This is a genomic window from Methyloversatilis sp. (assembly GCF_030696805.1).
Classification (GTDB): domain Bacteria; phylum Pseudomonadota; class Gammaproteobacteria; order Burkholderiales; family Rhodocyclaceae; genus Methyloversatilis.
In genome coordinates this window covers 1-57,022 of the sequence record NZ_JAUYRO010000118.1, presented here as the reverse complement: position 1 = coordinate 57,022, position 57,022 = coordinate 1, and the positions used below count along the sequence as shown (strand labels likewise).

55 protein-coding genes (1 of these 55 cut by a window edge) are annotated in these 57,022 nt (G+C 64.4%); 40 read left to right on the top strand and 15 right to left on the bottom strand.

Going from position 1 to position 57,022, the window contains the following annotated elements:
- The 17 genes from leuD to ispF all read left to right on the top strand — a co-directional run.
- Positions 1–168, top strand: partial view of a 3-isopropylmalate dehydratase small subunit gene (gene leuD, locus Q8R75_RS19385; protein WP_305614164.1) — the 3' portion only. It extends 471 nt beyond the left edge of the window; 168 of the gene's 639 nt are visible here — the last part of the coding sequence; its start codon lies off the left edge, out of view; its stop codon occupies positions 166–168.
- A 15-nt stretch (positions 169–183) separates the two neighbouring features.
- On the top strand, positions 184–1,257 hold the full coding sequence (gene leuB / locus Q8R75_RS19380) for a 3-isopropylmalate dehydrogenase (RefSeq protein ID WP_305614163.1): 1,074 nt from the start codon (positions 184–186) through the stop codon (positions 1,255–1,257).
- A gap of 18 nt (positions 1,258–1,275) precedes the next feature.
- Positions 1,276–2,391, top strand: a complete 1,116-nt coding sequence (asd, locus tag Q8R75_RS19375) for an aspartate-semialdehyde dehydrogenase (RefSeq protein ID WP_305614162.1) — start codon at positions 1,276–1,278, stop codon at positions 2,389–2,391.
- A gap of 138 nt (positions 2,392–2,529) precedes the next feature.
- Complete coding sequence (locus Q8R75_RS19370; protein WP_305614161.1) at positions 2,530–5,391, top strand: FimV/HubP family polar landmark protein; 2,862 nt, start codon at positions 2,530–2,532, stop codon at positions 5,389–5,391.
- A 178-nt stretch (positions 5,392–5,569) separates the two neighbouring features.
- A complete protein-coding gene (locus tag Q8R75_RS19365; RefSeq protein ID WP_305614160.1) occupies positions 5,570–6,169 on the top strand; it encodes a hypothetical protein in 600 nt (199 codons plus the stop codon).
- Between the two features lies 1 nt (position 6,170).
- Positions 6,171–6,977: a tRNA pseudouridine(38-40) synthase TruA gene (gene truA, locus Q8R75_RS19360; RefSeq protein WP_305614159.1), complete on the top strand. Its 807-nt coding sequence runs from the start codon at positions 6,171–6,173 to the stop codon at positions 6,975–6,977.
- A 29-nt stretch (positions 6,978–7,006) separates the two neighbouring features.
- Positions 7,007–7,645 carry a phosphoribosylanthranilate isomerase gene (locus Q8R75_RS19355; RefSeq protein ID WP_305614158.1) on the top strand — a complete coding sequence of 213 codons (639 nt, stop codon included), beginning with the start codon at positions 7,007–7,009 and terminating at the stop codon, positions 7,643–7,645.
- The gene (gene trpB / locus Q8R75_RS19350; protein ID WP_305663827.1) at positions 7,620–8,852 is read left to right on the top strand and encodes a tryptophan synthase subunit beta; all 1,233 of its coding nucleotides are present in this window, start codon (positions 7,620–7,622) and stop codon (positions 8,850–8,852) included. The genes Q8R75_RS19355 and trpB overlap by 26 nt, the downstream gene beginning before the upstream one ends.
- Positions 8,853–8,916: 64 nt before the next feature.
- A complete protein-coding gene (trpA, locus tag Q8R75_RS19345) occupies positions 8,917–9,729 on the top strand; it encodes a tryptophan synthase subunit alpha (RefSeq protein WP_305614156.1) in 813 nt (270 codons plus the stop codon).
- Positions 9,726–10,595, top strand: a complete 870-nt coding sequence (gene accD, locus Q8R75_RS19340) for an acetyl-CoA carboxylase, carboxyltransferase subunit beta (protein WP_305617319.1) — start codon at positions 9,726–9,728, stop codon at positions 10,593–10,595. The genes trpA and accD overlap by 4 nt, the downstream gene beginning before the upstream one ends.
- Before the next feature lie 58 nt (positions 10,596–10,653).
- Positions 10,654–11,946 carry a bifunctional tetrahydrofolate synthase/dihydrofolate synthase gene (gene folC, locus Q8R75_RS19335; RefSeq protein ID WP_305613545.1) on the top strand — a complete coding sequence of 431 codons (1,293 nt, stop codon included), beginning with the start codon at positions 10,654–10,656 and terminating at the stop codon, positions 11,944–11,946.
- 24 nt (positions 11,947–11,970) lie between these two features.
- Positions 11,971–12,609 (top strand): SPOR domain-containing protein, encoded by a 639-nt coding sequence (locus Q8R75_RS19330; RefSeq protein ID WP_305613544.1) that lies wholly within the window; start codon positions 11,971–11,973, stop codon positions 12,607–12,609.
- Positions 12,606–13,100, top strand: coding sequence for a CvpA family protein (locus Q8R75_RS19325; RefSeq protein ID WP_305613543.1), 495 nt, complete (start codon positions 12,606–12,608; stop codon positions 13,098–13,100). The genes Q8R75_RS19330 and Q8R75_RS19325 overlap by 4 nt, the downstream gene beginning before the upstream one ends.
- Before the next feature lie 5 nt (positions 13,101–13,105).
- Positions 13,106–14,635: an amidophosphoribosyltransferase gene (gene purF / locus Q8R75_RS19320; protein WP_305613542.1), complete on the top strand. Its 1,530-nt coding sequence runs from the start codon at positions 13,106–13,108 to the stop codon at positions 14,633–14,635.
- A 285-nt stretch (positions 14,636–14,920) separates the two neighbouring features.
- Positions 14,921–16,135 carry an O-succinylhomoserine sulfhydrylase gene (locus Q8R75_RS19315; protein WP_305626084.1) on the top strand — a complete coding sequence of 405 codons (1,215 nt, stop codon included), beginning with the start codon at positions 14,921–14,923 and terminating at the stop codon, positions 16,133–16,135.
- Positions 16,136–16,144: 9 nt separating this feature from the next.
- The gene (ispD, locus tag Q8R75_RS19310) at positions 16,145–16,840 is read left to right on the top strand and encodes a 2-C-methyl-D-erythritol 4-phosphate cytidylyltransferase (RefSeq protein ID WP_305613540.1); all 696 of its coding nucleotides are present in this window, start codon (positions 16,145–16,147) and stop codon (positions 16,838–16,840) included.
- Positions 16,837–17,361 (top strand): 2-C-methyl-D-erythritol 2,4-cyclodiphosphate synthase, encoded by a 525-nt coding sequence (gene ispF, locus Q8R75_RS19305; protein WP_305613539.1) that lies wholly within the window; start codon positions 16,837–16,839, stop codon positions 17,359–17,361. Before ispD ends, ispF begins: the two co-directional genes overlap by 4 nt.
- Positions 17,362–17,593: 232 nt before the next feature.
- Here ispF and Q8R75_RS19300 read toward each other — a convergent pair whose 3' ends face one another.
- The 6 genes from Q8R75_RS19300 to Q8R75_RS19275 all read right to left on the bottom strand — a co-directional run bounded on the left by Q8R75_RS19300 (position 17,594) and on the right by Q8R75_RS19275 (position 23,301).
- Positions 17,594–17,794, bottom strand: coding sequence for a hypothetical protein (locus Q8R75_RS19300; protein WP_305626085.1), 201 nt, complete (start codon positions 17,792–17,794; stop codon positions 17,594–17,596).
- 542 nt (positions 17,795–18,336) lie between these two features.
- A complete protein-coding gene (locus Q8R75_RS19295; protein WP_305613537.1) occupies positions 18,337–19,083 on the bottom strand; it encodes an SDR family oxidoreductase in 747 nt (248 codons plus the stop codon).
- A gap of 125 nt (positions 19,084–19,208) precedes the next feature.
- Positions 19,209–20,039: a UDP-2,3-diacylglucosamine diphosphatase gene (locus Q8R75_RS19290; RefSeq protein WP_305613536.1), complete on the bottom strand. Its 831-nt coding sequence runs from the start codon at positions 20,037–20,039 to the stop codon at positions 19,209–19,211.
- Between the two features lie 90 nt (positions 20,040–20,129).
- Positions 20,130–21,263: a hypothetical protein gene (locus Q8R75_RS19285; RefSeq protein ID WP_305613535.1), complete on the bottom strand. Its 1,134-nt coding sequence runs from the start codon at positions 21,261–21,263 to the stop codon at positions 20,130–20,132.
- 237 nt (positions 21,264–21,500) lie between these two features.
- Positions 21,501–22,136 carry an ANTAR domain-containing protein gene (locus tag Q8R75_RS19280; protein ID WP_305613534.1) on the bottom strand — a complete coding sequence of 212 codons (636 nt, stop codon included), beginning with the start codon at positions 22,134–22,136 and terminating at the stop codon, positions 21,501–21,503.
- Positions 22,129–23,301, bottom strand: coding sequence for a transporter substrate-binding domain-containing protein (locus tag Q8R75_RS19275; RefSeq protein ID WP_305613533.1), 1,173 nt, complete (start codon positions 23,299–23,301; stop codon positions 22,129–22,131). Before Q8R75_RS19275 ends, Q8R75_RS19280 begins: the two co-directional genes overlap by 8 nt.
- A gap of 269 nt (positions 23,302–23,570) precedes the next feature.
- On the opposite strand from Q8R75_RS19275, the gene Q8R75_RS19270 reads away from it, so the two are divergent.
- The 12 genes from Q8R75_RS19270 (at position 23,571) to Q8R75_RS19215 (ending at position 35,440) form a co-directional block, all read left to right on the top strand.
- Positions 23,571–24,011: a N,N-dimethylformamidase, small subunit gene (locus Q8R75_RS19270; protein WP_305613532.1), complete on the top strand. Its 441-nt coding sequence runs from the start codon at positions 23,571–23,573 to the stop codon at positions 24,009–24,011.
- Positions 24,012–24,145: 134 nt separating this feature from the next.
- The gene (locus Q8R75_RS19265) at positions 24,146–26,542 is read left to right on the top strand and encodes a N,N-dimethylformamidase beta subunit family domain-containing protein (protein WP_305613531.1); all 2,397 of its coding nucleotides are present in this window, start codon (positions 24,146–24,148) and stop codon (positions 26,540–26,542) included.
- Positions 26,543–26,617: 75 nt separating this feature from the next.
- Positions 26,618–27,577 carry a hypothetical protein gene (locus tag Q8R75_RS19260; RefSeq protein ID WP_305613530.1) on the top strand — a complete coding sequence of 320 codons (960 nt, stop codon included), beginning with the start codon at positions 26,618–26,620 and terminating at the stop codon, positions 27,575–27,577.
- A 10-nt stretch (positions 27,578–27,587) separates the two neighbouring features.
- Positions 27,588–28,268, top strand: a complete 681-nt coding sequence (locus Q8R75_RS19255) for a tetratricopeptide repeat protein (protein WP_305613529.1) — start codon at positions 27,588–27,590, stop codon at positions 28,266–28,268.
- A 4-nt stretch (positions 28,269–28,272) separates the two neighbouring features.
- Positions 28,273–28,566 (top strand): hypothetical protein, encoded by a 294-nt coding sequence (locus Q8R75_RS19250; protein WP_305613528.1) that lies wholly within the window; start codon positions 28,273–28,275, stop codon positions 28,564–28,566.
- A gap of 346 nt (positions 28,567–28,912) precedes the next feature.
- Positions 28,913–30,091 (top strand): urea ABC transporter substrate-binding protein, encoded by a 1,179-nt coding sequence (urtA, locus tag Q8R75_RS19245; RefSeq protein ID WP_305613527.1) that lies wholly within the window; start codon positions 28,913–28,915, stop codon positions 30,089–30,091.
- A 161-nt stretch (positions 30,092–30,252) separates the two neighbouring features.
- Positions 30,253–30,780: an urease accessory protein UreE gene (gene ureE, locus Q8R75_RS19240; protein ID WP_305613526.1), complete on the top strand. Its 528-nt coding sequence runs from the start codon at positions 30,253–30,255 to the stop codon at positions 30,778–30,780.
- Positions 30,770–31,480: an urease accessory UreF family protein gene (locus tag Q8R75_RS19235; protein ID WP_305613525.1), complete on the top strand. Its 711-nt coding sequence runs from the start codon at positions 30,770–30,772 to the stop codon at positions 31,478–31,480. Before ureE ends, Q8R75_RS19235 begins: the two co-directional genes overlap by 11 nt.
- 59 nt (positions 31,481–31,539) lie before the next feature.
- Positions 31,540–32,250: an urease subunit beta gene (locus Q8R75_RS19230; protein ID WP_305613524.1), complete on the top strand. Its 711-nt coding sequence runs from the start codon at positions 31,540–31,542 to the stop codon at positions 32,248–32,250.
- Between the two features lie 42 nt (positions 32,251–32,292).
- Positions 32,293–34,005, top strand: a complete 1,713-nt coding sequence (gene ureC, locus Q8R75_RS19225) for an urease subunit alpha (RefSeq protein WP_305613523.1) — start codon at positions 32,293–32,295, stop codon at positions 34,003–34,005.
- An 18-nt stretch (positions 34,006–34,023) separates the two neighbouring features.
- Entirely contained in the window at positions 34,024–34,653 is a 630-nt protein-coding gene (gene ureG, locus Q8R75_RS19220) for an urease accessory protein UreG (protein ID WP_257081422.1), read from the top strand.
- A complete protein-coding gene (locus Q8R75_RS19215; protein ID WP_305613521.1) occupies positions 34,646–35,440 on the top strand; it encodes an urease accessory protein UreD in 795 nt (264 codons plus the stop codon). The genes ureG and Q8R75_RS19215 overlap by 8 nt, the downstream gene beginning before the upstream one ends.
- Positions 35,441–35,516: 76 nt before the next feature.
- Here the strand turns inward: Q8R75_RS19215 and Q8R75_RS19210 are convergent, their stop codons facing one another.
- From Q8R75_RS19210 to urtA (Q8R75_RS19175), 8 genes are all read right to left on the bottom strand, one after another.
- Positions 35,517–36,683 carry a hypothetical protein gene (locus Q8R75_RS19210; protein ID WP_305613520.1) on the bottom strand — a complete coding sequence of 389 codons (1,167 nt, stop codon included), beginning with the start codon at positions 36,681–36,683 and terminating at the stop codon, positions 35,517–35,519.
- Between the two features lie 68 nt (positions 36,684–36,751).
- Complete coding sequence (locus tag Q8R75_RS19205; RefSeq protein WP_069037911.1) at positions 36,752–37,081, bottom strand: zinc ribbon domain-containing protein; 330 nt, start codon at positions 37,079–37,081, stop codon at positions 36,752–36,754.
- A gap of 10 nt (positions 37,082–37,091) precedes the next feature.
- Positions 37,092–38,321 (bottom strand): formamidase, encoded by a 1,230-nt coding sequence (gene fmdA / locus Q8R75_RS19200; protein ID WP_305613519.1) that lies wholly within the window; start codon positions 38,319–38,321, stop codon positions 37,092–37,094.
- A 38-nt stretch (positions 38,322–38,359) separates the two neighbouring features.
- Positions 38,360–39,049: an urea ABC transporter ATP-binding subunit UrtE gene (gene urtE / locus Q8R75_RS19195; RefSeq protein ID WP_305613518.1), complete on the bottom strand. Its 690-nt coding sequence runs from the start codon at positions 39,047–39,049 to the stop codon at positions 38,360–38,362.
- Positions 39,050–39,256: 207 nt separating this feature from the next.
- Positions 39,257–40,000 carry an urea ABC transporter ATP-binding protein UrtD gene (gene urtD / locus Q8R75_RS19190; protein WP_305613517.1) on the bottom strand — a complete coding sequence of 248 codons (744 nt, stop codon included), beginning with the start codon at positions 39,998–40,000 and terminating at the stop codon, positions 39,257–39,259.
- 17 nt (positions 40,001–40,017) lie between these two features.
- A complete protein-coding gene (gene urtC, locus Q8R75_RS19185; protein ID WP_305613516.1) occupies positions 40,018–41,235 on the bottom strand; it encodes an urea ABC transporter permease subunit UrtC in 1,218 nt (405 codons plus the stop codon).
- 49 nt (positions 41,236–41,284) lie between these two features.
- Positions 41,285–42,199, bottom strand: coding sequence for an urea ABC transporter permease subunit UrtB (urtB, locus tag Q8R75_RS19180; protein ID WP_305613515.1), 915 nt, complete (start codon positions 42,197–42,199; stop codon positions 41,285–41,287).
- Between the two features lie 121 nt (positions 42,200–42,320).
- Positions 42,321–43,595 (bottom strand): urea ABC transporter substrate-binding protein, encoded by a 1,275-nt coding sequence (urtA, locus tag Q8R75_RS19175; protein WP_305613514.1) that lies wholly within the window; start codon positions 43,593–43,595, stop codon positions 42,321–42,323.
- A 366-nt stretch (positions 43,596–43,961) separates the two neighbouring features.
- Between urtA (Q8R75_RS19175) and Q8R75_RS19170 the strand changes: the two genes are divergently transcribed.
- From Q8R75_RS19170 to Q8R75_RS19155, 4 genes are read left to right on the top strand one after another with little or no spacing between them, the layout of a single operon-like run.
- A complete protein-coding gene (locus Q8R75_RS19170) occupies positions 43,962–47,411 on the top strand; it encodes an ATP-binding protein (RefSeq protein WP_305613513.1) in 3,450 nt (1,149 codons plus the stop codon).
- A complete protein-coding gene (locus tag Q8R75_RS19165; RefSeq protein ID WP_305613512.1) occupies positions 47,395–48,309 on the top strand; it encodes a DNA-binding response regulator in 915 nt (304 codons plus the stop codon). Before Q8R75_RS19170 ends, Q8R75_RS19165 begins: the two co-directional genes overlap by 17 nt.
- A 6-nt stretch (positions 48,310–48,315) precedes the next feature.
- Positions 48,316–48,882: a chlorite dismutase gene (locus Q8R75_RS19160; protein ID WP_305613511.1), complete on the top strand. Its 567-nt coding sequence runs from the start codon at positions 48,316–48,318 to the stop codon at positions 48,880–48,882.
- Between the two features lie 60 nt (positions 48,883–48,942).
- Complete coding sequence (locus tag Q8R75_RS19155; protein WP_305613510.1) at positions 48,943–50,130, top strand: AI-2E family transporter; 1,188 nt, start codon at positions 48,943–48,945, stop codon at positions 50,128–50,130.
- Positions 50,131–50,169: 39 nt separating this feature from the next.
- On the opposite strand, the gene Q8R75_RS19150 is transcribed toward Q8R75_RS19155, so the two are convergent.
- Positions 50,170–50,697 (bottom strand): hypothetical protein, encoded by a 528-nt coding sequence (locus tag Q8R75_RS19150; RefSeq protein WP_305613509.1) that lies wholly within the window; start codon positions 50,695–50,697, stop codon positions 50,170–50,172.
- A gap of 233 nt (positions 50,698–50,930) precedes the next feature.
- On the opposite strand from Q8R75_RS19150, the gene Q8R75_RS19145 reads away from it, so the two are divergent.
- From Q8R75_RS19145 to Q8R75_RS19115, 7 genes are read left to right on the top strand one after another with little or no spacing between them, the layout of a single operon-like run.
- Positions 50,931–51,968, top strand: a complete 1,038-nt coding sequence (locus Q8R75_RS19145; protein ID WP_305613508.1) for a hypothetical protein — start codon at positions 50,931–50,933, stop codon at positions 51,966–51,968.
- The gene (locus Q8R75_RS19140) at positions 51,965–53,188 is read left to right on the top strand and encodes an O-antigen ligase family protein (protein ID WP_305613507.1); all 1,224 of its coding nucleotides are present in this window, start codon (positions 51,965–51,967) and stop codon (positions 53,186–53,188) included. Before Q8R75_RS19145 ends, Q8R75_RS19140 begins: the two co-directional genes overlap by 4 nt.
- Positions 53,185–54,219: a glycosyltransferase family 9 protein gene (locus tag Q8R75_RS19135; RefSeq protein WP_305613506.1), complete on the top strand. Its 1,035-nt coding sequence runs from the start codon at positions 53,185–53,187 to the stop codon at positions 54,217–54,219. The genes Q8R75_RS19140 and Q8R75_RS19135 overlap by 4 nt, the downstream gene beginning before the upstream one ends.
- On the top strand, positions 54,216–55,301 hold the full coding sequence (locus Q8R75_RS19130; RefSeq protein ID WP_305613505.1) for a glycosyltransferase: 1,086 nt from the start codon (positions 54,216–54,218) through the stop codon (positions 55,299–55,301). Before Q8R75_RS19135 ends, Q8R75_RS19130 begins: the two co-directional genes overlap by 4 nt.
- Before the next feature lie 2 nt (positions 55,302–55,303).
- Entirely contained in the window at positions 55,304–55,948 is a 645-nt protein-coding gene (locus Q8R75_RS19125) for a hypothetical protein (protein ID WP_305626087.1), read from the top strand.
- A gap of 28 nt (positions 55,949–55,976) precedes the next feature.
- Entirely contained in the window at positions 55,977–56,204 is a 228-nt protein-coding gene (locus tag Q8R75_RS19120; RefSeq protein WP_305612902.1) for a hypothetical protein, read from the top strand.
- 18 nt (positions 56,205–56,222) lie between these two features.
- Entirely contained in the window at positions 56,223–56,696 is a 474-nt protein-coding gene (locus Q8R75_RS19115) for a hypothetical protein (RefSeq protein WP_305612904.1), read from the top strand.
- Positions 56,697–57,022 lie beyond the last annotated feature (326 nt).

Genomic DNA, 57,022 nt, shown 5'->3' with positions numbered 1-57,022 from the left:
ACGGTGATCCGGCCGGATGGCCACGTCATCCGCTTCGACGTCGAAGCTTTCCGCAAGTACTGCCTGCTGAACGGCTTCGACGACATCGGCCTGACCTTGCGTCAGGCCGACAAGATCCGTGAATTCGAAGCCCGTCGCCGCATCGAACAACCCTGGCTGTTTGCCTGAACTCTGGAGCGTCCATTGAAAGTCTGCGTTATTCCCGGTGACGGCATCGGCGTCGAAATCACGGCCGAGGCGCTGCGCGTGCTCGAAGCGCTGCGCGGCGATGGTCTGAAGATCGAATTTGAACATGCGTTGCTTGGCGGCTGCGCGGTGGACGCCACCGGCAAGCCTTATCCGGAGGCCACGTCGAAGCTGGCGCGCGAAGCCGATGCGATCCTGCTCGGTGCAGTCGGCGGTCCGAAATGGGACACGCTGCCGCGCGAACAGCGGCCCGAGCGCGGCTTGCTCGGTATCCGCGCCGATCTGGGTGTGTTCGCCAACCTGCGCCCGGCCATCCTTTATCCGGAACTGGCGAACGCGTCGTCGCTGAAACCCGAGGTGGTGTCCGGACTGGACATCCTGATCGTGCGCGAGCTGACCGGCGACATCTATTTCGGCCAGCCGCGCGGCATCGAGGAACGCGACACGCAATGGGGCCGTCAGCGTGTCGGCTGGAACACGATGATCTACGCTGAAGAGGAAATACGGCGCATCGGACGCGTCGCCTTTGAGGCAGCCGGCAAGCGCGGCGGAAAGCTCTGTTCGGTCGACAAGATGAACGTGCTCGAGTGCACCCAGCTGTGGCGCGAGGTCATCACGGCCATGGCGGCTGAATATCCGGACGTCGAGCTGTCGCACATGTTGGTCGACAACGCCGCCATGCAACTCGTGAAGGCGCCGAAGCAGTTCGACGTGATCGTTACCGGCAACATGTTCGGCGACATCCTGTCGGATGAGGCGTCGATGCTGACCGGCTCGATCGGCATGTTGCCGTCGGCCTCGCTGGACGCGAACAACAAGGGGCTGTACGAGCCCAGTCATGGCTCGGCGCCGGACATCGCCGGCAAGGGCGTGGCCAATCCGCTGGCAACCATCCTGTCGGCTGCGATGCTGCTGCGCTACAGCGGCGAGGACGAAGCGAACGCGGTGCGCATCGAAAACGCGGTGCGCAAGGTGCTGGCCCAGGGCTTGCGTACAGGCGACATCTACGAAGCGGGCACGCAGCGCGTGGGTACGAAGGAAATGGGCGACGCGGTCATCGCGGCGCTGTAACGCTCAGAGGGCAAGACAATGTTGAAGCTGGGGATGGTGGGTTGGCGCGGCATGGTGGGTTCGGTGCTCATGCAGCGCATGCGCGAAGAGAATGATTTTTCGCTGGTCGAACCGGTGTTCTTCACCACGTCCAGCGTCGGTGCGGCCGGTCCGGACGTGGGGCAGGGCAGCGCGCCGCTGCTCGACGCCGCCGACGTCGGCCAGCTGGCGAAGATGGACATCATCATCACCTGCCAGGGTGGTGATTACACGAACGAGGTGTTTCCGAAGCTGCGTGCCGCCGGCTGGAAGGGCTACTGGATCGACGCTGCGTCGGCCCTGCGCATGAAGGACGACGCCATCATCATTCTCGATCCGGTCAACATGGACGTGATCAAGGCCGGTCTGGTCGGCGGCGTGAAGAACTACATCGGTGGCAACTGCACCGTCAGCCTGATGCTGATGGGCGTCGGCGCGCTGTTCTCGGCCGGTCTGGTCGAGTGGATGAGCGCCATGACGTATCAGGCGGCATCGGGTGCGGGCGCGCAGAACATGCGCGAACTGCTGTCGCAGATGGGCACGCTGCACGGCGTTGCCGCACCGATGCTGAAGGACAGTTCGTCGGCCATCCTCGACATCGATCGCGCCGTCACCGACGGCCTGCGCAGCGCAGATTTCCCGAAGGCCAATTTCGGCGTTCCGCTGGCGGGCTCGTTGATCCCGTATATCGACAAGGAGCTCGACAGCGGCCAGAGCAAGGAAGAGTGGAAGGGGCAGGTCGAAACCAACAAGATCCTCGGCCGCACGGGATCTGCGATCACCCCGATCGATGGCATCTGCGTTCGCGTCGGCGCGATGCGGTGCCATTCGCAGGCGCTCACTATAAAGTTGCGCCGCGATGTGCCGTTGGACGAAATCGAAAGCATGATCCGCGAAGCGAATGCCTGGGTGAAGTTTGTCCCCAACCATCGCGAGGACAGCATGCGCGACCTGACGCCGGCCGCAGTCAGTGGTTCGCTGACCATTCCGGTCGGTCGCGTACGCAAACTCAATATGGGGCCGGACTATCTCGGTGCATTCACGTGCGGGGACCAGTTGCTGTGGGGCGCCGCCGAACCGCTCCGGCGCATGTTGCGCATCCTGATCGAAGCCTGACCACGCACCGACACATCGCGCTCAATGCGCGATGTGTCGTAACAGACAGTATCGCAACATAAAGCGACTGTTTAGCTTGCAGTGCTAAGACCATGATGTTATTTTGAGATTTGGGTTTTAGCGCGCGAGGAAAACGCGGTGCGTCATAGCGATAAAAAACATTCGATCCGCCTGTTGACCGCGTTGCTGTCAGCGCTTCCGCTGACAGCCGGTGCAGCCGGTCTGGGCAAACTCACCGTTCAGTCCGCTATCGGACAGACACTCCGTGCAGAAGTCGAGTTGTCCGCCAGCGCGGACGAACTGGCTTCGATGACCGCCAGGCTCGCGCCGCCAAGTGCCTTCAAGCAGGCCGGCGTCGAATACGCCACCAGTCTGAGCGGCGTCAAGGTCGCAGTTGAAAAACGCGGGTCGCGCCCGGTGCTGGTCGTGACCAGCGATCGGGTGGTGAACGAGCCTTATCTGGATGTCCTGATAGAGCTGAACTGGTCGTCCGGCAAGCTGGTCCGCGAATATACTTTCCTGCTCGACCCGGCCGACATGCCGCGACCGGCGCCGGTTGATCCGGTCGTAGTCAAGAGCGCAGAGCCGCGTGCAGTGACCAGAGCGCCTTCGGCGCCAGCGCCAGCGCGCGCGCGCGCCGACAACATCCATGAAGTGAAGCGCGGCGATACGCTGAGCCGTATCGCTGGCGAGTACATGCCAGCCGGCGTCAGCCTCGACCAGATGCTTGTGGCGCTGGTTCAGGCCAATCCGGAAGCCTTCGAAAACGGCAACATGAATCGCCTGCGCGCCGGGCGTATTCTCGCAATCCCCGATCAGTCGGCCGCGCAAGCCGTGTCGCCGCAGGAAGCGCGCAAAATAGTGATGGCCCAGACCAGTGACTTCGCGGCCTACCGCGCTCGCCTGGCAGGAGCCGTGGCCGATGCACCGTCGGCGGCAGATACCGGTAGTCGCGCTGCGTCCGGAAAGATCGAGGCGCGAGTCGACGATCGCGCACCCTCTGCCGCTGCAGCATCCGACCAGGTCAGGGTGTCGAAATCTGCGGCCGAAAGCGACCGCAAGATCAGTGCGCTCGAAGAGGAAGTGGTTGCGAAGGAACGCGCGCTCAAGGACGCCAACAGCCGTCTGGCCGATCTCGAACGCAATGTGCGTGAGTTGCAGAAGCTGGTTGAGCTGAAGAACACCCCGATGGCGCAGGCGCAGCAGCAGGCGGCAACGCCGCAGACACCGGCAACGACGCCCGCACCGGCGCCCGTTCCCGCTCCGGTGCCTGTCGTCCAACCGACCGAAAAGCCAGTGCCGGATCTCGCTGCCGATGCGGCGAAGCCCGAAGACAAGGAAGTGCCGGATCTGGTGGCGCTGGCCGATGAGGAGCCGGCTGAAAAGCCGGCCGAGCCTCCGGTGGCTATCGAGCCGCCCAAGTCGGAACCCGTGCCGCCGGTCGCCGCATCTGCTCCGGTGCCCGAACCCGCCCCCGAACCTGAACAGCCGGGGCTGTTCTCCGATCCCAAGACGTTGGGCGGATTGGGGGCCGTGTTGCTGCTCGTCCTGGGTTACCTCGGCTATCGCAAGTCAAAGGCCCGCCAGCCCCTGCCGGACGCAACGCCTTCGACCACAGCCGGTCTCGAGGCAATGCCTGCCGCATCGTCGGTGATCGGTGCAACGGGTGGTGGCCAGAGCGTCGATACCAGCGCCAGTTCGATCCAGACCGATTTCAGCCAGTCTTCGCTGTCGTCGATCGACGCTGACGAAGGGGTTGATCCGGTTGCGGAAGCCGATGTTTACATGGCTTACGGTCGCGATGCGCAGGCGGAAGAAATCCTGCTTGAAGCGCTGAAGACCGAGCCGAGCCGTCATGCAATCCATCTGAAGTTGCTCGAAATCTATGCTCAGCGGAAATCGATCAAGCCATTCGAAACGATGGCGACCGAGCTCTACGCGCAGACGGGCGGTCGTGGCGCGGACTGGGAAAAGGCGGCCTTGCTGGGCCGCTCGGTTGATCCGACCAATCCGCTGTACGGTGGCGGCGAGGCACCGGACGACGGTTTTGACGAACAGGCTTCGATGGCGGCTACCGTTGTCGTATCGGGCGCCGACAAGATGCGCGATACCTGGACGTTGCCGGGTGACATCGGCCAGCTCGCATCGGGCAGCGAACCGACGATTGCGCTGGATCGGAACAAGCTCGACCTCGGTGCCCCGGAAGTGCCGGCAGCGAAGGTGGATACGGACCTCGATTTCGATCTCGACATCCAGTCAGCGGCGCCACTGGCGGAAGCGCCAGTGGTCGGCGTCGCCACCACAATGACCAAGCCGGGTGAGGAGTCCGATGCGGATTCTTCGCTTGATTTCGATCTCGGTCTCGACTTCACGTCGGACGAGCCGAAGAAGGACGTCAGTACCGTCATCCTGGAAAAGAATGTCGCAGACACGGCGGAAGCCCTTGCCCAGTCCTCGCAGGGTTTCGATCTTGATTTGTCGTTGCCGGCGGCGGGCGACGATCCGGATGCCGCGGCCAGCGGTGCGGTGGTCGATCTGGAACGCACCGACGTAGGCAATCTGATCGACTTCAACTTCGACGCATCGGACGCGCCGGCTCAGGCGACAGCCGAACCGGTGATCGATCTGTCGGACATCAACCTCGATCTGGGCACTGATCCATCCACGCTTGAAACCGACATCGTCGGTGACCCCCTGCATGCGCTGGAAACAGATGTGGTCGGCGATGCGGTGCAGGCGTTCGAAGAACCAGCGCCGCAGGCACTGCCGGATCTGAGCGAGTCTTCGGTCTCCACCGTGATCAATCCGGAAGATATGCTCGCGAGCGAAGAGCCGCCGCAAACGGCAGCGGAAGAAGCGGAGACCAAGCTCGAGTTGGCGCGCGCCTATGAAGAAATGGGCGACAAGGAAGGTGCGCGCGAACTGCTGCAGGAAGTCGTGCGCGAAGGCACGATGGACCAGCAGTCGCAGGCGAGTGAAATGCTCGCCAAACTTGCCTGAACGGGACATTGCAGCAGATGGATCGGCCTTCGGGCCGATCCGCCCCGCACAGCGCACATACCCGCGTCCCGGCTGAAAATTCGCTCGCCTGTCCTGTTCGCCCGGGCCCCGCCTGGCGCTATGCTTGACGCAATGTTCCTGCGTCGTCCTCATGTACGCTACCGATACTGATCCTTCCGTGCCGCGCCTGCATGCGGCTACGCTGCTTGCGCTCTGGCTGTTCTGGCTGCTTGCCGGGCAGGTGGCGGGCTCGCCCTGGCATGAGCTGTGGTCGGGCATATCGATCACCTGCGCCCTCCTGTTCGCCCCGCGTCGTTTTCTTCGCCTGCTGCGCCGTCTGCGTTGGTTGCTGCTTGCCGTCCTGCTCACCTTTGCGTTCGCCACGCCCGGGCGTCTGCTGATACCCGATTTTGCGGCGGGCCCGAGTGTCGAAGGCCTGCTGGCTGCCCTGTCTGCCATGAGCAAGCTTATTGGCATGGCCGCTGCCGTCGCCGTCTTGCTGGAACGGCTGACGCCAGCGCGGCTCACCGGGGCCATTCACCGACTGGTTCATCCGATGTCGGCGGATCCTCCTTCGCCCGGAAGCTTCGCCTTGCGCCTGCAACTCGTCCTGCACGAACTCGATCACCAGGTGCCCGGACGCGATTGGCGTTCCTGGCTGGAAGACGGCGACAGCGGAACGCCCCTGCCGGTCGAGGCGTGCGCACCGCTGGCCTCGATGGATCGTGTCGTACTGGCCGCTGCCGCTGGCCTGCTTGCGCTCTGGCACTGGGCCTGACGTGCGTATTGCGCTGGGTGTCGAATACGACGGATCGGCCTTTCGCGGCTGGCAGTCACAGGTCGTCGGGCCCACGGTGCAGGACACGCTGGAAGCTGCCTTGTCAGCCATCGCGGCGCATCCGCTTCGCGTGCAGGCTTCCGGCCGCACCGATAGCGGTGTCCATGCGACCGCCCAGGTGGTGCATTTCGATACCTCTGCAATGCGCCCGGACACGGCTTGGGTACGCGGCTGCAATGCGCTGCTGCCGTCTTCGGTTGCCGTGCGCTGGGCTGCGCCGGTCGCTGACGATTTCAACGCTCGTTTTTCGGCACATTCGCGCAGCTACCGCTACTGCCTTTACAACCATCCTGTCCGTCCGGCGCTGTCGGCGACTTTGGCCGGCTGGTTCCACCGTCCGCTCGACGAGGTCCGTATGCAGGCCGCCGCGGTCGAGCTGATCGGCACGCATGATTTTTCCGCCTTCCGCTCGTCGGAATGTCAGGCGCGCAGTCCGGTACGCACCTTGTCCGAGCTGACGCTGATGCGCCAGGGCGACTGGATAATGTTCGACCTGACGGCCAACGCCTTCCTGCATCACATGGTGCGCAACATCATCGGCGCGCTGGTGGAGGTCGGGTGCTGCCGGCGAGATCCCCCATGGATCGGCGAACTGCTGGCAGGGCAGGACCGGCGACTGGGAGCCCCCACTTTTTCCGCCAGTGGCCTCTATCTGGCCGGGGTGGGCTACGATGCGCGTTGGCATTTGCCGGCGAGCCAGCAAGGGGTGCGCCTTCCGGCAATCGGACCGGGCGTGGCACCCGGCTGAACTATCTTCACGATCATCTCCAGGGGCGCATGGTGCGCAGGACCCGTATCAAGGTGTGTGGCTTCACCCGCGAATTCGACCTGAGCGGTGCGCTGGCACTGGGTGTCGACGCGGTCGGGTTCGTGCTGTATCCGCCGAGCCCGCGCGCCGTAACGCTAGAAAGGGCGGCGGCGCTGGCGCTCCTGGTGCCGCCATTCGTCACGCGGGTCGGGCTGTTCGTCAATGAAGACGCCGGACTGATCGGTGAGGCGGCGCGCGAGGCGTGTCTTGATTGCCTGCAGTTTCACGGCGACGAGACGCCGGACGACTGCGAACGTTTCGGCCTGCCGTACATCAAAGCAGTCCGGGTGAGGCCGGGGCTGGATTTGCTAGAATGCGCAGTCAGGTTTCGTTCAGCGCGTGCGCTGCTGCTGGATGCGTACTCGGAGGGTTGGGGCGGTTCAGGAAAATGCTTTGACTGGACGCTGATTCCGCACGAACTTCCATTGCCCGTGATCCTGTCCGGCGGGCTGGACCCGGAGACTGTGTCAGACGCGGTCAGACGCGTTGCTCCGGCGGCGGTAGATGTGAGCAGCGGAGTGGAATCCGCCAAAGGAATCAAGGACGTGGCCAGGGTGGCCGCGTTCATATCAGGAGTGGAAAATGGGGAAGCTCGACCTGCCGGCTGAGGTATCTGCCTCCGCCTACAACCTGCCGGACACGACCGGGCATTTTGGCCCGTACGGCGGCACCTTCGTCGCCGAAACCCTGATTGCCGCGCTCGATGAACTGCGCGACACCTACGAATCATTGAAGGACGAACCGGCGTTCCGTGCTGAATTCGAGTACGAGCTGAAGCATTACGTCGGCCGCCCGAGCCCGATCTTCCATGCCCGCCGCCTGTCCGACGCGGCCGGTGGGGCGCAGATCTACCTCAAGCGCGAAGACCTGAACCACACCGGCGCGCACAAGATCAACAACGTGATCGGCCAGGCCATGGTGGCCAAACACATGGGCAAGCCGCGCGTGATCGCCGAAACCGGTGCCGGCCAGCACGGCGTTGCCACGGCAACGATCGCGGCCCGTCTCGGCATGGAATGCGTGGTCTACATGGGCAGCGAGGACGTGAAGCGCCAGGCGGCCAACGTCTATCGGATGAAGTTGCTCGGTGCCACGGTAGTGCCGGTCGAATGCGGCTCGAAGACGCTCAAGGACGCGCTGAATGAAGCCATGCGCGACTGGGTGACCAACGTCGCCAACACCTTCTACATCATCGGTACAGTGGCCGGTCCGCATCCTTATCCGATGATGGTGCGCGACTTCCAGTCGGTCATCGGCGAAGAGTGCAAGTGGCAGATGCCGGAAATGATCGGCCGTCAGCCGGACGCCGTGATCGCCTGTGTCGGTGGCGGCTCGAACGCGATGGGCATCTTCTATCCCTACATTCCGTATCCGGACGTGCGCCTGATCGGCGTCGAGGCGGCCGGGCACGGCATTTCGACCGGGATGCATTCGGCGTCGCTGTGCGCCGGACGCCCGGGGGTGCTGCACGGCAATCGCACCTATCTGCTGCAGGACGAAATCGGCCAGATCATCGAAACCCATTCGGTGTCGGCCGGCCTCGATTACCCGGGCGTCGGTCCGGAGCACGCCTGGCTGAAGGACTGCGGCCGCGCCGAATATGTGGCGATTGACGACGAGGAAGCGCTGGCCGCCTTCCACAAGACCTGCCGCATGGAAGGCATCATTCCGGCGCTCGAATCGTCGCACGCCGTCGCCTACGCGATGAAGATGGCGGCCGGCATGTCAAAGGACGCGGTGCTGCTGGTCAATCTGTCCGGTCGCGGTGACAAGGACATGCATACCGTGGCCGAGAAGTCCGGCATCAAGTTCTGACCTGCTTTTCCACCATCCTGTTGTCAGCCGGGTGGCGGAAGCCGCCCGGCGACGGTTTCCGAAAATGTCCCGAATCACTCAAACATTGTCCGCGCTGGACGCCGCCGGTCGCAAGGCGCTGATTCCATTCGTCACCGCGGGCGACCCGGACCTGTCGGTCACGGTCCCGCTGATGCACACGCTGGTCGAGGCGGGTGCCGACATCATCGAACTCGGGGTACCCTTTTCCGACCCGATGGCCGATGGCCCGACGATACAGCGCGCGTCCGAACGAGCGTTGCTCAAGAAGGTGTCCCTGCGCCAGGTGATCGCGGCGGTGGCCGAATTCCGCACCCGCAACACGACGACGCCGGTGGTGCTGATGGGCTATGCCAACCCGATCGAGGCAATGGGCGTCGACGCCTTCGCCGACGCTGCCTCGGCGGCCGGTGCGGACGGCGTGCTGGTCGTGGATTACCCGCCGGAAGAGTCGCGCGAGTTCGCGAAGGTGGTTCGCGCAGCCGGGCTGGACGTCATCTTCCTGCTGGCGCCAACCTCGACCGACGCACGCATCCGCGCCGTCGGCGAAATCGGCAGCGGCTACATCTACTACGTGTCGCTGAAAGGCGTGACCGGCGCCGGCCACATCGACATCGATGCCGTATCGAAGCGCATTCCGCTGATCCGCGACATGGTCGGCCTGCCGGTCGGCGTCGGCTTTGGCGTACGTGATGGCGCGTCGGCGAAGGCGCTGGCTGTGGTGGCCGACGCGGTTGTCATCGGCAGCCGTATCATCGAGGAAATCGAGAACAGTCCGGCAGACGAAATACTGCCGCGCGTGAAGACACTGCTGAGCGGCATCCGCACGGCGATGGACAGCGTCGAGGTGGCGGCATGAGTTGGCTGCAGAAGCTGCTGCCGCCAAAGATCAACCGCAGCGAGGCTGCCGGGCGCAAGTCGGTGCCCGAAGGTCTGTGGTCGAAGTGTCCGGCTTGCGAAGCGGTGCTCTACACCGCCGATCTGGCGGCCAATACCGGCGTCTGTCCGAAATGCAGTCACCACTCGCGGGTACGTGCCCGCGTGCGGCTCGACGCCCTGCTCGACCGAGAAGGCCGCTTCGAGATCGGCGCCGAAGTCATGCCGGTCGATCCGCTTAAGTTCCGTGACAGCAAACGTTACGCCGATCGCCTGAACGCGGCGGCCGACGAAACCGGCGAGGGTGATGCACTCATCGTCCTGCAGGGTGCGATCCGGACGGTGCCGGTGGTAGTCGCCTGTTTCGAATTCGAATTTCTCGGTGGATCGATGGGTTCGGTCGTCGGCGAACGTTTCGTGCGCGGCGTGCGCGTCGCGGTCGAACAACGGCTGCCTTTCGTGTGCATCGCGGCGAGCGGCGGTGCGCGCATGCAGGAAGGTCTGTTTTCGCTGATGCAGATGGCCAAGACCACCGCTGCGCTCACCCAGCTGGCGCAGCACAGGCTGCCCTTCATTTCGGTGCTGACCGACCCGACCATGGGCGGCGTATCCGCCAGCTTTGCATTCATGGGCGACATCGTCATCGCCGAGCCAGGCGCGCTGATCGGTTTCGCCGGCCCGCGCGTGATCGAACAGACGGTGCGCGAAAAGCTGCCGGAAGGATTCCAGCGCGCCGAGTTCCTGGTCGAAAAGGGCGCTGTCGACATGATTGTTGATCGCCGCGAAATGCCCGACCGCATCGCCGGCCTGCTGTCCGCGTTGCAACGCATGCCTGCACTGACGTGCTGAAGCGGACCGATCCGCGACCTCTGCGTCGCATGACAACAGTGCCCGGCCTGTCGATCCGATGCCGCTGACGCTTACCGAGTGGCTGCAGCACCTCGAAGGCCTGCATCCGAAGGTGATCCAGCTCGGGCTGGACCGCGTGCTCAGCGTCAAGGCGGCGCTTGGCATCACGCAACGCATCCCGCTGTTCATCGTTGGTGGCACGAACGGCAAAGGTTCGACCTGTGCCATGCTCGAACGCATCCTGCGTTGTGCCGGCTATCGTGTCGGCACTTATACGTCGCCGCATCTGCTGGCCTACAACGAACGCGTGCGCATCAACGGCGAACCGGCCAGCGATGAGGCTCTGTGCGCCGGATTTGCCGAGGTCGAACAGGCGCGCGGCGACACCGCGCTGACCTATTTCGAATTCGGCACACTGGGCGCATGGCAGGTGTTCGAGCGCGCTGACCTCGATGTGATCGTGATGGAAGTGGGGCTGGGTGGCCGGCTTGACGCGGTGAACGCATTCGACGCCGACTGCGCCATCGTCACCAGCGTCGATCTCGACCACATGGAATATCTCGGTGATACGCGCGAACTGATCGGTCGCGAGAAGGCCGGCATTTTCCGCGCGGGGCGTCCGGCCATCGTCGGGGATCCGGTGCCGCCGGCCACGGTGATCGAATACGCCCAGACGATCGGCGCGGTGCTCAAGGTGTCCGGCCGCGATTTCGGCTTTGCCGGTGATCGGCAGCAGTGGGGCTATTGGCGGCGCGAGCCCGAGCGGCTGGTCAAGCGCGGCGGGCTGGGCTATCCGGCGCTGCGCGGTGCCAACCAGCTGCTCAATGCATCGGCGGTGATCACGGCGCTGGACGCCATGTCCGACCAGGTCCCTGTGTCGGTGGGCGACATCCGGCTAGGGTTGGCCACGGTCGAACTGCCCGGTCGCTTCCAGGTGATGCCCGGTCGTCCGTCCGTCATCTTCGACGTCGCGCACAACCCGCACGCCGCCTCGGTGCTGAACGAGAACCTGTCCAGCATGGGTTTCTACCCGGAAACCTGGGCCGTGCTCGGCATGCTGCGCGACAAGGACATCGCAGGCGTGCTCGACCGGCTCAAGGGACGCATCGACCACTGGATGCTGTGCGACCTCGGCGGCCCGCGCGGTACGCTGGCCGCCGATATCGCCGTAATGATTGCCGAACAGGGCATTCCGGGGAGCGTGTCAACCTTCGCCAGCCCGGTCGACGCGTGGCAGGCGACCCGGGAACGGGTGGGTGCAGATGATAGAATCGTGGTGTTCGGATCCTTCCTCACCGTCGCCGAAGTCATGCGCGAATACGCGCACTCGCCCTTGCCTGCCAAAGGCTGACCCCACCCGCAGGATGTGCCCGACGTGGCTTCTACCGCACCCGATCTCCAGACTGAATTGCGCAAGCGCGCCCGCCGGCGCCTGCTCGGCGCCATTGCGCTCGCCCTGACCGCAGCCATCGTGCTGCCGGTCGTGATGGACCACGAGCCGCGCGCCCCGGCGCAGGACATCGCAGTGCGCATTCCGCCGCGTGACAGCCTGCCGGCACTTGCCCAGCCGGCGCGGCCGGAGACGACCGAGGCCGATGTGATGATTCCGCCCGCGCCGCCTGATTCCGAATCCAATGCGCCGGTGACGACCGAGTCAGTGCCCGTCGTGCCGCCCGCGCCGGTTGCCGCTCCAGCTAAGGCCGAGCCGCCCAAACCGGCTGCTGCGCCGGCTGCAGCCAGCGAAGTGTCGCGCGTGGCCGCCCTGCTTGATGGCAAGTCGGGGTCCTTTGCACTGCAACTGGGCGTGTTCAGCGACGCGGCCAATGTGGCCAAACTTCGGGCGCGTGCCAGGGAACTGGGTTTCCCTACCTTCACCGAACCGGTGAAACTGGAAAACGGCCAGTCGCGCACCCGCGTCAAGGTCGGGCCGTTTCCGAGTCGCGCCGCAGCCGAAGCTGCGCAACGCAAGCTTGAAGCGGCCGGCATGCGTTCGATGGTGGCGCCGGCTGCATGACTGTGCTGGACTACATCCTGATCGCGATCGTGGCCGTGTCCACGTCGATCGGGTTGATGCGCGGTCTGGTCAGCGAAGTGATCGCCCTGGCGGCGTGGGTGCTTGCCTTCATCGTCGCCCGACAGTTCGGCGGCGATGTCGCGCTGCTGCTGCCGGCCGGCCTGCAGGATCCGGGGTTGCGCATGGTCAGCGGTTTCGCGCTCGCCTTCGTCGCGGTGTTGTTGTTATGTGGCGTATTGCGCTGGGTTTTGCGCTCGCTGATCAAGGCGACCGGACTCGATTTTCCCGATCGTGTGCTCGGGGGCTTGTTTGGGCTGGCTCGGGCCGCATTTATACTGCTTCTGATCGTGGTCGGTGCAGCCTTCACGCCCGCCCCCGAACAACCGTGGTGGCGCGCGGCGGCGCTGACGCCGCCGCTGGAAACCGCAGCAATCGCCCTGCGCCCGTGGCTGCCGGATGCAGTGGCAAAGAAGATTCGATTTAAGGCCTGACCATCATGTGCGGAATACTCGGCGTCGTTGCCACTTCTCCCGTCAATCAGCTCCTGTACGACGGGCTGCTCGTGCTGCAGCACCGTGGCCAGGACGCGGCCGGCATCGCCACCGCGCAGGGCCAGAAATTCCACATGCACAAGAGTTCCGGACTGGTGCGCGACGTGTTCCGCACGCGCAACATGCGCACCCTGCTCGGTGACTGGGGCATCGCGCACGTGCGCTACCCGACCGCCGGATCTGCCTACAACGCGGCCGAAGCGCAGCCTTTCTATGTCAATTCGCCGTTCGGCATCGTGCTGGCGCACAACGGCAATCTGACGAATTCGGAAGAGTTGAAGGTCGACATGTTCCGCACCGACCTGCGGCACATCAACACCACGTCCGATTCGGAAGTGCTGCTGAACGTGCTGGCGCACGAAATGATGCAGTCGCTGCGCGAGCGGCCGACCTTCGACGAGCAGACGGTGTTCCGCGCCGTGGCCGGCGTGCATCGGCGCTGTCGCGGCGCCTATGCCGTGGTGGCGATGATCGCCGGCTTCGGACTGCTTGCGTTCCGCGATCCGTACGGGATCCGCCCGCTGGTCATCGGCACACACGAGACCGAACAGGGCACCGAATGGCTGGTCGCCTCGGAGAGCGTTGCGCTCGATACGCTGGGCTTCACGCTGCTGCGCGACATCGCGCCTGGCGAGGCGGTGCTGATCTCGCCGGAAGGCACGATGCAGTCGCTGCAATGCGCCGCGCACCCGACGCAGGCGCCCTGTCTGTTCGAATACGTGTACCTGGCGCGCCCCGATTCGCTGATGGATGGCGTGTCGGTGTACGAATCGCGCGTGAAGATGGGCGAATTTCTTGCCCAGAAGATCCAGCGCGACCACGCCGGCCTGCAGATCGACGCGGTCATCCCGATTCCCGATTCCAGTCGTCCGTCGGCGATGGAACTGGCCCGCGTGCTCGACGTGCCTTACCGCGAAGGCTTCGTGAAGAATCGCTACATCGGCCGTACCTTCATCATGCCGGGCCAGGCAGTGCGTCGGAAGTCAGTGCGCCAGAAGCTCAATGCGATCACGCAGGAGTTTCGCGGCAAGAACGTGCTGCTGGTCGACGACTCGATCGTACGCGGCACCACCAGCCAGGAAATCGTGCTGATGGCGCGCGAAGCCGGCGCGCAGAAGGTGTACTTCGCCTCGGCGGCGCCGCCGGTGCGTTTCGCCAACGTGTACGGAATCGACATGCCGACGCGCGACGAGCTGATCGCGGCCAACCGCTCCGACGAGGAAATCCGCGTCGCCATCGGTGCCGACGAGTTGATCTACCAGACACTGGACATGCTCAAAGCCTCGATCACCGCCTGCAACCCGTCGATCGAACAGTTTGAAACATCGTGCTTCGACGGCTGCTACGTCACTGGCGACGTGACCGCCGCCTACCTCGATGGCGTCGAAAACCAGCGCAAGGGCGCGCCGCCGCAGTCCGATGACGACAGCGGTCAGCTTGACCTGAATCTGGTCACCTCGGAAGAAAACGCCTGAAAAGGTTCATGAGCTTTCCCGAGATCCGGCTTGACCTGCCTGGCGGACCGGCAGTAATGTCCGGATATGCGCCGATTTGAATCCAGCTTGCGGGCGCGCGGGTCGAGGTCGCTTCGAGACACTGACCCGGACAAATACGGCTAAAGCGGCGAAACGAATGCATTCCCGAACCCGTTTTGCCCTACCGGCAAAACGGGTTTTTCTTTTGGGGCTTGTGTTTTCGCTTGTCCGTTTTCCGCTTTTTCGATACCTGATTGCCGGCACTCGCGCCGGCTGGAGCACAGCATGAGCAGTCCTGAACTTACGCCGTCCGGTCCGGCGGCATTCGATCCGGATCACTACGATCCGGAAACACTGGCGGTACGCGCCGGCATCGAGCGCAGCCAGTTCGGCGAACACAGCGAAGCGCTTTACCTGACGTCGAGTTTTGTGTTCAACAACGCTGCCGAGGCGGCGGCGCGTTTTTCGGGTGCCACACCCGGCAATGTGTACGCGCGCTTCACCAATCCTACCGTCACGATGATGCAGGACCGCCTTGCCGCGCTGGAAGGTGCCGAGGCGTGCGTGGCCACCAGTTCCGGCATGTCGGCCATCCTGTCGATGGTGATGGCGCTGCTCAAGGGCGGCGACCACATCATTGCTTCGCGCAGCATTTTCGGCTCGACCCAGCAGCTGTTTGCCAACTACTTCGAAAAGTTCGGCATCTCGACCACGCTGGTGGATGCAACGGACATCGCTGCCTACCGTGCGGCTGTGCGTCCGCAGACCCGGCTGTTCTTCATTGAAACGCCGTCGAACCCGTTGACCGAGGTGATCGACATCGCGGCCGTCGCCGAGGTGGCGCACGAGGCCGGCGCGCTGCTGGCGGTCGACAACTGCTTCTGTTCGCCGGCGCTGCAGAAGCCGCTCGAGCTGGGTGCCGACATCATCATCCACTCCGCCACCAAGTATCTGGACGGGCAGGGCCGCGTACTGGGCGGCGCGGTGTGCGGCCGCAAGGCAGAGATGGACGAGGTGCTCCGCTTCCTGCGTACTGCAGGCCCCACGCTGTCGCCGTTCAATGCATGGATCATCCTGAAGGGGCTCGAAACGCTATCCATCCGCATGGAAGCGCAGTCGGCCCGGGCGCTGGAGCTGGCGCGCTGGCTCGAAAAGCAGGCCTGGGTCGAACGGGTGTTCTATCCAGGTCTTGAATCGCATCCGCAGCACGCCATTGCGATGCGCCAGCAGAGCTCAGGCGCCGCCGTGGTGGCGTTTGAGGTGAAGGGCGGACGCGACGAGGCGTGGAAGCTGATCGACTCGACACGCATGCTGTCGATCACCGCCAACCTGGGTGACACCAAAACGACGATCACGCACCCGGCGACGACGACGCACGGTCGCATTTCGCAGGAGGCGCGTGACGCGTCCGGCATCCGAGACAGCCTGATCCGGCTTGCAATCGGGCTCGAATCGGTCGCCGACATGCAGCGCGACCTGTCGCGCTGGCTTGCGGTTTAGGGGCGGCCTGTGCCGCGCCACATCGCGCTCGTTCCCGCCGCCGGCAGCGGCAGCCGTTTCGGTGCGCATCTGCCGAAGCAGTATCTGCCGCTGGCCGGCAAACCGCTGATCCATCATGCGCTGGCGACGCTGTGCGCGCACCCGTGCATCGACCGCGTGGTGGTCGTGCTGTCGCCTGATGACCTGTACTGGCGCGACCATGACTGGACGGCGCTCGGGAAAAAGCTGATGCCGGTGCATTGCGGCGGTGCCAGCCGGGCGGTGTCGGTGCGCAATGGTCTGTTCGAACTGACCGGCTGGGCGCGGCCTGACGATTGGGTGCTGGTGCATGACGCCGCGCGGCCCTGCCTCAGCGGTGCGCTGCTGGACAGGCTGATCACCGAACTGGCGGATGATGCCGTCGGCGGTCTGCTCGCCGTACCGGTCGCCGACACCCTCAAGCGCGCCGACGCTCATGACAGGGTCGAATGCACCGTGCCGCGCTTAGCCATGTGGCAGGCGCAGACCCCGCAGATGTTCCGGCTTGCGCTGCTGCACGACGCGCTCGACCGCGGCACCGATGTCACCGACGAAGCGTCGGCGATCGAGGCAGCGGGCCTCGCGCCAAAACTGGTTGCATCGAGCGCCGGCAACCTCAAGGTGACCTGGCCGGAAGACATGAAACTGGCCGAACTGATCCTGCGCACCCGGGAGGAACCGCGATGAACAGCCTGATCAATCCTCCGCCGTTGCCATTCCGCATCGGCCAGGGATTCGACGTCCATCGACTGGTTGACGGCCGAAAATGCATCATCGGCGGCGTCAACATTCCGCACGGGAAGGGCCTGCTGGGCCATTCCGACGCCGATGTGCTGCTGCATGCGATCACCGATGCCCTGCTCGGCGCCGCCGGCCTGGGCGACATCGGCCGGCTGTTCCCGGACACCGATGCGGCCTATGCAGGCGCCGACAGCCGTGTGCTGCTGCGCGAGGCGGTCAGACGGGTGCGCCAGACGGGCTGGCTGATCGGCAACATCGACGCGACGGTGATCTGCGAACAACCGAAGATCACGCCGCATGCGGCCCAGATGGCAGCCCACATAGCGGCTGACTGCGGCATCGCGCCGGACGCTGTGAATGTAAAGGGAAAGACTTCGGAAAAGCTGGGCTACACCGGTCGCGGTGAAGGCATTGCGGCGCAGGCGGTCGCCCTGCTGATTGCGCCGCCGCCACCCTCCATGGGTTGAACGGCAACGGGCCGAAATGAAAAACGCCGCCAGCGTGGAATGCGCCGGCGGCGAATCGAGCAGGAAACCTGTCAGCCTGTCTTGTCGAGCAGCGGTCGCAACCACTTTGCGACGCCGCGTCGCCTCAGTACCTCGCGTTGTTCCGGTGTGAGCCGGATAGTGACAGGTACCGTCGGATCAACGGGTTTACGGCCGGCACCGACACGGGTGCCGCCGTGCGGTGACCGCGACATTACTTCCGATCAAAGGTCGGAGACTTTTCCGGCACCACGTGGGTGAGATCACCTTCGCCGATGAAGTAGTGATCGGTGCGTTTAGCTGACCGATTGTCGACCACCCCGAATGTCTTGTTGCTGTGGTGGTTGTACATCGTCGACATCTGCGCCGCCTTGCCGCTGTTGAAAAGTGCCTTTGCCTGATCCAGTGTAAGCATTGTCATAACCAACCTCCGTTGAGATGTCCGTGACGTGAGCCTTGAATAGAAACTGAGTGCAACCTTTGACGAACTGGTACTTCCGGTTACGCCGTCAGCGCCTTTATCGCGCGCGGCTTTTTTTGTGTCCCTTGGGCCCCGCTACCTGCTCTCCTTGGGTTGATCCAGCCTGCGACATGCTGGCTGCCAGCTTCAAAGTAAGACATCAATCAAGCCGTTTCAAGTAGTTTTTGAAACTGTTTTCTCGCTTGAAAACAAAGCGTTGGAGAATTTCTCTTCTGCGGCGCAGCATCTTCTGCAGTCACCTCGAATACCGTGAAGTGGGTGCTGACCGCAAAGGCGCTCCGGCATTGCATGTAAGTGGATTCTTCGCTAGCAGCAAGAGATTAGCGCGATAAGTTGTCGCAAGCGCCTTGATCTGCGCGACTCTGTGTCGTCTGCACCGGTCAAGTGGGTGACTGTTGCATCGCGTCATCAAGGCGCCGTCCCGCGACCGGTCGCGGGGCACTTTTCGTCGGGTCGATCTAGCTGTCAGCGCCGGCTCAGCGCCCGCCGCTGACGTCCAGCAGTGCGCCGGTGGTGTAGGAAGCGTCGTCCGACAGCAACCACAGGATGGCGCGTGCCACTTCTTCGGGCTCGCCGCCTCGCTGCAGCGGTACCGAAGATTTCACCCGGTTCACCCGATCCGGTTCGCCGCCGGCGGCATGGATGTCCGTACGGATGACGCCGGGCCGGACGGCATTCACGCGGATGCCATCGGCCGCCACTTCCTTGGCAAGCCCGATCGTGAAGGTGTCGATGGCGCCTTTTGACGCTGCGTAGTCGACGTACTCGTCAGGCGAGCCAAGCCGCGACGCAGCCGACGACAGGTTCACGATGGCGCCACCGGCGCCGCCATGCCGGCGCGACATGCGGCGCACGGCTTCGCGGGCGCACAGCATGCTGCCGATCACATTGGTTGCGAACACGTGACCGAGCCGCGCTGCGCTCATGTCTTCGACCCGACTTTGCGATTCGAGCATGCCGGCGTTGTTCACCAGCGCCGACAGGCGGCCGAAGGCGCTGTCGACATCGCGGAACAGCCGCTCGACATCCGCCTCGATGCTCACGTCGGCCGCCAGTGCGAGCGCTGTGCCGCCGGCCCTGGAGATATCGCTGACCAGTGATTCGGCTGCGTCGCGCTGCCGCAGATAGCCGACCACCACGGCATCGCCTTGTGCTGCGGCCAGACGTGCAGTCGCCGCGCCGATGCCTCGACTGCCGCCTGTGATGACGATGATTCGGTTCATGTTGAAGAAATGCGCGAAGGCGATACTCGAGATCCGGAAGGATCAGCCGGCCTGAAACCTTAGCGCGATTGCCGTCAGCCAGCCAGCGGGCGCGTAGCGGTCGGCGCTCGGCGAAAACGCCGCGATCAGTGACTCATCACTTCCTCAGCGACCGGTAGCGTCATGCGGGCACCCGGCGTGCGCAGGAACTGGCCCCAGTCAATGATGGCGAACCGGCCATCGGCGTGTTCGACGATGGCGGTGCAGCTGTCCACCCAGTCACCGCAGTTCATGTAGACGAGCCCGTCGATGGTGCGCTGGGCGACCGCATGGATGTGGCCACAGATGACGCCATCGACGCCGCGGCTGCGCGCCTCGTGCATGACGGAATCCTCGAAGTCAAAGATGAAACTGACCGCGCTTTTTACCTTGCGCTTGGCATAGCCGGCCAGTGACCAGTAGCCTGCAATGCCGAGCCGGCGGCGCACGCGCGACATCCACGCATTGATCCACACCAGCGTGTTGTAGGCCACGTCACCAAGCAGCGCGACCCAGCGGTGGTGGCGCGTCACCTGGTCGAAGTCGTCGCCGTGCACCAGCCAGTAGCGCTTGCCATCCGCGGCGACGTGGATGTGATCGAGCCTGATCGCAATGTCGCCGAATACGGTGCCGGCATATTCGCGCAGCGCCTCGTCGTGATTGCCCGGCACGAAGACGACCTGCGTGCCCTTGCGGGCACGCCGCAACACCTTCTGCACGACGGTGTTCTGGGCCGGCGTCCAGTGGATCGAGCGGCTCATCGACCAGAAATCGATGATGTCGCCAATCAGATAGAGATAGTCGGATTCGTAATGACGAAGGAAGTCGAGCAGCGCATCGGCCTGACAGCCGCGCGTACCCAGATGGATATCGGACAGGAACAGTGCGCGTACGTGCTGGGGCGCGACTTCGTCGGCGGGAAGATCGGAAACATTCACCGGCCGGATTCAAGCGTGTCCGTGTGACAGGGCGGTGACGCGCGCGCGAAGAATTGGCGGCGCGGCGGGCGCCGCGCCGCCGGCGCGGGCTCAGTACATCAGCTGCAGCCCGACGATGAAGCGGCTGCGCGAAGCCACACCGTCGCTGTCCAGCTCGGAGTAAAAGGCACTGAGCCGCGCGTTATGTCCTGAAATGACGTAATTCACACCGATGTCCCACTGGTCGCTGCGCGCACCGGTATCGGGCCGGAATGACTGAAAGCGCATGTGGGGTTCGAGTCTTCCAATGCCGATCGGCGTCGGAAACAGCCAGGCTGCGGTAAGCAGGTAAGCATTACCGGCGGTTGCGCCGCCGCAGTTTGTGACACGGCTGCAGCCGGGATCGGCAGGCGAAATGTCGGCCACGTCATCCGTATCGTAGTCGTACCAGGCGCCTTCGAGCGTCAGCACATCACCGCGTTGCAGACGCGTCTGCATGAGCGTATCCAGGCTCCAGGCGGTGTAGTCACCGCGGGTCAGCGCAGTGCCGACGCCATCCTTCTGCGTCCGCCAGGCGACACCGACTGTCAGCACTTCCTTTTCACCGTAGTAATGATTGCTGTTGAAATACTCGGCTTCCCGGTCGCGAAAGCTCCATGCGAAGCGGGTGGCGTACAGCAGCTGATGCGACTCGTTCGACATGTCGTGACCGCGATTCTTGCCCTGGAACGCACCCACCATGTATTGCAGTCGCCGGTCCAATACGCTGCCCCAAAGCGTCGCGCCATCGTCGCGGCCTGTGTAGGCGTTTGGGTTGCGCGACACCATGGGGTATTCCCACACATTGGCAAAGTAGGGGCCCGCCATCTGCTGCCGGTCACCCGGTACGACGTGGCGGCCGACCCACAAATTCACGTTGTCGGTCAGTTCGAACTGGCCGACCAGATCGAGCAGGCGCATCGATTCACCCGACAGGCGCGCGAAATTGGTCATCAGGCCGATCTGCTTCGTGAACTTCGCGACCGTGATGATGCGGAAGGAATCAAGCCGCAGGTCGCTGTCGTGCAACCCATCAGCCTGTTCGGCGCTCGTGTAGGCGGCGCTCGACCAGATGCCAAGCGTCAGCGAACTGTCGCCGGGTCCGGTGAAGGTCGGACCGGCAACTGCATTGCCCGCAGCGGCAAGGCCGGCGGCGAGCGTGAAGGCGAGCGACCCGCGTCGCAGGCGGGAAATCCTCTTCGTCATGGAGTGAGTGTCCTTTGGTGTGCCGTGGCTCGGTGCGGGACTGGGTCTTTGCCGGGTCTCCGCGCGATGCAGCCGGCCACGCCCCATCGTGGGGCGGACAGGGGCGGCCGGGTCGTGCGCGGCGCATTGTGCACCAATTTGGTGCAACGAGGTCGGGTCGGGTCGCGGTTCGGGAAGCGGAAACGAAAAGGGCGTGCCGGTGCACGCCCCTCGGCACTACGGATGCGCCCGAAGACCCTAGCCCGTTGGCCCCGACAGGATGGAATTGGCGTGGATGATGGCGCGTGCGATTTCTTCGGTCGGCACGCGGCGACTCATCGCCTGTTCGCGGATGATGCGGTAGGCCTCGCTGTCGCCGACATTGCGCGTGCGCATCAGGATGGATTTCGCTTCGTTGATCTGGTTGATGCCCAGCAGCTTCTGTTCGAGCCTGAGTACGCGTTTTTCGGCCTTGCGCATGGCTTCGTGCAGACCGACCGTCAGCACCAGGGTCGACAGGATGCCGGTCGAGCGGATCGGTGCCGTCAGCACACCCGTCGCACCCAGCTTGATCATGGCATCGAAGATGGTCGGGTTTTCGTAGCTGATGATGGCAATCACCGCAGGCGGCTGTTCCTGACGGACCCAGTTGAACGACATGCCCATGGCGTCCTGATCGACCGCACAGAACACCAGATCGACGTTGTCCGGCAGATCGGGCACCGGCGGCCAGAAGGTCTGTACCTGGCAGCCTATCCGCTGCAACTGCTGGGTCAGGGTTTCGCCGTCTTCATCCTTCGGGTGCAGCACGGCGACGCGCAGGCTGCGCAACTGCCTGAGGAATTCCGGCGTAAGACGCGCGCCGCGGCTGGAGGGGCGGGCCGGGCTACTCACGGCGGATCTTGTCGTCGGCAGGCACGCGCAGGCGATTGCTCCAGTCGTCGAACGAATGACTGACCAGATAGGGGTCAGGTTCGACGCCCGACAGGGTTTCCGCAAGTATCGTGAATTGCCCGCCGTCATTGACGCGGCCGATACGCGGAAAAAGCCGCGTGTGGTGATTGGTCGGGTTGACGCGGATGCGGCCCTGCGGCGCATCGAATTCCATGCCCAGCAGATGTGGCAGCAGTACATCGCGTTCGTCGCTGTTGGCTGCAGCGAAGGCGCCGGCAAACAGGTGCACCTGGTTGTACGAGGATTCCCAGCTCATGTTGGGCTCGACCTGGTAACCGAAGAGCTTGCGGAAGCGCGCCAGGCAGCTGCGGTTGCGTTCGGTGTCGATCGACTGGAAATAAGGGCCCGCCGTGTAGTGACCTTCGGCGATGCGCTTGCCCATTTCGGCGACTTCCTCCTCGCTGGTGCACAGGCTGGCGATCGGCATGCGCGCCGGATCGAGCCCTGCATCGGCGAAGGCCTGATAGAACATTCGCGTCGTCCGTCCGACGACGGTCGAGAAGATGAAATCGGGCTGCTTGGCCTGAATGTCCTTGATGATGGGCGCAAATGCGCTTTCCTGGGCGTCCAGCCGGACGTAGCGCTCGCCCAGCTTCGCGCCGCCCTGCCGCTGGTGCACGAAGTCGCTCATGATGCGGTTCGACTCGTACGGAAAGATGTAGTCGCTGCCCACCATATAGACACGCGCGCCGAAGCGGCTGGCCATGTAATCAGCCAGCAGCGCGCTGTTCTGGTTCGGTGCGCCGCCGGTGTAGATGACGTTTTCCGAAAACTCGAAACCTTCGTACATGGTCGGGCAGAACAGCAGGCGGTTCCACTTCTCGACCACCGGAAGTATCGCCTTGCGCGTGCTCGACATGTAGCAGCCGAAGATGACATTCACCTTGTCTTCAAGCACCAGACGTGTGGCGAGCGACTTGAACATCTGGGGGCTGGAGTGCGGGTCGTAATAGACCGGCACCAGTTCGCGGCCATTCAGTCCGCCGGCATCGTTGATTTCACGTATTGCGAAGAGCGTGCCGAGCAGCATCGAATTTTCGATGCGCGAGGTCACACCCTCGCGCGAAAAAAGGACGCCGACCTTGACCGGATCGGAGTTGGACACAGGACAGTGAAAGCGGAGAACGAAAAACGAATTTGATACTAACAGAGCTTGACGCAGTGCACCGGGCGTGACTAGTATTGAGCCATCTCCTCACATCGCCAGCACTGCCGATGTGAGGCAAGGCAAAAGGGCCTGCTCGAATCTCCGGATTCGGCAGGCCCTTTTTTTTGCGTCTTTTGTCTTGCCGCGCTGCAACAGGCTGGCTGCAGCGTCGAGGGATTGATGATCGGTTTTCCATCCCATATCCGTGTTCTGAAGGAGTCTGACCGATGATTTCAATACCGAAGAAGGGCACGCCGGAGCGCGATCGCCTGATCCGGGAGCATCTCGAATGCGTGCAGTCGATGGCGGGTGTCGCCGGTTTTTCGGTGCTCAAGTGCGCCACGCCGGGCGATACCACCGTCATCAGCGGCGGTGTACATGAAGACCCGCTGCTCAAGCGCGTGCTGCTGCGCATGCGGGGCGCCTCGACCAAGGGCAAGCTGGTCGTGATCTGTACCCGCCTCGATGCCGAATGGCGCATCGGGCGCTTGTCCGGCATCCGTGGTGTGCCGCCGGTATTTGCGACCGATGAGGTCTACACCAGCGAGCAGGACATCCAGCACGCCATCTTCCTGATGCGCCTCGATGAAATGCCCGATTCCGACGGCTTCCCCGAGCATTACCACGAAGGCTACAAGCGCCGCGACGACAACTGGCCGGTCACCTGATACCGCGCCTTTCGCGCCGACAGCCACTCAGCCAGCGACCCCGGCACTGACGCCCGGGCACGCACTTCCCGCAAATTTCAAGCAACGCATCCGAACCCCCGGAGGGCGGCGCTCGACCTGGAGAAACGAACACCATGTGTGCAATGAGACTGACCGGCTACGCCGACAAGTTCGGGGTTCACCCGGGCGACACGATCAAGTTCTACGTCAATTGCGATGGGCCGGCGAAGTACCAGGCATCCGTCGTGCAGATGATCAACGGCGACACCAACCCGCGCGGTCCGGGCTTCATCGAAAAGGCAGTGAAGGCGGACTGCGAAGGTGTATATGACGGCATCAAGCAGGTCGTCTACGGCGGGTCGTACGGTTTCGTGGCCGACGCGCCACAACTGAAGCCTGACAGTTTCACGCTGCAGTGCTGGATCTGGCCGACCACGCCAAAGACCGACAAGCGCTACTGGAAGCATGGCGCACAGGGTCTGGTGACCAAGTGGTCCGGTGGCAAGGGCTACGGCCTGTTCATCAACACCGATGGCTGCGTCGAACTGCGCATCAATGGTGAGACGTACACGAACGGCGCGCCACTGCGCGACCACGCCTGGCACTTCATCGCTGCCAGCTTCGACGCGCTGACCGGCGAAGTGGTGCTGCATCACGAGCCGCAGGTCGTCTATGCGCTGGACCCGGAGATTCCACCGGTCAAGGCGGTCTTCAGGGGCAAGGTGGAACACACCGGCCAGCCGCTGGTGATCGCGGGCTACGTCGATCATGTCGAACCGGGTCCGCTGGGGTTGCCGTCACTGCCGCAGGGCGTCATCGTCGGCGGCCACTACAACGGCAAGCTCGACAGCCCGCGCCTGTGCAATCGCGCCCTGTCGCGTTTCGAGATCGAAATGATGAAGGGCGGCGCGCAGCCCGGCCTGACCGAGCGCCGAAACGCCGGCCCGACCGGCGCGCTGTCGGAAGCCATCGTGGCCGCATGGGATTTTTCCGATGGCATCGACACGCTGGTGGCGAAGGACGCCGGTCCGTACCGCTTCAACGCCACGCTGGTGAATTGCCCGACGCGCGCGCTGACCGGCTACAACTGGGCCGGCCAGACCTTCGACTGGAAGGTCGCGCCGAAGGAATACGGGGCCATCCACTTCCACGACGATGACCTCGACAACGCACGCTGGGAGGTGAGCTTCGAGTGGACAGTGCCGACCGACATCAAGAGCCGGTTCTATGCCGCAAAGCTGACCACGCCCGAGGGCGATGAAGACTACATTCCGTTCTGGATCGTGCCGAAGATCGGCCAGGAACAGTCGAAGATCGCGGTCATGGTGCCCACGATCAGCTACATGGCCTACGCGAACGAACATGTGGCGTGCAACGCCGGTGGCGCGGAACTGTTCATCTATCGCGTGCCCATCATGCAGCAGCAGAACATGTTCCTCGCCGAGCACCGCGAGTACGGCGGTTCGATCTATGACACCCACACCGACGGCAGCGGCATCTGCCTGTCGTCGCGTCTGCGCCCCATCCTGAGCATCCGTCCCAAGTACGACCACTTCCTGGCCCAGGCGCCGTGGCAGTACCCGGCCGACCTGCACCTGATCTGCTGGCTCGAGCAGATGGGCTACGAGTACGACGTGTTCACCGACGAGGACGCGACCTACGACGGCCTGGCCCGGCTGGAGAACTACAACGTCATCATCACCGGCTCGCATCCCGAGCACAATTCGGGCACCCAGCTCGACGCCCTGCACAATTACACGCAGCGCGGTGGTCGCCTGATGTACATGGGCGCCGATGCCTGGTACTGGGTGCATTCATTCCATCCGGCCTATGACGGTCTGGGTCGTGGCGTGGTCACCGAAATGCGCCGCTGCGAATCCGGCATCCGCACCTGGCGCGCCGATCCGGGCGAGTACTACCACCAGGGCACCGGTGAGCTGGGCGGCATGTGGCGCTATCGTGGCCGCTACCTGCATTCGGTGGCGGGGACCGGCATGTCGTCCGAAGGCTTCGACATTTCGTCCTACTTCACGCGGACGCCGGAAAGTCTGGATCCGCGCGTGAGCTGGGCCTTCGATGGCATCACCTACGAAGAGAACCTGGGCAATTTCGGTCTGGTCGGTGGTGGTGCAGCCGGTCTTGAACTGGACATCGTGGACACCATGCTGGGTTCGCCGCCGCACATCCTCACCGTCGCCACGTCGGCCGGCCGTCATACCGAAGCCTACCTGCTGGTGATGGAAGATTTCGGCTTCAACCAGCAAGGTCTGGACGGCACCGTGCATCCGCGTGTGCGCGCCGACGTCACCTTCCATGAGACGCCGAACGGTGGCGGCTGCTTCGCCTTCAGTTCGATCGCCTACTGCGGTTCGCTGCCGTGGAACAACTGCGACAACAACATTTCGCGCCTGACCAAGAATGTGCTCGACCGCTTCATGCAGGACGGCCCGCTGCCGGCTGCGCCAAAGGAAGCGTTCAAGCACCGCGGTCGCGCGGATTACGAGTCGCCGGCGCTGGCGTCATCCACCTGAAGCCCACGCGCCCGTCCGCCGCAGCGTCGGCAGACGGGCAGAACCTGGCTGACCCATGTCGATCACGGAGGACGCATGCTTGATGAAATGATCCGACCTGCCGGTCTCGATGCCTCGGCGTTCCGATCGCTGCGCATGGCCCGGCGCGAAGACGAGGCGATCTGGACGCGCGACTGGGTGTGCGTCGGAACGACGCATGAACTGGCGGGCGTCGGTGACCTGTTGCCCTTCACTGCAGGCGATCACGCAATCCATATCCAGAGGATGGCGGGCGACGTCCTCGCAGGTCGATTCAACAAGGCCCAGCACGGCGGCTGCCGTGTCGTGCCGGTGCAATGCCAGCAGGGCACGAAGACACCGTGCTCGTTCACGTCGTGCGGACACAGCCGCGACCGGCCAATCATCGCGGCGTCGGAGCTGGGCGATGCCACGCCCGAAATGCACCAGTACCTCGGCCTGCGACCGGAGCGTCTGCTGCCGGTCCGCGTCGGCCGGATCGGGCCGCTGCTGTGCGTCAATCTCGATCCGCACGGCGAGCCGATCACCGACACGGCCAGATCGGTGCAGACAGCGGTTCCCGCGCTTTCGCGGCAGGACATGCCGCTGCAGGGCAGTCACTGGCAGGAGGTCGACGGCAACTGGAAGCTCGTGGCTCAGCGTCTGCTCGCCGCGGAACAACTGCCCCGTGCCTTCGGTGCCTCGGTCCTGGTGGCTGACACCACCCTTGTCGGCTTGCCGGCGAGGGCGCTCTGGCTGTTTCCGAACCTTGTTCTGCTGGCCCTGCAGCACGTCGTGTGCGCCGTCGTGCTGCAACCGGTGGCGCTGACGCGCACGCTGTGCCGCATCACCGTGCTCGGTGACGATGCCTTGCCCCCGGCCGACTGGCTGGCGCTGATCGGAGAACGCCTTTCGGACGTGGCGCCGGATGCACCGACACGAGCCGACGATGCCGTCGCGTCCTGGCTGGCGGGCGAAATGACGCACCGTCTCGAGAGGAACCGCCTCGACACACTCGACCTTGCAACGAACCCATGAAGGACATGCCATGAACACGTCGTCAAGACCCGTCGATGCCGCCGTCGCGGCCTATCGCGAAGGCCATCTCGCCGACGCCCATGAACGCTTCGCCGTGCTGGCCCAGGCGGGCGACCCGGAGGCGCAGGCGTGGATCGGTTCGCTGCACGCCAATGGCGAAGGCGTGCCTGCCGATCTCGAAGCGGCTTTCGTGTGGTATCTGCGCGCTGCCGAGCAGGATCACGTGCCGGCGCAAACCAATGTCGGTGCAATGCTCGTCATGGGGCAGGGCACCGTCGCCGATCCGCAGGCCGGGCTGCATTGGCTCACCCGCGCTGCGCAGGCCGGTGACGCCATGGCGCAGAGCAATCTTGCCACGCTGCTTTTCAAGGGCGACCGCGTGCCGCACGATGAAAAAGCCGCCGCCCACTGGTATCGCCGTGCGGCCGAACAGGGGCACTACCCATCGCAGGCGCGACTGGGTTTCATGTACGCAAACGGACTCGGTGTGGAGAAGGACCGCGCACAGGCCTTCGCCTGGCTTTCGCTGGCCGCGCAGCATGGCGTCGGCACGGCGCTGAACGCGCTCGAAGGCATCGTCGGTCAGATGTCGGTGGAAGAGAAGCACCGGGGTGCGGCGCAGTTCGACCAATGGCGGAGCCGGACCGCGGCGGTGTCATCGCCTGCGCGACTGGTACCGGTTCCGGGGTGACGCGATGACCTTCAGCGTGCAGCAGATCAAGTTCGAGTGCCTCAGCTACATCAAGGAATTCGGCGCGAAGACGGAAGAGTGGGCGATCGGCATGGCGGACGACGCCGAACAGGCGCTCTTCTCGGTCTGCGGCGTCGATACCCGGGATGACATCTGGCTGTGGAAGCCGACATTGTCGCCGGCCGCCGCCCGCACCGTCGTCGATTTCATGGTGGCCAGGCACCGGCTCCAGCCGGTTGCCGGCTTCGAATCAGGGCAACAGGGGCGCTGCATCTTCATGTACCGGATGCACCGCTGAAGTCGCGTCTGGAGCGCTGAGCCGGGGGCGAATTTGAACCCGGCGGACCGCCCATGCGCGACTGATGCGATGCACCAAAATCGATGCGAAATCAGCAGCGTCGATTTACTGAAAACAGTGCTTGACTCGCTGCATCCGGCTAACTAGTATCAGTACAACTCTTCGCATCGCCAGCATTGCCGGTGCAAAGAAAGGCAAAAAGGCCTGTGTGGATCTCCGGATCCGCCAGGCCTTTTTTTCGTTCTTTTTTTGAAATCGGCGATGTGGCGTTGCAACAAATTTTGTCGTCTGCGCTGTGCTGTCTTGAGTCATCCAAGCCTTAACCACCCATTCTTTCGAGGGAAACATGAAAAGTAATCTGCGTCGTGATCTGGTCAAAGCACTCGCCCTGGCATCCGTGGCGGGCCCGACGATGATGCGTAGCGCGTTCGCGCAGCAGGATGTGGTGAAGGTCGGCATCCTGCATTCGCTGACCGGCACCATCGCGCTGGCCGAAGCCTCAGTGGTCGATGCCGAAAAGCTTGCCATCGACGAGATCAATGCAGCCGGCGGCGTGCTCGGCAAGAAGATCGTGCCGGTGGTGGAAGACGGCGCGAGCGACTGGCCCACGTTCGCCGAAAAGGCCCGCAAGCTGCTCGGCCAGGACAAGGTGGCCGCGGTATTCGGCTGCTACACGTCGGCGTCGCGCAAGGCGGTGCTGCCGGTATTCGAACAGGCCAAGGGACTGTTGTACTACCCGACCTACTACGAAGGACAGGAACAGTCGCCGAACATCCTGTACACCGCGCACGAAGCCACCCAGCAATGCGTGCAGGGCTGCAACTGGCTGCTCGAGAACCGCGGCAAGACCTTCTATCTGATCGGTTCCGACTACATCTGGCCGCGCGTCACCAACAAGATTGCACGTCCGACCATCGTCAAGGGCGGCGGATCGGTGCTCGGTGAGGAGTACATGCCGCTGGGCAGTACGTCCTTCGGCTCGACCATCAACAAGATCAAGGCGGTCAAGCCCGACATCATCCTGAGCACCATCGTCGGCGGATCGAACGTGGCGTTCTACAAGCAGTTGAAGGCGGCCGGGGTCAACATGAAAAAGACCACGGTGATGGCGTTCGCCGTGTCGGAAGAAGAGGTGTCGGGCATCGGCAACGAGAACGTGCAGGACGTGCTCACCTGCATGAGCTACCTGCAGAGCCTCGACAACCCGGCGAACAAGAAATTCGTCGCCGCGTTCAAGGCGAAGTACGGCCAGAAGCGCGTCACCGGCGACACGCTGGCGTGCGCCTACACCGCGGTCTATCTGTGGAAGATGGCGGTCGAAAAGGCCAGGAGCTTCGATGTGGACAAGGTGATCGCCGCGTCGGCCAATCTCGAATTCACCGGACCGGAAGGCCTGGTGAGATTCCACGGCAGCAACCATCACCTGTGGAAACAGGCGCGCATCGGTGCGTTCGGCGCCGACGGCCAGGTCAACATGATTTACGAGTCGCCGCTGATCGAGCCCAACCCTTTCCCGACTATCTGAGCGGGTAGTTGCTGCGCCCGCCGTCGGACGGTGTGCGGCCGTCCGGCGGCGGGTTGTTGGCAAGCACCGCACCGGGCACATGCCGAAGGCACGTCATGTGCCTTCGGCACCGGCCTGTTTCGAACTGCATTTTTCAACCCGTTTTTCAACCGGACCCGTCCATGCTTCGTGTGACCACCATTCTGGGCTGCGCCGCCGATGCGGCGCTGGCGGACAGGCTGCATGACATCGAACATCGCGGCGGCCTTGAAACGGTGCGCCTGACGCGCAGCGATATGGCGCGCCGCCGACAGCAGCTGCGGACCGACCGTGGCAGCACGGTGGCACTGATGCTGGATCGCGATGCCACGCTGCAGAACGGTTCCGTGCTGTGGCTCGACGACGATCGCGCGGTGGTCGTGCTGCTCGACGAGCCGCAGTGGCTTGTGCTGCAGGCCCGCACTGCCGCGGACGCGCTCGAACTGGGCTATTTCGCCGGCAACATGCACTGGAAGGTGAGGTTCGACGGCGAACGGCTGTGCATTGCACTGGATGGCCCCCGCGACACCTATCTGCAGCGCCTTGCCCACCTGATCCAGCGAGGTTGCGTGAAGGTTCCGGACGAGGCCGGGCCGGGCGCAGGATCCGAACCTGCGCTGCCTGCGGCCCACGGCACCGTGCGTTACATCCCGGTGCCGCATGCACATTGAATCAGGTATCGACCAGCAGCTGGCGATGCTGCAGTTTTCCGACAGCTTCTTTCCCGGCGGTGCCACCGCCTTTTCGTGGGGGCTGGAATCGCTGCGTCTGGACAGGCAGGTCAGCGATGTCGAACAGGTGTTCGGGCTGCTGCAGGCGCAGGTGACCCATCGCTGGGCCGGCCTTGACCGGCCGCTGATGCATCTGGCGCACCAGGCATACACGGAGTGCGGCGACACGCCAGCGTTGCTGGATGTCCTTTGTGATCTCGACCGGCTGTGCGAAGCGATGTCGCTCACGCGCGGCTGGCGCGAAGCCAGTCGCCGACTGGGCTTCACGCAGCTTCGCATGCACGCCGACCTGGGCGTCGCGTGCGCGCAGCGCTATCTGGAGGCTGTGCGCGGTGCACACGCGCCGGGTCACCTGCCGGTGGTGCAAGGGGCACTGTGGGCGGCGTACCGCTTGCCCGCGGGCAGTTGCGATGCCATGGCGGTGGGCGGCCTGTGCACGTCGATCATCGGTGCGGCGCTGCGCATGGGGATGATCGGGCACGTCGATGGCCAGCGCCTGCTGACCCGCATGCGGCCGGTCATCGCTGGCGTGCTGTCGCAGCCACCGCCGGCACGCGAGGATATGAGCAGCGGTACGCCCGCACTCGACATCGCCGCCATGCGCCACGAAGCGCGCAGCGCGCGTCTGTTTGCCAATTGAACCTTGATGACGCCACACACGAGGACTGACCGGATGAATGAATCGCGAAGGAGCACGACATGCTGCTGACCCCGACCGAACTGGAACGCCTGACCATTTTCAACGCGGCGGAGCTGTCGCGACGCCGTCGTGCGCGCGGGCTCAAGCTCAATTGCCCGGAGGCGATCGCCTTCATCGTCGATGAAATTCTCGAAGGTGCGCGCGATGGCCGCACCGTGGCGGAAATGATTGCGTTCGGCTCGCAAATCCTCAATTCCGATGACGTGCTGCCGGGCGTTGCCGCGCTGATGCCGATGATCCAGATCGAAGCGAGCTTTCCCGACGGCACCAAGCTGGTGACCGTGCATGACCCGATACGGCCCGGCCCCGGCGCGCAGATGTCGGCCGGCGGCAGCCGCGCCCGCATACCGGGCGAAATCATTCCGGCCGAAGGCAACATCGAAGTCAATGCAGGCCGCCGCAGCGCGACGCTGAAAGCGCTCAACACCGGCGATCGCCCGATACAGATCGGCAGCCACTTTCACTTCTTCGAGGTGAATCGCGCGCTCGACTTCGACCGTGCGCTGGCATGGGGCATGCACCTCGATATCGCAGCCGGCACCGCGGTGCGCTTTGAGCCCGGCGAATCGAAGGAAGTCACGCTGGTGGCCTTCGGCGGCACGGGCGAGGTGTTCGGCCTGAACCGGCTGACCGAGGGCGCGAGCAACACCGAAACCGGGCTGGCCGATGCGCTCCTGCGCGCGCGCCAGGCGGGCTTCAGGGGAGCGTGACCGAATGAACAAGAACGAACAAGAATCGCCGGGAGGACTGACATGGCATGGCTGACCCGCCGCGACTATGCGGCGATGTACGGACCGACCAAGGGCGACAGGGTGCGTCTGGGCGACACCTCGCTGCTGGCTGAAATCGAACACGACTTCGCCGTGCCCGGCGACGAATGCCTGCACGGCGGCGGCAAGACGTTGCGCGATGGCCTCGGCATGATGGGCGGACTGACGTCGGCGCAGGGCGCACTCGACATGCTGATCAGCAATGTTGTCGTGATCGACGCGGTGGTCGGCATCGTGAAAGGTGACATCGGCATCAAGGACGGGCGCATCGTGGCCATTGGCAAGGCGGGCAACCCGCATGTGATGGATGGCGTGCATCCGCAGTTGCTGGTCGGAAACGCGACGACGGTGCGCGATGGCGAAGGGCTGATCGCCACGGCGGGCGGGCTCGACGTGCATGTGCATTTCGACTCGGCGCAACTGGTCGAGCACGCGCTGGCGTCCGGCATCACGACGATGTTCGGCGGCTCGCTCGGCCCGATCACGGTCGGCATCGACTGCGGTGGCGCGTGGAACGTCGCGCGCATGCTGCAGGCGTCGGAGCAGTGGCCGATGAATTTCGGCTTTCTCGGCCGCGGCAATTCGTCGCGTCCCGAATCGCTGGTCGAACAGATGCAGGCCGGCTGCATCGGCCTGAAGATCCACGAGGACTGGGGTGCCACGCCGGCCACCATCGACACCTGCCTGTCGGTCGCCGACGACATGGATTTCCAGGTGCAGCTGCACACCGACACGCTGAACGAATCGGGCTTTCTCGAAGACACGCTGGCGGCGACCAAGGGCCGCACCATCCACATGTATCACACCGAGGGGGCCGGCGGCGGTCATGCGCCGGACGTGATCAGCGTCGTCGGTCAGGCCAACTGCCTGCCGTCATCGACCAATCCGACCAACCCGTACACGGTGAACACTTTCGACGAACACCTCGACATGATCATGGTGTGCCATCACCTGAACCCGGCCGTGCCGGAGGACGTGGCCTTCGCCGAAAGCCGCATCCGTGCGCAGACCATCGCCGCCGAAGACGTGCTGCACGACATGGGGGCGATATCGATGCTGGGCTCCGACAGCCAGGGCATGGGCCGCATCAACGAAGTCATCTGCCGCACCTGGCAGCTGGCCAGCAAGATGAAGGACCAGTTCGGCCGGCTGCCGGAAGAGCGCACGCGCAGCGCCGACAACGAACGCATCCTGCGCTACATCGCGAAATACACGATCAATGCCGCGCGCTCCTTCGGCGTCGACCAGCACGTCGGTTCGCTGGAGCCGGGCAAGCTGGCCGACATCGTGCTGTGGCGTCCGGCGTTCTTCGGCATCAAGCCGGAAATCGTCGTCAAGGGCGGTTTCATCGCCTATGGCGCGATGGGCGATTCGGCTGCGTCGCTGATGACCTGCGAGCCGCTCATCATGCGTCCGCAGTGGGGCGCCTTCGGCCGCGCACCGCAGGCGCTGTCGGCCAATTTCGTGTGCGCCGCTTCGCTCGGCCGCGACCTCGAAGGGCGGCTTGACCTGCGCAAGACGCTGCTGCCGGTGCACGGCACGCGCACGCTGACCAAGGCCGACATGGTGCGCAACGGCACGCTGCCGAACATCACGGTCAACCCGCAAACCTTCGAGGTCAGCGTCGACAACCACGTGATCGGCTGCGCGCCGGCGACCCACGTGCCGCTGAACCGCCTTTACATGATGAGGTAGCCCCGTATGTCATCGGTCATGCCCCTGCAGTACGCCAGGCCGCGCGGTGCGGCACGTGTCGGTGTCGGTGGCCCGGTCGGATCGGGCAAGACGGCGCTGCTCGAACAGCTCATTCCACGCTTCATTGCGCGCGGCACCGACATCGCCGTCATCACCAACGATCTGGTCACCGCGGAAGACGCCGAACGCATCCGGCGCAGCGGCATCATCGCGCCGGAGCGCGTGCTGGCGGTCGAAACCGGCGCCTGCCCGCACACCGCGATCCGCGAAGACCCGACGCTCAACCTTGCCGCGGCCGATGAACTTGACCGGACCTGGCCGGGCCTGGAACTGATCCTGGTCGAAAGTGGCGGCGACAATCTGGCGTCGTCGTTTTCGCTCGATCTGGTTGATTACTGGCTGTTCGTCATCGACGTGGCCGGCGGCGACGACATTCCGCGCAAGCGTGGCCTGGGCGTACTGCAGTGCGACCTGCTGGTCATCAACAAGACCGACCTGGCGCCATTCGTGCGCGTGGATCTGGCGCGCATGACGCGCGAAGCTGAAGAAGTGCGCGCCGGAAAGCCGACCTTGCTCACCAACTGCGCCAGTGGCGAGGGCGTCGACGCGGTGGTCGATGCCATCGTGCGCGGGGTTCTGTTTGACTGAACGCCACACCTTCGAGCTGGATTTCGGTTCGGCGGAAGGTCGCAGCTTCGTCGCCCGGCAGTACGTTCGTTACCCGGTGCATGTGGGCCGCGCGCTGTACACCGATGCGCTCGACCGCGGTCGCTGCACGGTGTTCCTGCAGTCGGTGTCGGGCGGCTTGTTCGAACACGACACGGTGACCGGGCGCATTGCCGTGGCGCCGGGCGCGCGGGCGTACGTGGCGACGCCTGCATCGACCATCGTGCACACCATGCGCGGCGGCTGCGCGACGCAGACGGTCGACATCGACGCCGGTGACGGCGCGCAGCTTGAATACCTGCCGGCGCCGCAAATCCTTTTCCCGGGCAGTCACCTGCACACCCGCGTCTCGGTCAGGCTGGGTGAGGGCGCCCTCGTACTGGTGTCGGAAACCTTTCTCGCGCACGACCCGACGGCCTGCGGCGTGACGTTCGAGCTGACGGATTCGGCGATCGACATCACCGGCCGTGACGCTCGCCTGCTGGCCCGCGAACGGATGCGCATCCGCGGCGCTGACTGGCTCGGTGCGCAGCCCGGCGTGTCGGGCGACTTCAGCGTGCAGGGCAGCCTATGGATATTGACGCAGACGGCATGCGCCGGCTTTCCGGAGTCGCTGCGCGGGATCTCTGGAGACGGGCTGTACGCCGGGGCCTCGGCGCTGCCGGGCGAGTCCGGGTGGGTGTTCCGTGCGCTCGGTGCCGACGCGATCGTGGTCGGCAAGGCAATGGCCGCAGCGCGTGTCGCCGCACTCGGGGCATGGCATCGGTGAACAAAAAGGGGCACGCCCGAGCGTGCCCCTGAGGCCATTCAGACCCGGTCCGCTGTGCGGCCGGGTCGTGACTGGATCAATACATCAGCTGAACGCCGACGATGAACTTGTCGATCGACTTGGCTGCACCGCCCGGATCCATGTCCGAATACACCGCGGTGATGCGCGCGTTGTGGCCGGCCATCACGTAAGTGACACCGAAGTCCCACTGGTCAGACTTGGAACCCACCTGCGGATCGAATTCCTGATAGCGCGCGTACGGCTGGAACTGGCCGATGCCGAACTTGCCCGGAATCAGGTAGGCGGCCGTCAGCAGGTAGGCTTCACCTTCGGTTGCGCCACCGCAGTTGTTGACGTTGACCAGACCGCAGGCGGCTGCAACGGCCCCGCCGGTGTCAGCCACACCATCGGTGTCGTAGTCGTAGTAGGCGCCTTCCAGCGTCAGTACGCCGCCATTCGACAGCTTGGTTTCCATCAGCGCATCGATGTTCCACGCCGTGTAGTCACCCGAGGCGCCGGCGATGCCGACACCGTTCTTCTGCGTCTGGACAGCCGCGCCGATGGTCAGGACTTCCTTGCCGCCGAAGTAGCTGTTGGTACCGTAGTAGCCCAGTTCCGGATCCCAGAAGCTGTAGGCCAGACGACCGGCGTACAGCAGCTTGTCGGAGTCGTTCGACAGGCCGGCGCCGCGGTTCTTGCCCTGGTAGGCGCCGACTGCGTACAGCAGCTTGCCGCCGAGCACATTGCCCCACAGCAGCGCGCCGTCGTCACGACCGGTGAAGGCGTTCGGGTACTGCGACACCATCGGGTATTCCCACACGTTGGCGAAGTAGGGGCCGGCGAGGTTGGCACGGTCGGTCGGCGGCAGCATGCGGCCGAACCACAGGTTGAGGCCGTCCATCAGTTCGAACTGGGCGACCACATCGAGCAGGCGCATCGATTCGTCCGACTGGCGCTCGAAATTCACCATGCCGCCGATCTGCTTGGTGATCTTGCCGCTGGTGATGATACGGATGGAATCGACCGCAAAATCCTTCGAGCGCGACGAACCGTTCGGCGCGCCGTCATCCGCGCTGGTGAAGGACGTACGCATCCACAGACCAAGCGTGAGGTAGCTGTCGCCCGGTCCGGACACGGTGACGCCGGCGTTTGCGGTGCCGGCAGTGGCCAGAGCGACGGCGAGCGCGCCGAGGCGCGGAAGGGACGACACGCTCCGCAGACGGGTTTTGAGGGTGCTTTTCATGGTGCAGGACTCCCGGTTGTTGAAGTGCAGGTTGAAGGTGGAGGGGGCTGGTTACGAAAACCCGGCAATCAGTGACTGATCATCCAGGGACGTTTGGTGGGGAATGCCTTCGAGCCGTCCTTGCCTACCGCGGTCGTTCGGCTGGGTTTGCTGCTGCAGCACGAACACCCGGGACCGTGCTTGCGGCTGGCAAGCACCGGTTCGTGGCGGCTGCGTTCGTTGGTGGCATGCGCGAAGCGCGTCTCGTGCGGCATGTCGGCGAAGGACGGTGCCGTCACCAGCACCCGCTGCGCGGGCGAACCGCACTCCGGGCACAGGCAGGCGGCGTCGCGCTGGGCGATGCTGCGCAGGGCGGAAAATCCGCCATGCGCCTCGCACTGATAGTCGTAGGTCGGCATGGCGGCGGCCTCAGAGATCCGGCGACAGCGGCATCTGGATGCTGCCGTCGATGAACTTCACCGGGCCGGCCTCGTTCGGCATGATGTCGAAGTCGAAAATGTCGGTCGGCAGCCACAGCGTGGCGCAGGCATTCGGAATATCGACCACGCCGCTGATGTGGCCCTGCACCGGTGCCGTACCGAGAATCGAGTACGCCTGTGCTCCCGAGTAGCCGAACTTCTTCAGATATTCGATGGCGTTCAGGCAGGCCTGGCGATAGGCGACATGCACGTCGAGGTAATGCTGCTTGCCCTGTTCGTCGACCGAAATGCCTTCGAAGATGAGGTAGTCGTCATACTTCGGCGTGATCGGGCTGGGCTTGAAGATCGGGTTTTTGATGGCGTACTTCTTCATGCCGTCCTTGATGATGCTCACCCGCAGATGCAGCCAGCCGGCCATTTCGATGGCGCCGCAGAAGGTGATTTCACCGTCGCCCTGCGAGAAGTGCAGGTCGCCCATCGACAGGCCGCCCCCCTTCACATAGACCGGGAAAAAGATGCGCGAGCCGCGCGACAGATCCTTGATGTCGCAGTTGCCGCCGTGCTCGCGCGGCGGTACGGTACGGGCGGCTTCGGCAGCGGCCTTGTCGCGCGCTTCGCCTTTCAGACGGCCCATGTGGGCGGTCGGTGCGCACGGCGGGCAGCCCAGCGGCGGCACGCGGTCGGGTTCGGTGTTGATGAAGTCGATTTCGCGCGTGTTCCAGTCGGCCAGCAGCTTCGGGTCCGGCAGGCAGCCGATCAGGCCCGGGTGGATCAGGCCGGCATACTTGACGCCCGGCACGTGGCGCGATTCGGTGAACATGCCCTTGATGTCCCAGATCGACTTCTGGGCTTCCGGGAAGTGCTCGGTCAGGAAGCCGCCGCCGTTCTTTTTCGAAAAGAAGCCGTTGAAGCCCCACAGGCTGTCTTCCTTGGCGCCGATGTCCAGGATGTCGACCACCAGCAGGTCGCCCGGCTCGCAGCCTTCGACGCCGATCGGACCGGACAGGAAGTGCACCGTCGTCAGGTCGATGTCGCGCACGTCGTCCGCGCTGTCGTTGTTCTGGATGAAGCCGCCGGTCCAGTCGTAGGTTTCGATCTTGAAGTCGTCACCGGGCTTGACCCAGCAGACGATGGGGATGTCCGGGTGCCAGCGGTTGTGCACCATGTCGTTTTCGTACGGCGACTGCTTCAGGTCTACCTTGATCAAGGTCTCGGCCATGTTGATCTCCTTGGGATGTGTGGGCGGATGGTGGGCACTCAGACGGACAGGAACTGCTTGATGCGCGCGGTATCCGTGTCGGCGCGCGTGCTTTCATGGACAAGGCGTCCGCCTTCGATGACAAACAGGCGGTCGGCCACGTCCATGGCGAAACTCAGGACCTGCTCGGACACGACGATGGTGATTTCGCGCAACTTGCGGATTTCGTTCAGCGCCTTGGCAATGTCCTTGATGATCGAGGGCTGGATGCCTTCGGTTGGTTCGTCGAGCAGCAATACCTTGGGATCGGTGACCAGTGCGCGCGCGATGGCCAGCTGTTGCTGCTGGCCGCCGGACAGGTTGCCGCCCTTGCGGGCGCGCATTTCCCACAGCACCGGGAACAGGGCGTAGATCTCTTCCGGCACCTTCTTGACCTTGGCATTTTCCAGGCCGGTGTGGATGTTCTCCTCCACCGTCAGCGTCGGGAAAATCATGCGGCCCTGCGGCACGTAGGCGATGCCCTTGGCGACGCGCTTGTAGCTTTCGTCCTTCGACACTTCCTTGCCGGCGACTTCGATGTGGCCGCTCTTGATAGGCAGAATGCCGATCAGCGATTTGAACAGCGTGGTCTTGCCCATGCCGTTGCGGCCCATGATGGCGATCGTTTCGTTCTTGTTCGCTTCGAACGAAATGCCGTGCAGGGCCTCGCTCTGGCCGTAGGCGACGTGGAGGTCTTTGACGTTCAGCATGACGGAGTCCTTTGCGTGGGAAGGTTCGATGCAGCGGCCCTCACCCCGGCCCTCTCCCGCTGATGCGGGAGAGGGAGCAGGGCAGCCCGAGCCCGCTTCGGCGCGCCAGAGAGGCAAGCAGCGACGAGGCCTGCCTGTCCCCTCTCCCGCATCAGCGGGAGAGGGTGGCGCGCACGCGCCGGGTGAGGGCAGCTCTGTGCATACATTTCAGTGGCCCAGATACACGTCGATGACCTTGGGATCGTTCTGCACCTTGTCCATCGATCCTTCGGCGAGGATTTTCCCCTGGTGCATGACGGTGACCTTGTGGGCGATGCGCTTGACGAAATCCATGTCGTGCTCGATCACGATCACCGAGCGCCCCTTGCAGATGCGCTGCAGCAACTCGCCGGTCAGTTCGCGCTCGCGCACGCTCATGCCGGCGATCGGCTCGTCAAGCATCAGCAGCTCGGGTTCCTGCATCAGCAACATGCCGATCTCCAGCCACTGCTTCTGGCCGTGGCTGAGCAGACCGGCTTCGATGTCGAGCGAGTCGCCGAGGCTGATTTCGTCTGCCACCGACTGCACGCGTGCCTTCACCTCGTCGGTGCACCGGAAACCCAGCGCACCGAACACGCTGCGGCCGCGCGGGAAGGACACTTCAAGATTCTTGAAGACGGAGAGGTTTTCGTAGATCGACGGCGTCTGGAACTTGCGGCCGATGCCCGAGCGCACGATCTTGTGTTCCGCCATCTTGGTCATTTCGATGTTCTTGAACTTGATGCTGCCGCCGCTGGCGCGCGTCTTGCCGCAGATCAGGTCGAGCAGCGTGGTCTTGCCGGCGCCGTTGGGGCCGATGATCACGCGCAGCTCGCCGCGATCGACATACAGCGTCAGGGCGTCGATGGCCTTGAAACCGTCGAAGGACACGGTGAGGTCTTCCACCGCAAGTACGAAGTCGGTATTGCTCATGTCGGTCTCCGTTCGGATCAGGCGGATGTGCCCTGCACGCCGTCAGGCAGTGCGGTGCGGGCCAGCGGCTTGCCACCGTGCGACGCGCCGCTGTGCAGCGGGATGGCGGGCGGGACGTCGGACGAAGGCGTGCTGTTGGCGCCGGACGCCGGCTTGTCCTTGCGCTTGCCCAGGCGCGGCTTCACGTGGCTCTCGTACAGGCCGGCCAGACCGTTCGGGAAGGCCAGCACGACACCGATGAACAGCGCTGCCATCAGGAACAACCACAGGTCGGGGAAGCTTTCGGAGAAGTAGGTCTTGCCGAAATTGACCAGCAGGGCGCCATACACCGCACCGACCAGTGACATGCGTCCGCCGACGGCGGCGAATATGACCATTTCGATCGACGGCACGATGCCGACCAGCGACGGCGACATGAAGCCGACCTGCAGCACGAACATTGCGCCGCCGATCGCCGACAGCATCGCGGCGAGGCAGAAGGCGAACACCTTGAACATTGATACGTCGTAGCCGGAAAAGCGCACGCGGTCTTCCTTGTCGCGCATGGCCAGCAGCAGCGTTCCGAGCTTGCTCAGCTGGATCCAGCGGCACAGCAGGATGGCGGCGATCAGCAGTCCGGCATTGAGGAAATACAGGATGTACTTGGCTTCGTCGGTGCGCGTGTCCCAGCCGAGGATGGTCTTCAGGTCGGTGATGCCATTGACGCCGCCGGTGTAACCCTGCTGGCCGACGATGAGCACGGTCAGGATCAGACAGACGGCCTGCGTGATGATGGCGAAATACACGCCGCCGACCCGGCGCCGGAACATCGCGAAGCTGATGATGAAGGCGAGCACCGTGGGCACCAGCAGGACCGCCAGCAGCGCCAGCGGCAGGTGGCGGAACGGCTCCCACCACAGCGGCAGCTCGGTGATCTGGTTCCAGTCCATGAAGTCGGGAATGCCCGGCGTGCTCTGGATCTTGGTCGTTTCCGGATCGGACGCCTCCAGCTTCATGAACATGGCCATCATGTAGCCGCCAAGGCCGAAGAACACGCCCTGGCCGAGGCTCAACACGCCGCCATAGCCCCACAGCATGACCAGGCCGACGGCGACAAAGGCGTAGGTGAGATATTTGCCGACCAGGTTCAGTCGGAACAGGTCCATCGTCAGCGGGAACACGACGACGATGATCAGCGCGAGTATCAACACGCTTCCCATTCCGCTACGTGCCAGCCAGCTCTTGATTGAGTCCATTGGGTTCTCCTTGGATCGTGGGTATTCGGGGGTCGGAGCGCAGCCGGACTCAGCGGCGGATCTTCGAAGCAAAGAGACCTTGCGGACGCAGCATCAGGATGGTCACGATCATCATCAGCGTGAGCACCTTGGCCATCGAACCGGTCATGAAGAACTCGGCGATCGATTGCGTCTGGGCGATGCCGAAGGCCGAGGCCACGGTGCCGAGCAGACTGCCTGCGCCGCCGAAGGTCACCACCAGGAAGGCGTCGACGATGTACAGCGAGCCGCTGGTCGGGCCGGTCGAGCCGATCGTCGTGAAGGCCGCTCCGGCGATGCCGGCGATGCCGCAGCCGATGGCGAACGTCAGACGGTCGGTGCGACTGGTATTGATGCCGGTGGCGTTGGCCATCGGGCGGTTGGCCACCGTGGCACGCACACGCAAGCCCCAGCGCGAGCGGTACAGGGCGAGCAGCACGCCGCCGGTGACCAGAGCAGTCAGCGCAAGCACGAACAGACCGTTGATCGGAATGTCCAGGCCTTCGGCCGGTGCCCACGAACCGAGCAACCAGTCGGGCAGCGTCGGGCTCACTTCACGTGCGCCGAAGGTCGAACGGAAAGTCTGCTGCATGGCCAGCGAGAGGCCCCAGGTGGCGAGCAGCGTGTCGAGCGGCCGCTTGTACAGGTGTCGTATCAGCGCCCACTCGATGAACCAGCCGAAGGCGAAGGCGATGCAGAACGCCGCCGCGATGGCAAACGGGAAGTACATCGACGCGAAGCCGGGCAGGAAGGTTTCGGTGAGCGACGAGAACATGTAGATCGTGTAGGCGCCGATGGTCATGAATTCGCCATGCGCCATGTTGATCACGCCCATCTGGCCAAAGATGATGGCCAGCCCCAGGCCCATCAGCAGCAGCACCGAAAACAGGCTCAGGCCTGCGAAACCCTGCATCAGGGTGATGTTCATGATGTCGGTCAGTGACATGGTGATCTCCGGCTAGGGGGTATTCACAAATGAAGGTCGTGGGCCGATGAACGCTTGTGGATACGTCCTGGGCGGGGCCGGAGCCCGTGCGAGGAGACGCACGGACCCCGGACCGTCCGGCTTACTGGTAACCCTTGGGGAAGGGGTTCGGCTCGATCAGTTCGGGCGACTCGGCGACCACCTTGAACTGGCCGTCGAGCTGCGCCTGGCCGATGCGCGCCTTGCTCCACAGGTGATGGTTGTCATGCACCTTCACGTAGCCTTCGGGCGCGGTCTTCAGCTCGATGCCACCCGATGCGGCGGCGATCTTGTCGACGTCGAAACTGCCTGCCTTCTCGACGGTCGCCTTCCAGATCCACGGGCCGAGATAACCGGCCTGGGTCACGTCGCCGATCACCGACTTCGGACCGTAGGCCTTCTTGAATGCCTCGACGAAAGCCTTGTTGTTGGCGTTGTCGAGCGACTGGAAGTACTTCATCGACGAGTAGAAACCCGCGATGTTTTCACCACCGATGCCCAGCACTTCGTCTTCGGTCACCGAGATGGTCAGCAGGAACTGCTTGTCCGCGGTGATGCCGGCTGCCTTCAGCTGCTTGTAGAAGGCGACGTTGGAACCGCCGACCACGGCTGCGAAGATGCAGTCCGGCTTGGCCAGCTTGATCTTGTTGATCAGCGAGTTGAAGTTGGTGTGGCCGAGCGGGTAGTACTCTTCGCCAGCGACCTTGCCCAGCTTGGCAACGGATTCGATGTGCTTGCGCGCGATCTTCATCGAGGTGCGCGGCCAGATGTAGTCGGAGCCGACCAGGAAGAAGGTTTTGGCCTTCTTCTCCTTGGCCGCCCAGTCGAGGCCGTACAGGATCTGCTGCGTGGCTTCCTGGCCGGTGTAGATCACGTTCTTCGACTGTTCCAGTCCTTCGTAGAACGTCGGGTAGTACAGCATGCCGTTCTCTTTTTCGAAGATCGGCAGCACGGCCTTGCGCGAGGCCGACGTCCAGCAGCCGAACACGCATGCGACCTTGTCCTGCACCAGCAGCTTCTTCGACTTCTCGGCGAAGGTCGGCCAGTCGGACGCGCCGTCTTCCTTGATGACGCGGATCTTGCGGCCGAGCACGCCGCCCATCGCATTGATCTGGTCGATCGCCAGCTGTTCGGCCTGGATCGACCCGGTTTCCGAAATGGCCATGGTGCCGGTCGCCGAATGCAGCTGACCCACGACGACCTCGGTATCCGTCACCGCGAGCTTGGTGGTGTTCACCTTCGCCGTCGGGAACTGCGCTGCCTGGGCCAGCGCCATGCCGGGCATCATCATCGCGGGCATCGCGGCCATGCCCATCAGCACCTTGCGGCGCTGTTCGTCGGTAAGCGGCGTCTGGATCGGGTCTTTCTTGTCAGCCATATCTGTTCTCCTGAGCGGGGACGGGTTGGGGAGCTTCAGGCGATCCGGTATTGGTCGTTGATTCACTTTTGTGCGGTGCACCGCAACCGGTCGCTGCGGTCCGAAAAGTAGTTGCCGGGGGTGTGTAGCCGGAATACGTCAATCGACGTATGTGAGTACGTAGCGCAACACTCGGGATGCGCAGGGTTCGGTGCTAAGGTGAAGTCCTGCGCTGACGCACTGCACCACCAAGTGGCTCATGCACTTTTCTGGTGCGCTTTCGGCGGCGTGGAGGGAAGCTGTACCTTGTTCTCCGGGCGGGTGCTCACGCACCCTGCCCGGAGCGTTTCTTGCATGCGTCGGGCAGACCTCCAGCCGCCCGATCCGATGTCAGAAGCCACCCAGCAGATTTTCAAGATCCGCCGCGACTACAACACTTGGGTCGCAACCGAAACGCTCGAGGACTACGCGCTGCGCTACACGCCGCGCAGCTTCCGGAAGTGGTCGGAATGGCGGGTCGCCAACACGGCCTTCGGTGCCGTGTCCTTTCTCGCGCTGGAAGCCATCGGCGGCGCGATCGCGCTCAATTACGGCTTCACCAACGCACTGTGGGCCATCCTGTTCGTCGGCCTGATCACCTTCCTGACCGGCCTGCCCATCAGCTACTGCGCCGCCAAGTACGGCGTCGACATGGACCTGCTGACGCGCGGCGCCGGCTTCGGCTATCTGGGCTCGACCATCACTTCGCTGGTCTATGCCAGCTTCACCTTCATCTTCTTCGCCATCGAAGCGGCGATCATGGCACTGGCCATCGAGCTGTACTTCGGCATTCCGCTCGTATGGGCCTATCTGCTGTGTGCCATCGTGGTGATTCCGCTGGTGATCCACGGCGTGACACTGATCAGCCGCATCCAGCTGTGGACGCAGCCGGTATGGCTGGTGCTGCTGGTGCTGCCCTACCTCGCGGTGTGGCTGCAGGCACCCGAAATGTTCAGCGACTTCACCAGCATGAGTGGCCGTTCGTCGGGCAACAGTGACTTCGACTGGCTGATGTTCGGTGCCGCCTCCACCGTGGCCATTTCGCTGGTGGTGCAGATCGGCGAACAGGTCGATTACCTGCGCTTCCTGCCGGAGAAAAACCGGGAGAACCGCTACCGCTGGTGGGCGGCAGTGCTGATAGCCGGTCCGGGCTGGATCGTGCCTGGCATGGTCAAGATGCTGGGCGGCGCCTTTCTCGCCTTTCTCGCGCTGCAGGCCATGGTGCCGGTTGATCGCGCGGTGGAGCCGACGCAGATGTACCTGGCCGGCTTTGGCTACGTGTTCGATTCGCCGGCCGTCGTGCTGGCAGTGACCGTTTTTTTCGTCATCGTGTCGCAGCTCAAGATCAACGTCACCAACGCCTACGCCGGGTCGCTCGCCTGGTCGAATTTTTTCGCCCGGCTGACGCACAGCCACCCTGGCCGCGTGGTGTGGCTGGTATTCAATGTGGTGATCGCGCTGCTGCTGATGCTGCTCGGCGTGTTCGAGGCGCTGGAGCACGTGCTCGGCCTGTACGCCAACCTCGCGATTGCATGGGTCGGTGCACTGGTGGCCGACCTGGTGGTGAACAAGCCGCTCGGCCTGTCGCCGTCGCATCTCGAATTCAAGCGTGCCCACCTGTATGAAATCAATCCGGTCGGGCTGGGGTCCATGGCGATCGCCACCGTCGTGTCCGTACTGGCCTACACCGGCTGGATGGGGGATGCGGCGCAGGCATTTTCGCCGGTCATTTCGCTTGCCACCGCCTTCGTCATCGCGCCGCTGATTGCCTGGGGCACGCGCGGCCGCTACTACATCGCGCGCCGCAGCACGATGCAGTGGCGTCCGGGTCAGACCGTTACCTGCCACGTCTGCGAGAACAGCTTCGAGTCGGAAGACATGGCCTACTGCCCGGCCTATGGGCAGCCGATCTGCTCGCTGTGCTGCACGCTTGAATCGCGCTGCCACGACCGCTGCAAGACCGATGCGAGCGCTGCTGCCCAACTGCATGCCGTGCTCAACGCCATCCTGCCGATGCGCCTGGCGCGTCGGGTCAATTTCCGGGTCGGCCACTTCCTGGTTGTGTTCCTGTCGCTGACCTCGCTGCTGGCGGTCATCTTCGGCGTCGTGTACTACCAGGAAGCGGTGGTCGCCGATCTGTATGCGGCGACGCGTGAATCGCTGCTGCTGAGCTTGCTCAAGACCTTCGCACTGCTGGTGCTGCTGTGCGCGGTGTGCGCCTGGTGGATCGTGCTCGGCTCTGAAAGCAGGCGTCTGGCGCAGGACGAGTCGAACCGGCAGAACCAGTTGTTGATGCGCGAGGTGGAGGCCCACCGCAAGACGGACCTCGCGCTGCAGAAGGCGAAGGATTCCGCCGAATCCGCCAACCTCGCCAAGACGCGTTACGTGACCGGCATCAGCCACGAACTTCGCACGCCGCTGAACAGCATTCTCGGCTACGCACAGATCCTGCTGCGCGAGCTGGGGCAGGGCTCGCTGACACAGGGCGGCGCGGCGAAAGGTGCGCCAGCAACGGGCGCGCTGACCCAGGTCGACACCCAGCGGCGAGCGCTCGGCACCATCCTGCGCAGCGGCGAACACCTGCTGGGGCTGATCGATGGCCTGCTCGATCTGGCGCGAATCGAGGCGGGCAAGCTGCGGCTCGACCCGTCACCGATGCCGATGCGCGAACTGCTCGATGACCTGGCCAAGATGTTCGAGCCGCAGGCGGTGCGCAAGGGGCTGCGCTTTCGTATCGAAACCACCGGCCGCATGCCCGACTACGTGCGGGTGGACGTGAAGCGGCTACGCCAGGTGCTGATCAACCTGCTGGCCAATGCGGTGAAGTTCACGTCGCGCGGCGAAGTGGTGCTGCGCATCGACTACCGCATGGAAGTGGCGCGCTTCGAAGTGGCCGACACCGGGCCGGGCATCGCTCCGGAAGACCATGCACGCATCTTTGTGCCGTTCGAACGCAGCAGTTCGGGCCGTGGCCTGGCCGAGCCCGGGGCCGGCCTTGGCCTGACCATCAGCCGCATGCTCACCTCGCTGATGGGCGGCGAACTGACGCTGGAAAGCGAACCGGGCCGAGGCAGCACGTTCCGGCTGCGCCTCTACCTGCCGGAATACCTGTCGGTGCCGACCAAGGTCAGACCGACGCGCCAGGTCATCGGTTACGACGGCGAGCGCCGGCGCGTGCTGCTGATCGACGACGACGCCACGCAGCGCCACATGCTGGCGGCCATGCTGTTGCCGCTGGGTTTCGGCATCGACGAGGCGGCGAGCGGTCGTGAAGGGCTCGAACGGGTCGCGTTGCAGCGCCCCGACGTGGTGCTGCTCGACATCAACATGGACGGCATGGATGGCTGGGAAACCGCGCGCCACCTGCAGCACACGCCCGGGGCGCCGATCCCGGTCATCATGGTGTCGGCCAACGTGTTCGACAACCGCAGCGAGCTGCTGCGCAATGCGGGCTGCGCCGGCTTTGTGCCCAAGCCGGTGATGGAATCGGAGCTGCTGGAACAACTGCGCGACGCACTCGATCTGACGTGGCACGTGGATGAACCGGATTCGCGGAATGTTGCATCCCGCAACGACGCAGGCGATGTACCCTTGCGGGCGCTGGACGAAGAGGAACGCTCGGCGCTGCTCAGGCTGTCGCGTCTCGGCCACGTGAACGGTATCGCGACACTGCTCGATGCCATCGCGGAACGGTCGGATGAGGCGCGCGCAGACTGCGGCAGGCTGCGCAAGCTCATTGATGGTTTTGACTTGATCCGTTTCACCGAATTGCTGCAACGTGATGCCCATGTCCAATGATTCCCCGTTCCATCAGCCGGTTGTGCTGGTGGTGGACGACGCGCCGGATTCGCTCGGCTTCCTGTGCGAGGCGCTGTCCCAGGCCGGCTACCTCGTGCTGATCGCCAATGACGGCGAGTCGGCGCTGGCCCGGCTCGAACTGGTCGTGCCCGACGCCATCCTTCTGGATGCAGTCATGCCCGGCCTGTCCGGTTTCGAAACCTGCCGCCTGATCCGCGAAGAGCCCGGCCTGTCGCACGTGCCGGTCATTTTCATGACCGGCCTGTCGGGCACGGCGGAAGTGGTCGAAGGTTTCACCGCCGGCGGCACCGACTACGTGGTCAAGCCGCTGCGCGTCGAGGAAGTGCTGGCACGGCTGTCGGCCCACGTACGCAATGCACGTGCCGTGCGCATCGCCCGGCAGGCGGTGGACGTGGCCGGGCTGGGCGTGCTGGTGATCGACGCGCTCGGCCGCATCGCCTGGCGCTCGCCGCGCGCCGCGGACAGCCTGGCCCGGTTCGGCATCGACGCGTCCGATACGCCGCCCGGCGAGTCGCTGGCCCAGCTGGCAGGCATGGCGGACGAACCGGGCACCGACGCGAAGCTGATCGGCGAAAGCGGCGAAAACTCGCTCTATGCACGCAGTCTCGGCGCCGTCGGGCTGGGCGAGCACATGCTGCTGCTGGACGTGCGCCGGCGCGGTGAGTCGAGCACCCGGATCGCAGGCGCCCAGCTGACGCCGCGCGAGGCGGAGGTGCTGTCCTGGCTCGCCAAGGGCAAGACCAACCGTGATATCGGCGACATTCTCGGCATGAGCCCGCGTACCGTGAACAAGCACCTCGAGCACGTGTACGAAAAGCTCGGGGTCGAAACGCGTGCGGCCGCAGCGGCGCTCGCGATGCGGGCCGAAAGCGACTGAGTGGACATGGCCCCGACGACAACCCCGCGTCTGTATACGTTTGCGGCCGGCGATGCCGGCCCGTGGCATATCACCGGTGTGCGCACTGTGATCGGCGAGGGACTGGCGACTGCACCGCGGCTCGACATCGTCGCCGGTGTGGGTGACGCCGCCGGGGTGTGGGCGCTGCGCGGCATCGCCAGCAACGAACGCTACGTCACCCGGCCTGAAAAGCAGCAGCTGCTGGCACTGCAGCCGCCGCTGGCCCGCGCCGAGGCGCGCAGCGCCATACTGATCCCGATCCGCAAGTCGGCCGCCTGGTGGGCGCTGACGCAGGACGAACGGCGCGACATCCTGGAAGAGCAGTCGCACCACGTGGCGCTGGGCATGCGCGCGCTGCCTGCGGTGGCGCGCAAGCTGCACCACTGCCGCGACCTGTCGGAAACCGAACCGTTCGACTTCCTGACCTGGTTCGAATTCGCGCCGCACGATGGTGCCGTGTTCGACGAACTCTCCGCGGCCCTGCGCGCCTCGCCCGAGTGGGCCTACGTCGAGCGCGAGGTCGAGGTAAGGCTGGCGTTCGATCCGCGCTGACGGCCCCTGCAGGGCGAGTGGGACCCGGGTATTCGAGGGTGGCTCGGGTAGTATCCGTGGATGAATCCGCTTACCGTGCCGCCCGCCGAAAACGTCTTGCATTCCGGCGTCGAATCCGCCTCCCCGGCGGACGACTTGCCACCGCCTGCCCGGTCGGAGCCGGAATCGCTGCCGGAGATCGTGCAGGCGGTCGCTGCGGTGCCGCGTCTGCGCAACGGATCGCGGGCGCTGATCGGGCTGTTCTGGCTGGCCGCGCTGGGTGCGGTGTATTTCGCCCGCGCCCTGCTGATGCCCATCGTGCTGGCCGTACTGTTCGCCCTGCTGCTGGCGCCGTTGGTCACCCTGCTGAAGAAGTGGCGCATCCACGAATCGATTGCCGCCGGTGTGGTGGTCGTGATGATGGTCGGTGGCGTCGGGGCAGGGCTGTACTTCCTGACCAATCCGGCGCTCGACTGGCTGGAACGCTCGCCGCGCGCGCTGCGCGAGGTTGAAGTGAAGCTGCTTAAACTGCAGCGGCCGGTGGAAGAGGTACGCGAAGCGACGGAACGTCTGGAGGCCATGACGTCCAGCAACGACAACGCCAAGGTGAAGTCGGTCGTGCTGAAGGAACCGGGCCTGGGCTCGGTGCTGTTCACCGGAACGCAGTACTTCCTGATCGGCGCCGCCTCGACCGTGGTGCTGCTTTACTTCCTGCTGGCGTCGGGCGATGGCTTCCTGCGCAAGGTGGTGCGGCTGATGCCGACCCTGCGCGACAAGATCCGCGCCATCGGCGTGGCGCGCCAGATACAGCAGGACATCGGCCGCTACTTCCTGACCCTGAGCACCATCAACGCCGGACTGGGTGTCGCGACGGCCGCCGCCATGTATCTGCTGGGCATGCCCAATCCGGCGCTCTGGGGCGTCATGGCCGGTCTGCTGAATTTCATCCCCTATCTCGGGCCGACGCTGTGCCTGCTGGCGCTTTCGCTCGCCGCGCTGATCAATTTCGACAGCGTGGCCGAAGCGTGGCTGATTCCGGCCAGCTTCCTCGCCATCACCGTCATCGAAGGCCAGTTCATCCAGCCGATGTTCGCTGGACGCATGCTGTCGCTCAATCCGGTCGCCGTGTTCATCAGCTTCCTGTTCTGGGGCTGGCTGTGGGGCATCGCCGGCATGCTGATCGCCGTACCGATGCTCATCATCATCAAGGTCGTGTGTTCGCACGTCGAACACTGGGAGCCGATCGGCACCTTTCTCGACCGGTCATGACCGCGGGCCGGATGTCTTGCGGCGCCGCTGCCCGGCGGCTCAGGGCGCCGCGTCGGTGAAGCTGTAACCGGCGCACAGCGCGTCCTTGTTGCCCCACGTGGTGCCGGCACTGACCCGTGCCTCGGCCTCGGCGCAAGTCATCCAGTCGGGGCGCACGCCGAGCAGGTGGTCCATGCGCGCCCAGAACAGGTCGTAGATCGCGCTGCCCTTGACCGGACCGCCGATGCGCGGCGAGGTCTGGGTGGTCGGCGTCATGCCGAAGGACGACACCGTCGTGCTGCGCTTGTACGTGATCAGCGTCAGCCTGGCGGTCGTGACGCCATTGGCTTCGCTGACCGTCAAGGTCCACGTGTCGTCGCCGACGATGCGCACCATCTGCGAGAAAAACACCCAGTCGCGCTCGGCCACCAGGCTGCCGTTACCCGGCTTGATCCGGAAGTCGTCGCCGTCGGCCAGTCGCCACAGCCGGGTGGCGGCGGCCAGCACGTCCTGCGCGCTGCGGCCCGGATAGTCGCGTGTGAGCACCTGTTCGAGTTCGGCTTCGCTCATCGGCGGGCGCGGGGTCATGCATCCGGTCAGGAGGGCCGTACAGAGCAGCAATGCGGCCAGTGAGCGATATGGCTTCATGGGTTCAGGGTTCTGTCAGAGGGTGGATGCTTGTGTCCGGCCATCCGGGAGCACTGCAGTCAGATTCAGGCCTTCCGCGAATGATGCCGCAATCGCACATGCGCGCAGCCGGAAGCGCGCAGCGCGCCTTCGGGGTAGCATCGCGACTTTCCGAAATATCGTCCCACGCCGGCATGTCAGATCACCGAACGGTTGCCGTCTACTTTGTCGCCTCCCCACTGCAGTACCTCGCGGCACAGCGCATCGCACGCGATATCGAGCCCGGCGCCCGCCAGGTGCTGGTCTGGTACAAGCCGGGCCTGAAGCCGGTGGTCGATACGTCGCAATGGGATGCCTGTACCTATATGCCCTGGCCGCGCTGGGAGCCGCTGCCCGGCTGGTTCGGGCGGCACCGCCGGCTGCGTGCGAACATCGATCTGGTGGCCGGGCTGGTCGGGCGATGCGATACCTTGCTGCTGCACAGTGCGGTGTTCGACACCGAAGCGATCAATTACTTTCTGAATGCGTTGCCGGACCGTGCCGGCGCGCGCACGATGCACGCGCGGATACTGCCCGACGGGTTGATCAGCATCCGCCGCTATCCGCTGTCGCTGCCCAAGCGGCTGATGCAGCGTGCCCGCCTGCTGCGCCGCCTGATTGCGCCCGAGTTGCGCTACCGCTGTTTCGACGGCGACCGCATCGGTTCGGATGCCGCTTTCTGTGACCGCATCTATGTATTGCCCGGTCTGCTGCATGCGTACCCGGCGGACAAGGTGTGCGTGCTGCCGCCGCTGGTCAGCGGGGCACCTGTCCACGGCGGCGACCCTGCCGCATCGCCGCGCGCACTGGTGGTCGGCCAGCCGCTGGTCGGCGCCGGTCTGCTGCCGGCGCCCGCACTGGCGCCGCTGACCCAGCGTATCCGCGACTGGCTGGCCGGGCAGGGCATTGCGCAGATCGACTACAAGGCGCACCCGAAAGACCCCGGCCACGAACTGCGCCATCCCGACTACCGACTGATCGAGCCCGACTGCGCGCTGGAAATGCATATGGCGCGCACCCGCTACGATGCCGTGGTGGGCGTACGCTCGAGCGCGCTGCTGTTCGCGCGCCAGATCTATCCGCCGGCAGTGCAGGTGATTGCCTTCGGCTGGGCTGATGCGCTGTTCAAGAGCGAGCAGGAAAAGACCGACATGAAGCGCGCCTTCGAACAGTGCGGAGTGAGCTTCGCATGAACGTTACCGGTTTTCGCGATCGCATTCCGGTGATCAATTCATGGCTGCTGGCAGGGGTGTTCTTCTCCATACCGCTGACCGTCGCACCGGCCTACTGGCTCAGCGCGCTGATATTGATCCTCTGGTTGCTGGAAGGTCGATACGCTGCCAAGTTGCGTGTGCTCGCGGCGGAACCGCTGGTGTGGGTATGCGCCGCCTACTACGCGGTATTTGCACTGTCGCTGCTATGGACGGAAGACCTCGAATGGGGGGTCGGCATGTTGTCGAGGCAGAACTTCTTCCTTTTGTTCGCTCTGTACTTCAGCGTGGCAAGGCGTGAGCATTTCGACCGCTATCTCAGTGCCTTCCTGCTGTCGATCGCCTTGTGCCAGGTCCTGGCCTACTACAACTGGGTACAGATCAATTTCTTGCCTGAGCTGCCGGAAGGCATAAGGGTCGACAAGAACCCTGAAGATACCGCGCCCTTCGTCGATCGCATCATGTACGCGCCGGTGCTTGCCCTGGCCGGTTATGTAGCGGGCTACCGGCTGCTGTTTCAGGCGCGCTCGCCGCGCCAGCGTCTGCTGTATGCCGTGTTGCTTGCCACGACTTCGATAAACCTCGTGTTTTCAGGTGGGCGTGCGGGCCTCGTCGGATTCCTCGTGCTGGTTGCGCTCCTGATCGTCCAGCGCTTTGCCAGGCGACCACTTGTCGCAGCTGCGCTTGCCGCCTCCATGGTGAGCGGCGTGCTGCTCGCCGGCTACTTCGGAAACAGCTATTTCCAGGGCCGTTTCGACGATGCTGTCGATCAAGTCATGCATTACGAAGACCGCCCGAATTCATCGGTCGGCCTGCGGATCGTCTTCGCCATCAACGCTACGCGAATCTTCATTCAGAACCCCGTTCTTGGCGTGGGTCTCGGCGACTATCCGACGGAGTACGACAAGACAAATGCGCTTCATACCCCGGAGTGGAAAACCGCGTGGAATCCACATAACCACTATCTGTATGTGTTGACGGCAACCGGTGTGCTCGGCGGTTCGATACTCCTCATGCTTCTGCTGCTGCCACTGCTGCGGCACAACCCGCCCGACGGGCGGCAGTTCATCAGAGCGGCTCCTCCGGTACTGATCATGACGATCAGTCTGTTCGAGTCCTATTTGATGCGCTCCAACATAAGCCTGATGTTTGCCGTGTTCCTTGCCGTCCTGTGGTGCGGAATCAGGGAACCCGAAGCTTGAAACGCATCCTCATCGTGCGCACCTCGGCCATCGGCGACGTGGTGTTCGCCTCACCGCTGGCAGCGGCGATCAAGCGCACCCATCCCGATGCCTTCGTCGCCTGGCTGGTCGAGCCGGGCATCGATGCGCTGATTGCACACGACCCGGATATCGACGCGCGCATCTTGTGGCCGAAGGCAGAGTGGACGCAGTTGTGGCGCGCCGGCCGGCGCCTCGAGTTGTGGCGCCGCGTGCGCGCCTTGCGTGCCGAACTGCGCCGTCATCATTTCGATACCGTGCTCGATCTTCAGGGGCTGCTCAAAAGCGGCTTCCTCACCTGGCTGTCGGGCGCGCCCACCCGCATCGGTCTGGGGTCACGCGAGGGCAGCCAGTGGCTGATGACCCGCGTGGTGCCGCGCGGTGGCGACGTCACCCGCATTTCGTCCGAATACCTGCACCTGGCGGAGCAGCTCGGACTCGACACCGGCGATTTCATGCCGGCGCTGCATGTGGCGCCCGAAGCCGACGCGCGCGCGCAGGCGCTACTGGCGGAATACGGCCTGGTACCGGGTGGTTACGCCGTGTTCGCCGCCTTCACGACGCGGCCACAGAAGCACTGGTTCGAAGACGCCTGGCAGGCGCTGGCCGCAAAGCTGCTCGCGCAGACCGGGCTCACGCCGGTGCTGCTGGGTGGCCCGGGCGACGCGCAGGCGGCGGCCAGCATTGCAGCCGGCGCGCCCGGCCTGATCAATCTGGTCGGGCGGACGAAATTGCCTGAGGCGGCGGCACTGGTGCGCAGCGCCGGTCTGCTGGTCGGCGTCGATACCGGCCTCACGCACATGGGCATCGCGTTTTCGGTGCCTACCGTGGCGATTTTCGGTTCCACCTGCCCGTACACGCAGACCGGTCGTGCCAACGCCCGCGTCATCTGGCTGGGCATGAACTGTTCGCCGTGCCGGCGCCGGCCGACCTGCGGCGGCGCCTGGACCTGTCTGCGCGACATCACGCCGGAGCGGGTGATGGAAGAAGTTGCCCGGGTACGCGCCGCATGAAGGTGCTGCACGTTGAAGCCGGCAAGCACTTCTACGGCGGCGCTCGTCAGGTTGCCTACATCGTCGAGGGGCTGGCGCAGCGCGGCGTGACCAATGTGCTCGCCTGCCCGCCCGGTGCGGGCATTGCTGCCGCGTGCGCCGGTCATGCGCAGGTGGTCGAGATGAAGATGGGCGGCGATGCCGACGCCGGCATGGCGCTGCGGCTGGTCGCGCTGATCCGCGCAGCGCGGCCGGACATCGTGCATCTGCACAGCCGGCGCGGTGCCGACCTGTGGGGCGGCGTCGCGGCGCGATTCACCGGCACGCGCTGCGTGCTGTCGCGCCGCGTGGACAACCCGGAAGCGCGCTGGCTGGTTGCGTTGAAGTACCGGCTGTTCGACCACGTCATCACCATTTCCGAAGGTATCCGGCAGGTACTGCTGTCGGAAGGACTGGCCGCCGGCCGGGTCAGCTGCGTGCGCAGCGCGGTCGACCCGACGCCCTATCTCGTTGCGGTCGACGCGGCCGCCTTCCGGTGCGAATTCGAGCTGCCGCCCGACTCGCGCGTGATCGGCGTCGTGGCGCAGATGATTCCGCGCAAGGGTCACCGCTATGTGATTGATGCGGTCGATGCGCTGCGCTCGGCCTGCCCGGATGTGCGGGTGCTGTTTTTCGGTCAGGGACCGCTGCGCGAAGCGCTCGCAGCCGAGGTCGAGGCGCGCGGCCTGAGCGGGGTCATCCGCTTCGCCGGTTTCCGCAGCGATCTGCCTCGCTGGCTCGGGGGTCTGGACATCCTCGCCCATCCGGCCGACATGGAAGGACTGGGCGTATCGCTGCTGCAGGCTTCGGCCGCTGCGGTACCCATCGTCACCTGTCGTGCCGGTGGTCTGCCCGAAGCGGTGGCCGACGGTGTCAGCGGTCTGCTGATTGATCCGGGCGATGTGGCGGCACTCACCGCTACTCTACGCCGGCTGCTGGACGACGCACCGCTGCGCCGCCGCCTCGGAGCAGCCGGCCGGGCGCGCATACTGTCCGACTTTTCGGTCGATGCGATGGTGGAGGGCAATCTTGCAATCTATCGTCGCCTGCTTGAACAGGAATGAACATGGTTTCCGCTGATCGTCGCATCGTCCTGGCCATTGCGCTGTTTACCGTGCTGCTGGCGTTGTTCCCGCTGCTGCTGAGCGAGGAGGCCTTCGTCTGGGTGTTTTCGGAGGCAGGGCCGTTCGAGCGGCTGTCCGAACCCGCGTGGATCGTCACCGCGCTGATCGTGATCTTCCGCATCCGCCCGCTCGGTCCGCGTGCCTGGGCCTTCGCGCTGCTGTGCCTCGCGTTCGCTGCGCGCGAGGCGGACTGGCACAAGGCCTTCACCGGCGAAAGCTTTCTTAAGAACAGCTTCTATCGCGACGCCGCGCGGCCGATCGAGGACAAGCTGATCTGCGGCGCCATCGCCCTCGTGCTGATCGGGCTGTTGCTGTACGCCGGGTTCATCATTGCGCGCTTCCTGTTCCTGCGCGGTGGCTGGCGTTCCCGCTCGGGTGGCTGGCTGCTCGCCGGCACCGCGCTGGTGGTCATCGGCAAGGTGCTCGATCGTCTGCCGGCGACCCTGTCGGTCGATTACGGCATCGAGCTCGGACCGATGGTCAAGCTGTACGCCACGGCGTTCGAGGAAGGCATGGAAATGATCCATCCGATGATTCTCGGCTGGTCGGTGTGGATCAGTCAGTTCGAGCGGCGCTACCTGTCCTAATCGAGGCCACGGAGTGGACGGTTCCCCCATGGCGCCTTGCACCGGCAGGTCGCGCCTTCCCGACAGTGTCCAGACCGGCACGCACGACCACCTTGCAGCGCTGATCGCGCGCCGCGCGCGCGGCGAATTCCGCAAGCCGGTCGCCGCCTTCAGTGTTGCGGCGTTCGCCAGTTTTTCGCGCACCTGCGATCCGGCCCGTGCGCTGATCGTCGACAGTTGCTGCGGTGGCGGCGAAAGCACGCGACATCTGGCGTAGCGTTTTGCCGACCACTTCGTGCTCGGCGTTGACCAGTCGTCCGAACGCTTGTCGCGTGCCCCTGCGCTGCCCGGCAACGCGATGCTTCTGCGTGCCGACATGACCGACATCTGGCTGCTGCTGCAACGCCACGCCTGCCGCCCGGCGCGTCAGTACATGCTGTATCCGAACCCGTGGCCGAAGATCGGCCAGCTGGCGCGACGCTGGCCGGCGCATCCGGTTTTTCCGGTTGTGCTGGAGTTGGGCGGCATCATCGAGTGCCGCAGCAACTGGCGCATCTACGTCGAAGAGTTCGCGCTGGCCGCGCGCCTGATCGCGGGCCTCGAAGCGGGGGTCGAGAACTTCACGACCGGCGCGCCGATGACGCCGTTCGAGCGCAAATACCTGGCGAGCGGACACGCGTTGTACCGCTGCGTGCTGAATGCCGGCGCTGCTTCATGTGCGGGCGGCGGACGTGCAATGCCGCCGGACCGGTCGCCCGGGCCACAATGACGCGACGGTGATCTGTTGGGCATCGCTGCGCTCACCCCAACCTACCCCCCAAACGCGGACAACCCGTAGGTTGGGGTGAGCGCAGCGATGCCCAACAGGCAACGCGATGTCGTTTCCGGCCGCGCCCCGCGGCTCGAGGTAGGTTGGGGTGAGCGCAGCGATGCCCAACAGGCAACGCGATGTCGTTTCCGGCCGCGCCCCGCGGCTTGAGGTAGGTTGGGGTGAGCGCAGCGATGCCCAACAGGCAACGCGATGTCGTTTCCGGCCGCGCCCCGCGGCTCGTAGTAGGTTGGGGTGAGCGCAGCGATGCCCAACAGGCAACGCGA

Coding starts and splice junctions, on each gene's coding strand:
- Q8R75_RS19265 (WP_305613531.1), top strand. CDS start 24,146: ATGTGTGCAATGAGACTGACCGGCTACGCCGACAAGTTCGGGGTTCAC.
- Q8R75_RS19170 (WP_305613513.1), top strand. CDS start 43,962: ATGTCAGAAGCCACCCAGCAGATTTTCAAGATCCGCCGCGACTACAAC.
- urtA (WP_305613514.1), bottom strand. CDS start 43,595: ATGGCTGACAAGAAAGACCCGATCCAGACGCCGCTTACCGACGAACAG.
- fmdA (WP_305613519.1), bottom strand. CDS start 38,321: ATGGCCGAGACCTTGATCAAGGTAGACCTGAAGCAGTCGCCGTACGAA.
- trpA (WP_305614156.1), top strand. CDS start 8,917: ATGTCCCGAATCACTCAAACATTGTCCGCGCTGGACGCCGCCGGTCGC.
- urtA (WP_305613527.1), top strand. CDS start 28,913: ATGAAAAGTAATCTGCGTCGTGATCTGGTCAAAGCACTCGCCCTGGCA.
- Q8R75_RS19260 (WP_305613530.1), top strand. CDS start 26,618: ATGCTTGATGAAATGATCCGACCTGCCGGTCTCGATGCCTCGGCGTTC.
- Q8R75_RS19165 (WP_305613512.1), top strand. CDS start 47,395: ATGCCCATGTCCAATGATTCCCCGTTCCATCAGCCGGTTGTGCTGGTG.
- urtE (WP_305613518.1), bottom strand. CDS start 39,049: ATGCTGAACGTCAAAGACCTCCACGTCGCCTACGGCCAGAGCGAGGCC.
- ureC (WP_305613523.1), top strand. CDS start 32,293: ATGGCATGGCTGACCCGCCGCGACTATGCGGCGATGTACGGACCGACC.
- ureG (WP_257081422.1), top strand. CDS start 34,024: ATGCCCCTGCAGTACGCCAGGCCGCGCGGTGCGGCACGTGTCGGTGTC.
- Q8R75_RS19140 (WP_305613507.1), top strand. CDS start 51,965: ATGAACGTTACCGGTTTTCGCGATCGCATTCCGGTGATCAATTCATGG.
- Q8R75_RS19270 (WP_305613532.1), top strand. CDS start 23,571: ATGATTTCAATACCGAAGAAGGGCACGCCGGAGCGCGATCGCCTGATC.
- asd (WP_305614162.1), top strand. CDS start 1,276: ATGTTGAAGCTGGGGATGGTGGGTTGGCGCGGCATGGTGGGTTCGGTG.
- ureE (WP_305613526.1), top strand. CDS start 30,253: ATGCTTCGTGTGACCACCATTCTGGGCTGCGCCGCCGATGCGGCGCTG.
- purF (WP_305613542.1), top strand. CDS start 13,106: ATGTGCGGAATACTCGGCGTCGTTGCCACTTCTCCCGTCAATCAGCTC.
- Q8R75_RS19255 (WP_305613529.1), top strand. CDS start 27,588: ATGAACACGTCGTCAAGACCCGTCGATGCCGCCGTCGCGGCCTATCGC.
- Q8R75_RS19125 (WP_305626087.1), top strand. CDS start 55,304: ATGGTTTCCGCTGATCGTCGCATCGTCCTGGCCATTGCGCTGTTTACC.
- Q8R75_RS19155 (WP_305613510.1), top strand. CDS start 48,943: ATGAATCCGCTTACCGTGCCGCCCGCCGAAAACGTCTTGCATTCCGGC.
- Q8R75_RS19150 (WP_305613509.1), bottom strand. CDS start 50,697: ATGACCCCGCGCCCGCCGATGAGCGAAGCCGAACTCGAACAGGTGCTC.
- Q8R75_RS19120 (WP_305612902.1), top strand. CDS start 55,977: ATGGCGCCTTGCACCGGCAGGTCGCGCCTTCCCGACAGTGTCCAGACC.
- Q8R75_RS19230 (WP_305613524.1), top strand. CDS start 31,540: ATGCTGCTGACCCCGACCGAACTGGAACGCCTGACCATTTTCAACGCG.
- urtC (WP_305613516.1), bottom strand. CDS start 41,235: ATGGACTCAATCAAGAGCTGGCTGGCACGTAGCGGAATGGGAAGCGTG.
- Q8R75_RS19315 (WP_305626084.1), top strand. CDS start 14,921: ATGAGCAGTCCTGAACTTACGCCGTCCGGTCCGGCGGCATTCGATCCG.
- Q8R75_RS19285 (WP_305613535.1), bottom strand. CDS start 21,263: ATGACGAAGAGGATTTCCCGCCTGCGACGCGGGTCGCTCGCCTTCACG.
- folC (WP_305613545.1), top strand. CDS start 10,654: ATGCCGCTGACGCTTACCGAGTGGCTGCAGCACCTCGAAGGCCTGCAT.
- accD (WP_305617319.1), top strand. CDS start 9,726: ATGAGTTGGCTGCAGAAGCTGCTGCCGCCAAAGATCAACCGCAGCGAG.
- Q8R75_RS19130 (WP_305613505.1), top strand. CDS start 54,216: ATGAAGGTGCTGCACGTTGAAGCCGGCAAGCACTTCTACGGCGGCGCT.
- Q8R75_RS19160 (WP_305613511.1), top strand. CDS start 48,316: ATGGCCCCGACGACAACCCCGCGTCTGTATACGTTTGCGGCCGGCGAT.
- urtB (WP_305613515.1), bottom strand. CDS start 42,199: ATGTCACTGACCGACATCATGAACATCACCCTGATGCAGGGTTTCGCA.
- Q8R75_RS19210 (WP_305613520.1), bottom strand. CDS start 36,683: ATGAAAAGCACCCTCAAAACCCGTCTGCGGAGCGTGTCGTCCCTTCCG.
- urtD (WP_305613517.1), bottom strand. CDS start 40,000: ATGAGCAATACCGACTTCGTACTTGCGGTGGAAGACCTCACCGTGTCC.
- ispF (WP_305613539.1), top strand. CDS start 16,837: ATGAACAGCCTGATCAATCCTCCGCCGTTGCCATTCCGCATCGGCCAG.
- Q8R75_RS19250 (WP_305613528.1), top strand. CDS start 28,273: ATGACCTTCAGCGTGCAGCAGATCAAGTTCGAGTGCCTCAGCTACATC.
- Q8R75_RS19295 (WP_305613537.1), bottom strand. CDS start 19,083: ATGAACCGAATCATCGTCATCACAGGCGGCAGTCGAGGCATCGGCGCG.
- Q8R75_RS19145 (WP_305613508.1), top strand. CDS start 50,931: ATGTCAGATCACCGAACGGTTGCCGTCTACTTTGTCGCCTCCCCACTG.
- Q8R75_RS19355 (WP_305614158.1), top strand. CDS start 7,007: ATGGTGCGCAGGACCCGTATCAAGGTGTGTGGCTTCACCCGCGAATTC.
- Q8R75_RS19235 (WP_305613525.1), top strand. CDS start 30,770: ATGCACATTGAATCAGGTATCGACCAGCAGCTGGCGATGCTGCAGTTT.
- Q8R75_RS19300 (WP_305626085.1), bottom strand. CDS start 17,794: ATGCTTACACTGGATCAGGCAAAGGCACTTTTCAACAGCGGCAAGGCG.
- Q8R75_RS19205 (WP_069037911.1), bottom strand. CDS start 37,081: ATGCCGACCTACGACTATCAGTGCGAGGCGCATGGCGGATTTTCCGCC.
- Q8R75_RS19325 (WP_305613543.1), top strand. CDS start 12,606: ATGACTGTGCTGGACTACATCCTGATCGCGATCGTGGCCGTGTCCACG.
- trpB (WP_305663827.1), top strand. CDS start 7,620: ATGGGGAAGCTCGACCTGCCGGCTGAGGTATCTGCCTCCGCCTACAAC.